The 56,053-nt window shown below is 71.1% G+C and carries 54 protein-coding genes and 4 tRNA genes (2 of these 58 cut by a window edge); 41 read left to right on the forward strand and 17 right to left on the reverse strand.

Translation table 11 applies throughout. From position 1 onward, the window contains the following. On the forward strand, positions 1 to 570 hold the 3' portion of the coding sequence (gene clpX, locus ACFVSL_RS10880) for an ATP-dependent Clp protease ATP-binding subunit ClpX (protein ID WP_386940940.1). It extends 708 nt beyond the left edge of the window; 570 of the gene's 1,278 nt are visible here — the last part of the coding sequence; its start codon lies beyond the left edge, outside the window; its stop codon occupies positions 568 to 570. Positions 571 to 621: 51 nt separating this feature from the next. Continuing rightward, a complete protein-coding gene (locus ACFVSL_RS10885; RefSeq protein WP_386941136.1) occupies positions 622 to 1,806 on the forward strand; it encodes a benzoate/H(+) symporter BenE family transporter in 1,185 nt (394 codons plus the stop codon). On the opposite strand, the gene ACFVSL_RS10890 is transcribed toward ACFVSL_RS10885, so the two are convergent. After that, positions 1,803 to 2,096, reverse strand: a complete 294-nt coding sequence (locus ACFVSL_RS10890) for a hypothetical protein (protein ID WP_386940942.1) — start codon at positions 2,094 to 2,096, stop codon at positions 1,803 to 1,805. The two genes, ACFVSL_RS10885 and ACFVSL_RS10890, sit on opposite strands and share 4 nt — an antisense overlap. Before the next feature lie 217 nt (positions 2,097 to 2,313). Continuing rightward, positions 2,314 to 3,360: a septation protein SepH gene (gene sepH, locus ACFVSL_RS10895; RefSeq protein ID WP_386940943.1), complete on the reverse strand. Its 1,047-nt coding sequence runs from the start codon at positions 3,358 to 3,360 to the stop codon at positions 2,314 to 2,316. Here sepH and ACFVSL_RS10900 point away from each other — a divergent pair. Then, entirely contained in the window at positions 3,268 to 3,546 is a 279-nt protein-coding gene (locus tag ACFVSL_RS10900) for a hypothetical protein (protein WP_386941141.1), read from the forward strand. The genes sepH and ACFVSL_RS10900 overlap by 93 nt on opposite strands. A 48-nt stretch (positions 3,547 to 3,594) precedes the next feature. Then, the gene (locus ACFVSL_RS10905; RefSeq protein ID WP_026378289.1) at positions 3,595 to 3,888 is read left to right on the forward strand and encodes a DUF4193 domain-containing protein; all 294 of its coding nucleotides are present in this window, start codon (positions 3,595 to 3,597) and stop codon (positions 3,886 to 3,888) included. On the opposite strand, the gene ACFVSL_RS10910 is transcribed toward ACFVSL_RS10905, so the two are convergent. Next, positions 3,885 to 4,349: a DUF3093 domain-containing protein gene (locus ACFVSL_RS10910; protein ID WP_386940945.1), complete on the reverse strand. Its 465-nt coding sequence runs from the start codon at positions 4,347 to 4,349 to the stop codon at positions 3,885 to 3,887. The genes ACFVSL_RS10905 and ACFVSL_RS10910 overlap by 4 nt on opposite strands. Positions 4,350 to 4,503: 154 nt before the next feature. On the opposite strand from ACFVSL_RS10910, the gene dut reads away from it, so the two are divergent. The 5 genes from dut to dxs all read left to right on the forward strand — a co-directional run bounded on the left by dut (position 4,504) and on the right by dxs (position 11,434). Then, positions 4,504 to 4,962, forward strand: coding sequence for a dUTP diphosphatase (dut, locus tag ACFVSL_RS10915; protein ID WP_386940947.1), 459 nt, complete (start codon positions 4,504 to 4,506; stop codon positions 4,960 to 4,962). Further along, a complete protein-coding gene (locus ACFVSL_RS10920) occupies positions 4,959 to 5,579 on the forward strand; it encodes a DUF3710 domain-containing protein (protein ID WP_386940948.1) in 621 nt (206 codons plus the stop codon). Before dut ends, ACFVSL_RS10920 begins: the two co-directional genes overlap by 4 nt. A 2-nt stretch (positions 5,580 to 5,581) precedes the next feature. Continuing rightward, positions 5,582 to 6,367: a DUF3159 domain-containing protein gene (locus ACFVSL_RS10925; RefSeq protein WP_386940950.1), complete on the forward strand. Its 786-nt coding sequence runs from the start codon at positions 5,582 to 5,584 to the stop codon at positions 6,365 to 6,367. A 156-nt stretch (positions 6,368 to 6,523) separates the two neighbouring features. Further along, entirely contained in the window at positions 6,524 to 9,352 is a 2,829-nt protein-coding gene (locus ACFVSL_RS10930) for an aconitate hydratase (protein ID WP_386940952.1), read from the forward strand. Between the two features lie 132 nt (positions 9,353 to 9,484). Continuing rightward, positions 9,485 to 11,434: a 1-deoxy-D-xylulose-5-phosphate synthase gene (gene dxs, locus ACFVSL_RS10935; protein ID WP_386940954.1), complete on the forward strand. Its 1,950-nt coding sequence runs from the start codon at positions 9,485 to 9,487 to the stop codon at positions 11,432 to 11,434. Between the two features lie 249 nt (positions 11,435 to 11,683). Here dxs and ACFVSL_RS10940 read toward each other — a convergent pair whose 3' ends face one another. The 4 genes from ACFVSL_RS10940 to ACFVSL_RS10955 form a co-directional block, all read right to left on the reverse strand. After that, a complete protein-coding gene (locus ACFVSL_RS10940; protein WP_386940956.1) occupies positions 11,684 to 13,825 on the reverse strand; it encodes a 3-hydroxyacyl-CoA dehydrogenase NAD-binding domain-containing protein in 2,142 nt (713 codons plus the stop codon). Next, complete coding sequence (locus ACFVSL_RS10945) at positions 13,822 to 15,030, reverse strand: thiolase family protein (RefSeq protein ID WP_386940958.1); 1,209 nt, start codon at positions 15,028 to 15,030, stop codon at positions 13,822 to 13,824. The genes ACFVSL_RS10940 and ACFVSL_RS10945 overlap by 4 nt, the downstream gene beginning before the upstream one ends. Before the next feature lie 76 nt (positions 15,031 to 15,106). Continuing rightward, entirely contained in the window at positions 15,107 to 16,303 is a 1,197-nt protein-coding gene (locus ACFVSL_RS10950; RefSeq protein WP_386940960.1) for a ribonuclease D, read from the reverse strand. Beyond that, positions 16,296 to 16,886 carry a DUF3000 domain-containing protein gene (locus ACFVSL_RS10955; RefSeq protein ID WP_386940962.1) on the reverse strand — a complete coding sequence of 197 codons (591 nt, stop codon included), beginning with the start codon at positions 16,884 to 16,886 and terminating at the stop codon, positions 16,296 to 16,298. Before ACFVSL_RS10955 ends, ACFVSL_RS10950 begins: the two co-directional genes overlap by 8 nt. Before the next feature lie 87 nt (positions 16,887 to 16,973). On the opposite strand from ACFVSL_RS10955, the gene ACFVSL_RS10960 reads away from it, so the two are divergent. Then, a complete protein-coding gene (locus ACFVSL_RS10960; protein WP_386940964.1) occupies positions 16,974 to 18,197 on the forward strand; it encodes an alpha/beta hydrolase family protein in 1,224 nt (407 codons plus the stop codon). Positions 18,198 to 18,232: 35 nt separating this feature from the next. Here ACFVSL_RS10960 and ACFVSL_RS10965 read toward each other — a convergent pair whose 3' ends face one another. Next, complete coding sequence (locus tag ACFVSL_RS10965) at positions 18,233 to 18,679, reverse strand: SufE family protein (RefSeq protein ID WP_386940966.1); 447 nt, start codon at positions 18,677 to 18,679, stop codon at positions 18,233 to 18,235. A 69-nt stretch (positions 18,680 to 18,748) separates the two neighbouring features. Further along, positions 18,749 to 19,648 (reverse strand): sulfurtransferase, encoded by a 900-nt coding sequence (locus tag ACFVSL_RS10970; RefSeq protein WP_386940967.1) that lies wholly within the window; start codon positions 19,646 to 19,648, stop codon positions 18,749 to 18,751. A gap of 142 nt (positions 19,649 to 19,790) precedes the next feature. Between ACFVSL_RS10970 and zapE the strand changes: the two genes are divergently transcribed. The 3 genes from zapE (at position 19,791) to ACFVSL_RS10985 (ending at position 22,955) form a co-directional block, all read left to right on the forward strand. Further along, positions 19,791 to 20,846, forward strand: a complete 1,056-nt coding sequence (zapE, locus tag ACFVSL_RS10975; protein WP_386940968.1) for a cell division protein ZapE — start codon at positions 19,791 to 19,793, stop codon at positions 20,844 to 20,846. A 218-nt stretch (positions 20,847 to 21,064) separates the two neighbouring features. Next, positions 21,065 to 22,327, forward strand: coding sequence for an ammonium transporter (locus ACFVSL_RS10980; protein WP_386940970.1), 1,263 nt, complete (start codon positions 21,065 to 21,067; stop codon positions 22,325 to 22,327). Between the two features lie 43 nt (positions 22,328 to 22,370). Then, entirely contained in the window at positions 22,371 to 22,955 is a 585-nt protein-coding gene (locus ACFVSL_RS10985; protein WP_386940972.1) for a type II toxin-antitoxin system PemK/MazF family toxin, read from the forward strand. Between the two features lie 153 nt (positions 22,956 to 23,108). On the opposite strand, the gene ACFVSL_RS10990 is transcribed toward ACFVSL_RS10985, so the two are convergent. Continuing rightward, positions 23,109 to 23,181, reverse strand: a tRNA-Val gene (locus ACFVSL_RS10990). A 239-nt stretch (positions 23,182 to 23,420) separates the two neighbouring features. Between ACFVSL_RS10990 and ACFVSL_RS10995 the strand changes: the two genes are divergently transcribed. The 3 genes from ACFVSL_RS10995 (at position 23,421) to ACFVSL_RS11005 (ending at position 23,723) form a co-directional block, all read left to right on the forward strand. Further along, a tRNA-Gly gene (locus tag ACFVSL_RS10995) sits at positions 23,421 to 23,492 on the forward strand. A 57-nt stretch (positions 23,493 to 23,549) separates the two neighbouring features. Next, a tRNA-Cys gene (locus ACFVSL_RS11000) sits at positions 23,550 to 23,623 on the forward strand. Positions 23,624 to 23,648: 25 nt separating this feature from the next. After that, positions 23,649 to 23,723, forward strand: a tRNA-Val gene (locus tag ACFVSL_RS11005). Between the two features lie 68 nt (positions 23,724 to 23,791). Here ACFVSL_RS11005 and ACFVSL_RS11010 read toward each other — a convergent pair. Next, positions 23,792 to 24,385 carry a hypothetical protein gene (locus ACFVSL_RS11010; RefSeq protein ID WP_386940973.1) on the reverse strand — a complete coding sequence of 198 codons (594 nt, stop codon included), beginning with the start codon at positions 24,383 to 24,385 and terminating at the stop codon, positions 23,792 to 23,794. A gap of 342 nt (positions 24,386 to 24,727) precedes the next feature. On the opposite strand from ACFVSL_RS11010, the gene thrS reads away from it, so the two are divergent. Both thrS and ACFVSL_RS11020 read left to right on the forward strand, forming a co-directional pair. Further along, positions 24,728 to 26,677: a threonine--tRNA ligase gene (gene thrS / locus ACFVSL_RS11015; protein ID WP_386941137.1), complete on the forward strand. Its 1,950-nt coding sequence runs from the start codon at positions 24,728 to 24,730 to the stop codon at positions 26,675 to 26,677. Then, positions 26,674 to 27,258 (forward strand): HIT family protein, encoded by a 585-nt coding sequence (locus tag ACFVSL_RS11020; protein WP_386940975.1) that lies wholly within the window; start codon positions 26,674 to 26,676, stop codon positions 27,256 to 27,258. Before thrS ends, ACFVSL_RS11020 begins: the two co-directional genes overlap by 4 nt. 66 nt (positions 27,259 to 27,324) lie before the next feature. On the opposite strand, the gene pdxY is transcribed toward ACFVSL_RS11020, so the two are convergent. After that, on the reverse strand, positions 27,325 to 28,176 hold the full coding sequence (gene pdxY / locus ACFVSL_RS11025; RefSeq protein WP_386940976.1) for a pyridoxal kinase PdxY: 852 nt from the start codon (positions 28,174 to 28,176) through the stop codon (positions 27,325 to 27,327). Further along, entirely contained in the window at positions 28,173 to 29,543 is a 1,371-nt protein-coding gene (locus ACFVSL_RS11030; RefSeq protein WP_386940978.1) for an aminotransferase class I/II-fold pyridoxal phosphate-dependent enzyme, read from the reverse strand. The genes pdxY and ACFVSL_RS11030 overlap by 4 nt, the downstream gene beginning before the upstream one ends. Before the next feature lie 82 nt (positions 29,544 to 29,625). On the opposite strand from ACFVSL_RS11030, the gene pdxS reads away from it, so the two are divergent. The 12 genes from pdxS (at position 29,626) to ACFVSL_RS11090 (ending at position 41,322) form a co-directional block, all read left to right on the forward strand. Further along, on the forward strand, positions 29,626 to 30,516 hold the full coding sequence (gene pdxS / locus ACFVSL_RS11035; protein ID WP_212277305.1) for a pyridoxal 5'-phosphate synthase lyase subunit PdxS: 891 nt from the start codon (positions 29,626 to 29,628) through the stop codon (positions 30,514 to 30,516). Further along, positions 30,513 to 31,154, forward strand: coding sequence for a pyridoxal 5'-phosphate synthase glutaminase subunit PdxT (gene pdxT / locus ACFVSL_RS11040; RefSeq protein WP_386940980.1), 642 nt, complete (start codon positions 30,513 to 30,515; stop codon positions 31,152 to 31,154). Before pdxS ends, pdxT begins: the two co-directional genes overlap by 4 nt. Before the next feature lie 104 nt (positions 31,155 to 31,258). Continuing rightward, on the forward strand, positions 31,259 to 31,972 hold the full coding sequence (locus tag ACFVSL_RS11045) for a hemerythrin domain-containing protein (protein ID WP_386940982.1): 714 nt from the start codon (positions 31,259 to 31,261) through the stop codon (positions 31,970 to 31,972). A 40-nt stretch (positions 31,973 to 32,012) separates the two neighbouring features. Then, entirely contained in the window at positions 32,013 to 32,552 is a 540-nt protein-coding gene (locus ACFVSL_RS11050) for a DUF1697 domain-containing protein (RefSeq protein ID WP_386940985.1), read from the forward strand. 106 nt (positions 32,553 to 32,658) lie between these two features. Next, positions 32,659 to 33,414 carry a YebC/PmpR family DNA-binding transcriptional regulator gene (locus ACFVSL_RS11055; RefSeq protein WP_157424128.1) on the forward strand — a complete coding sequence of 252 codons (756 nt, stop codon included), beginning with the start codon at positions 32,659 to 32,661 and terminating at the stop codon, positions 33,412 to 33,414. 10 nt (positions 33,415 to 33,424) lie between these two features. Next, a complete protein-coding gene (gene ruvC, locus ACFVSL_RS11060) occupies positions 33,425 to 34,054 on the forward strand; it encodes a crossover junction endodeoxyribonuclease RuvC (RefSeq protein WP_386940987.1) in 630 nt (209 codons plus the stop codon). Beyond that, on the forward strand, positions 34,051 to 34,671 hold the full coding sequence (gene ruvA, locus ACFVSL_RS11065; protein ID WP_386940989.1) for a Holliday junction branch migration protein RuvA: 621 nt from the start codon (positions 34,051 to 34,053) through the stop codon (positions 34,669 to 34,671). Before ruvC ends, ruvA begins: the two co-directional genes overlap by 4 nt. Next, positions 34,668 to 35,708 carry a Holliday junction branch migration DNA helicase RuvB gene (gene ruvB, locus ACFVSL_RS11070; RefSeq protein ID WP_386940991.1) on the forward strand — a complete coding sequence of 347 codons (1,041 nt, stop codon included), beginning with the start codon at positions 34,668 to 34,670 and terminating at the stop codon, positions 35,706 to 35,708. Before ruvA ends, ruvB begins: the two co-directional genes overlap by 4 nt. A gap of 71 nt (positions 35,709 to 35,779) precedes the next feature. Beyond that, positions 35,780 to 36,172, forward strand: a complete 393-nt coding sequence (yajC, locus tag ACFVSL_RS11075) for a preprotein translocase subunit YajC (RefSeq protein ID WP_386940993.1) — start codon at positions 35,780 to 35,782, stop codon at positions 36,170 to 36,172. 63 nt (positions 36,173 to 36,235) lie between these two features. Further along, positions 36,236 to 37,975, forward strand: a complete 1,740-nt coding sequence (gene secD / locus ACFVSL_RS11080) for a protein translocase subunit SecD (RefSeq protein ID WP_386940995.1) — start codon at positions 36,236 to 36,238, stop codon at positions 37,973 to 37,975. Continuing rightward, positions 37,975 to 38,994, forward strand: coding sequence for a protein translocase subunit SecF (gene secF / locus ACFVSL_RS11085; protein WP_386940996.1), 1,020 nt, complete (start codon positions 37,975 to 37,977; stop codon positions 38,992 to 38,994). Before secD ends, secF begins: the two co-directional genes overlap by 1 nt. Before the next feature lie 75 nt (positions 38,995 to 39,069). Next, positions 39,070 to 41,322, forward strand: a complete 2,253-nt coding sequence (locus tag ACFVSL_RS11090) for a bifunctional (p)ppGpp synthetase/guanosine-3',5'-bis(diphosphate) 3'-pyrophosphohydrolase (RefSeq protein WP_157424133.1) — start codon at positions 39,070 to 39,072, stop codon at positions 41,320 to 41,322. On the opposite strand, the gene ACFVSL_RS11095 is transcribed toward ACFVSL_RS11090, so the two are convergent. From ACFVSL_RS11095 to ACFVSL_RS11105, 3 genes are all read right to left on the reverse strand, one after another. After that, the gene (locus ACFVSL_RS11095; protein ID WP_386940998.1) at positions 41,301 to 41,891 is read right to left on the reverse strand and encodes a type IV toxin-antitoxin system AbiEi family antitoxin; all 591 of its coding nucleotides are present in this window, start codon (positions 41,889 to 41,891) and stop codon (positions 41,301 to 41,303) included. The two genes, ACFVSL_RS11090 and ACFVSL_RS11095, sit on opposite strands and share 22 nt — an antisense overlap. Before the next feature lie 97 nt (positions 41,892 to 41,988). Further along, positions 41,989 to 43,221: a DUF349 domain-containing protein gene (locus ACFVSL_RS11100; RefSeq protein WP_386941000.1), complete on the reverse strand. Its 1,233-nt coding sequence runs from the start codon at positions 43,219 to 43,221 to the stop codon at positions 41,989 to 41,991. A 161-nt stretch (positions 43,222 to 43,382) separates the two neighbouring features. Beyond that, positions 43,383 to 44,162 (reverse strand): peptidylprolyl isomerase, encoded by a 780-nt coding sequence (locus ACFVSL_RS11105; RefSeq protein WP_386941002.1) that lies wholly within the window; start codon positions 44,160 to 44,162, stop codon positions 43,383 to 43,385. Between the two features lie 123 nt (positions 44,163 to 44,285). On the opposite strand from ACFVSL_RS11105, the gene ACFVSL_RS11110 reads away from it, so the two are divergent. From ACFVSL_RS11110 to ACFVSL_RS11160, 11 genes are all read left to right on the forward strand, one after another. Next, positions 44,286 to 45,731, forward strand: a complete 1,446-nt coding sequence (locus ACFVSL_RS11110) for a replication-associated recombination protein A (protein WP_386941004.1) — start codon at positions 44,286 to 44,288, stop codon at positions 45,729 to 45,731. Between the two features lie 187 nt (positions 45,732 to 45,918). Next, positions 45,919 to 46,542, forward strand: a complete 624-nt coding sequence (rpsD, locus tag ACFVSL_RS11115; RefSeq protein ID WP_022887983.1) for a 30S ribosomal protein S4 — start codon at positions 45,919 to 45,921, stop codon at positions 46,540 to 46,542. 142 nt (positions 46,543 to 46,684) lie between these two features. Further along, entirely contained in the window at positions 46,685 to 46,885 is a 201-nt protein-coding gene (locus tag ACFVSL_RS11120; RefSeq protein ID WP_386941006.1) for a hypothetical protein, read from the forward strand. A 56-nt stretch (positions 46,886 to 46,941) separates the two neighbouring features. Further along, on the forward strand, positions 46,942 to 49,599 hold the full coding sequence (gene alaS / locus ACFVSL_RS11125) for an alanine--tRNA ligase (protein WP_386941007.1): 2,658 nt from the start codon (positions 46,942 to 46,944) through the stop codon (positions 49,597 to 49,599). Between the two features lie 7 nt (positions 49,600 to 49,606). Continuing rightward, a complete protein-coding gene (gene ruvX / locus ACFVSL_RS11130) occupies positions 49,607 to 50,089 on the forward strand; it encodes a Holliday junction resolvase RuvX (protein WP_386941009.1) in 483 nt (160 codons plus the stop codon). After that, positions 50,086 to 51,855 (forward strand): endolytic transglycosylase MltG, encoded by a 1,770-nt coding sequence (mltG, locus tag ACFVSL_RS11135; RefSeq protein WP_386941011.1) that lies wholly within the window; start codon positions 50,086 to 50,088, stop codon positions 51,853 to 51,855. The genes ruvX and mltG overlap by 4 nt, the downstream gene beginning before the upstream one ends. Further along, entirely contained in the window at positions 51,848 to 52,711 is an 864-nt protein-coding gene (locus ACFVSL_RS11140) for a shikimate dehydrogenase (RefSeq protein ID WP_386941013.1), read from the forward strand. The genes mltG and ACFVSL_RS11140 overlap by 8 nt, the downstream gene beginning before the upstream one ends. A 21-nt stretch (positions 52,712 to 52,732) precedes the next feature. Next, positions 52,733 to 53,950 carry a chorismate synthase gene (gene aroC / locus ACFVSL_RS11145; RefSeq protein WP_386941015.1) on the forward strand — a complete coding sequence of 406 codons (1,218 nt, stop codon included), beginning with the start codon at positions 52,733 to 52,735 and terminating at the stop codon, positions 53,948 to 53,950. After that, the gene (locus ACFVSL_RS11150; RefSeq protein WP_386941017.1) at positions 53,943 to 54,461 is read left to right on the forward strand and encodes a shikimate kinase; all 519 of its coding nucleotides are present in this window, start codon (positions 53,943 to 53,945) and stop codon (positions 54,459 to 54,461) included. The genes aroC and ACFVSL_RS11150 overlap by 8 nt, the downstream gene beginning before the upstream one ends. Further along, on the forward strand, positions 54,458 to 55,540 hold the full coding sequence (gene aroB, locus ACFVSL_RS11155) for a 3-dehydroquinate synthase (RefSeq protein WP_386941019.1): 1,083 nt from the start codon (positions 54,458 to 54,460) through the stop codon (positions 55,538 to 55,540). Before ACFVSL_RS11150 ends, aroB begins: the two co-directional genes overlap by 4 nt. Beyond that, entirely contained in the window at positions 55,537 to 55,992 is a 456-nt protein-coding gene (locus ACFVSL_RS11160) for a type II 3-dehydroquinate dehydratase (protein ID WP_386941021.1), read from the forward strand. Before aroB ends, ACFVSL_RS11160 begins: the two co-directional genes overlap by 4 nt. A gap of 12 nt (positions 55,993 to 56,004) precedes the next feature. Here ACFVSL_RS11160 and ACFVSL_RS11165 read toward each other — a convergent pair whose 3' ends face one another. After that, positions 56,005 to 56,053, reverse strand: the 3' portion of a protein-coding gene (locus tag ACFVSL_RS11165) for a luciferase family protein (protein WP_386941023.1). 407 nt of this gene lie beyond the right edge of the window; only the last 49 of its 456 coding nucleotides appear in the window; its start codon lies beyond the right edge, outside the window; it ends in the stop codon at positions 56,005 to 56,007.

Raw genomic sequence — 56,053 nt, forward strand, 5'->3', positions numbered from 1 at the left:
CCCCATCAGGAGTTCATCCAGATCGACACGACGAACGTCCTGTTCATCGTGGCGGGCGCGTTCGCCGGGCTGGAGGACATCATCTCCTCGCGTGCGGGCAAGCGCGGCATCGGCTTCGGTGCGCCCCTCCACAACAAGGAGGACGAGGCCGACATCTTCAGCGAAGTCCTCCCGGAAGACCTGCACAAGTTCGGACTCATCCCCGAGTTCATCGGCCGGCTCCCGGTCGTCGCGACGGTGACGCCGCTCGACCAGGAGGCCCTGATGGAGATCCTCACCGAGCCGAAGAACGCCCTCGTCAAGCAGTACCAGCGCATGTTCGAGCTCGACGGCGTCGAGCTCGACTTCGAGCAGGCCGCCCTCGAGGCGATCGCCGACCTCGCGGTGCTCCGCCAGACGGGTGCCCGCGGCCTCAGGGCGATCATGGAGGAGGTGCTCGGGCCGATCATGTTCGAGGTGCCGTCCTCGACGGGCGTGGCCCGTGTGGTCGTGACGCGCGCCGCGGTACTCGACAACGCGGCCCCGACGATCGTTCCCCACAAGCCGCGCCGCGCCGAGAAGTCGGCCTAGGCGAGAGCGCCGCCCATCTTCCACACCGTCGTCGCGGGCGTCATCGCCGCCATCACGGGGTTCGCCAGTTCGTTCGCGCTCGTCATCGCCGGGCTGGTCGCCGTCGGCGCCACTGATTCGCAGGCCGCGTCCGGTCTGTTCGCGCTGTGCCTTGCGACCGGCATCACCTGCATCGTGCTGCCGATCCTCATGCGCGTGCCCGTGTCGTTCGCCTGGTCGACGCCCGGCGCGGCGCTGCTCGTCGCCGCGGCGAGCACGACCCAGGACTTCGCCGCGGCGACCGGCGCCTTCCTCGTCTGCGGCGCGCTCATCGTGCTCTCGGGTCTCTGGCCCGCGCTCGGCCGGGCGATCACGAGCATCCCGAAGCCCATCGCGAGCGCGATGCTCGCCGGCATCCTCTTCCCGATCTGCATCGCCCCGGTGACCGCGGCGATCGAGCAGCCGGCGATCGCGATCCCGATGGTGCTCGTCTGGCTGCTGCTCGCCCGGCTCGCGCCGCGCTGGGCGGTGCCCGCTGCCATGCTCGTGGCCGTCGTCGGCATCGCCGTCATCGCGGGGCCGGCGGTGCTCGGCAACGACGCCGTCGTCCCGCGCCTCGAGTTCGTGGCTCCCGTGTTCGATCCCTTCGTCATCGTGAGCCTCGGCCTGCCGCTGTTCATCGTCACGATGGCCGGGCAGAACGTTCCCGGGTTCGCCGTCATGTCGACGTTCGGGTTCCGACTCCGGCCGCGGCCGGTCCTCATGACGTCGGGGGTCGCCACGATGGCGGCCGCGCTGGCCGGCGGACACGCGATCAACCTCGCCGCGATCACCGCCGCGATCATGGCGAGCCCCGAGGCGGCACCCGATCCGCGTCGGCGCTGGATCGCGACCGTCTCGTCGGGCGTCGTCTACCTGCTGCTCGGCGTGGGGGCGGGTCTCGCTGCCGCGATCGTGCAGGCGTCGCCGCCGATCATCATCACCGCGGTCGCCGGGCTCGCTCTGCTCGGGGCGCTCGTCACGGCGCTCACCACCGCGCTCGAGGCGCCCGGGCAGCGCATCACCGCGATCGGCACCTTCCTCGTGACCGCCTCGGGGGTTGCGGTCGCCGGCATCGGCTCGGCGTTCTGGGGGCTCGTCGTCGGCGGGGTGCTCATGCTGTGGCTGAGGCCGCGGACACCCGCGGACCCGGTCGCGCCGGCCGACGCGGCGACTCGGCGTACTGACGAGCCGATGGGCGACGTCGTCGACGACTAGTCGAAGAGCCGCACGACACGCCATCTCGCGTCGGCGCCCGGCTCCTGCTCGACGTCGAAGACATGGGTCTCGCCGTCGTCGGTGCTCGCCTGGAACCGCCAGCCCGAGATCTCGAGCGGTGCGCGGCCGGGGGAGACGTCGTGCTCGGCGAACGGCCGCCACCACCCGCACGCACCGACGAGGGCGGTCGGGGTGTCGCTGACCCGGAACCGCCGGGCCCGCCAGACCAGGCGCAACGGCGTGCCCGCGTCGTCGGTCCACAGCTCGACGGGCTCCTCCAGCTGGGGCACGGGCACCTCCGATCGGGCCGGTCATTCGAACATGTGTTCGAATTCTAGCATCGCCGTCGATGCGGCGACCGGGCCGGCGGGCGCGGACGGCGCGTCGACACCGCCGGCCGAGGCGCGAGAGTCACGGCGAACCCGCGAGCCGTGCACCCGCGAGCCGTGCCCGAACGTGCGACGGCCCCGGCAGCGATGCGCTGCCGGGGCCGTCGGTCGGGTCTGATCAGGCCAGGTCGTCGTCGGTGCGGGCGCCGAAGACGATCTCGTCCCAGCTGGGCATCGACGCGCGTCCCTTCTTCTGGCCGCGAGATGCGCCGCCGTTGTTCGCGGGCGAGGAGACCTTGCCCCAGAGGCTGCGGGCGCCGGCGCCGGGCTGCTCGTCGGCGGGCTCGGGGTGCGGCTCGACGGCGGCCGCCGGCGCGATCGGCGCCGGCGCCGGGGCGGGGGCCGGTCGCGGCGAGTCCTGCTCGACGTTCGCCGACTCGCGCTCACCCCGTCGACGCCGAAGCGCCTCGAGGAGGTCGGCCGTCTCGCCGAGCGACTGCTTCGGCTCGTCGGCCCGCTTGATGGCCGCGCGCGCCACCGCGGGGCTCGAGGTCTGCGAGGTGCGCGCGTAGGGGAGCGGCTCGAGGTGGGGCGCCGTGTCGTTGTCGCCGTGGTCGATCTCGTCGAAGGTGAACGCGCCGCTGTCGAACCTCGACTCGTCGGAGTCGGGCCCGACGGCGCGGAGCCGGGGGATGAGCCCGCCCTTGAGCTCGCCCTGCTGCGACAGCGTGACCGCCTCGGAGTTCAGGGGCTGCAGCGACTGCTTGCGCGGCTCGAAGGTCCAGCGGGCGTCGTGGTCGATCGTGTCGGCGGTGAACTCGAGCTTGACGATCCAGCCGCGCTCCTCGTCCTTCCAGCTCGCCCAGCGCTCGCCCTGTGCGCCGAGCTTCGCGAGCCGGTCGCGGATCACGCCGCCGAAGGTCGCGGGCTCGTCGGCGGGGTCGGCCTCGACGCCGAGGTTGACGGGCACGGCGAGCGCCGAGGTGACGACGTGGTCGCGCTCGGCGAGCACGGGCCCCTCGAAACGCCGGATGTAGTCGACCGACGCACCGGTGACCTGCGCGACCTCCTCGGCCGACATGCCTGCACGAATGTGCGTCTGGATCTCGCGGGGCGAGGGTTTCGGCCCGGTGTGCTGTTCGGGCTGAGCCTGCCGGATCCGCGACTGGAGCACCTCGTCGATCTCGATCCGGAAGCGCGCGCCATCGTCGGAGGCAGCGAGCAACGCGCCGTTCTCGACTCCGATTACCTTGAGTTCCTGCATCGCGACAAGCCCTTCCGTGCTTTCGTCTCCGCCCAAGGATGCCACGTCGCCGACGGTGCTCGCGGGAATAGCGCGGGCGCGGCGGAAGTTGAGCACGTTGCATCCGGAACGGGCGTGCACGAGGGTTTGCTTACGTTCCCGTTTTGATGCAGACTATGGCCGCCGAATCTTCGGCGCATGAGGAAATGGATGGGAATGGCAACGGATTACGACGCCCCGCGGAAGACCGAAGACGACTCGGAGTCGATCGAGGCCCTCAAGGAACGCGTCCCCGACAAGATGTCGGGAGTGGTGGATGTCGACGATGCCGACAACCCCGGAGGATTCGACCTCTCCGGTGCAGACCTCTCCGACGTCGAGCTCGATGTCGTCGTGCTTCCGCCCCAGGCCGATGAGTTCACCTGCGTGAACTGCTTCCTGGTGAAGCACCGTTCGCAGATCGACCACGAGACGAAGCTCGGGCCGATCTGCCTGGAGTGCGCGTCCTAGACGCTGCGCTCCTCACCTTCAGGCCGTCGTGATCCGTTGATCGCGGCGGCCAGTTCTTTGGGTCGGCGGCTCGACACGAGCCAGTACGGCGTCGGGTCGGCAGGGTCGATGATCGGCACCCGCACGACCGGTCGCACCCAGCCGCGGATGACGAGGAACGCGCGGGCATCGAGCCCGGTGCCGCGTTCGATGCGCGCCGCGGCCTCGTCGGCGGCGACCGCCTCGCCGAGCTGCTCGACCGAGATCTCGGCCCGTCCGGCACGGAATCGGCCGCCGCGGACCTCGAGGGTGGGGGCGGTGAGGGTCAGCGCGCCCACCGCCGCGAGGTAGAGGATGACCCCCGTGGCGATGCCGGCGGGCAGCGAGACGGGAGCCAGCACGAGGATGCTCGCGGGGATGAGCAGCAGGCTGGCGATGTAGATCCACGGCGTCGGCCAGAGTCTCTCGTGGTATTCGGGCATGGTTCTATCAGACCAGACTTCTGCGCTGCCCGGTGATCGGGAGGTGCCGGTGGCCCTGCGGCGTGCGCGCACGGACTTCTGCACTACCCGGTGATCGGGAGGTGCCGGTGGCCCCGCGGCGTGCGCGCACGGACTTCTGCACTACCCTCGAACGGTGACCGATTCCGTCGATGTGCTGATCACCGCCGAACGCATCCCGAGCTACGCCCACGAGGGCGACGCCGGGGCCGACCTCCATGCCGCGGAGTCCGTCGTCCTCCAGCCGGGGGAGCGCGCCACCGTCGGCACGGGCGTCTCGATCGCGCTGCCCGAGGGGTACGTGGCCTTCGTCGTGCCGCGCTCGGGTCTCGCGTTCAAGCACGGCATCACGATCGTGAACGCGCCGGGCACCGTCGACGCCGGCTATCGCGGCGAGATCAAGGTCGCACTGCTCAACACCGACGCGCGCGACGCGTACGCGATCGAGGCCGGCGACCGCATCGCCCAGGTCGTCGTCATGCCCGTGAGCCGGGCGCGCTTCGTCGAGGTCGAGCAACTCCCGAGCAGTCTGCGCGGCGAGGGTGGATTCGGCTCCACGGGATTCGGGGAGCACAAGTCAGGAGTGAACGCGTGAGCGACATCGAGAACACCGACGGCGCGGTCGTCGACCAGCCCAAGTCCGCACCCGACGATCGGGCCAGTGCCGGCCCGTTCGACGAGTCGGAGGCCAACCCGGTCCGTCCGTACGTCGACCTCGGCGGCGTGAAGGTGCTGCCGCGCGAAGGCCTGCACCTCCGTCTCGAGGTCGAGGAGGGCACGAAGCGGGTCGTCGCGATCGGCCTCGACTACGCGAACTCGACGCTGCAGGTGCAGCCGTTCGCCGCACCGCGCTCGAGCGGCCTCTGGCACGAGATCCGTGCCCAGATCGCCGAGCAGATCGCGCGCCAGGGCGGCACGACGACGGTGCGCGAGGGCACCTTCGGTCCCGAGCTGCTCGCGCAGATCCCGGTTGCGGCAGGCGAGGGCCAGCAGGGCCAGATGCGTCTCGCCCGCTTCATCGGCGTCGACGGCCCCCGATGGTTCCTGCGCGGCGTGATCGCCGGCCAGGCCGCGGTCGATCCGGCCGCCGCGGCGCAGGTCGAGGACCTCTTCCGTTCGATCGTGGTGGTGCGCGGCGCGACGCCGATGCCGCCTCGCGACCTCATCCCGCTGCGGATGCCGGCGTCGTCGACCGGCGCCCCGACCGCGTAGGCATGACGCACCCGACGGGTGCCGAGCACCCCGACCCCGACAACGGGCAGGATGCCTCGGGCGAATCCCGAACCGATTCCGGCGAGTTCGGTCGCGCCTTCGCGGCCGCCGCGGAGAAGAGCGGGCTCGGTGCGTTGGCGCGCGACGAGAAGCTGAGCGGACGAGACCTGCTCGTCGCGGTCGGCGGAGTCCGCGGCATCCTCGAGGCGCTGCTGCCCGGCCTCGTCTTCCTCGTCGTCTACAGCTCGCTCACGAGCTTCGCGGGGCAGGATCCGCAGGCCGCCCTCGTCCCTGCGCTCATCGCGTCGGTCGGGCTCGCCGTCGTCTTCACGGTCGTCCGCGTCGCGACCAAGGGGCAGCCGACGCAGGCGATCGCCGGGCTGATCGGCGTGCTCGCCTCGGCGGCGCTCGCGCTGTGGACCGGTCGTGCGGAGGACAACTACGTGCTCGGCTTCTTCACGAACGCCGCGTACGCGCTCGCCCTGCTGATCTCGCTCTTCGTGAAATGGCCCGCGATCGGGCTCATCGTCGGCTTCCTCATGGGCGACGGGGTCGCGTGGCGCAACGACCGCCGCAAGTACCGTGCGATGCAGTTCCTGACGCTCGTCTGGATCGGGCTCTTCGTCGCACGTCTGGCCGTGCAGCTGCCCTTCTACTTCGCGGGGAACGTCGAGGCGCTCGGCGCCTTCCGGCTGCTGATGGGGGTTCCCCTCTACGCGCTCGTGCTCGTCTTCTCCTGGCTGGTGGTGCGCGCCGTCTACCCGTCGTCGGCGCGCTCCGGCGAGTGATAGAGTTATCTCGACGTCAAGATAAATTCGCACGCAGTGCGAGGCCTGTCGGCTGGCGATCGGCTTAGGTTACCCTTGCTGGTACCGCCCCATGTCTGACGGAGAAGATGGAATGTCGTGCGCGTCGTCGCCGGCATCCGCGAAGGAGAGGACATCGTGTCTGCAGTGAACAGTTTCGGGGCGAAGGACACGCTCCGCGTCGGTGATGAGTCCTACGAGATCTTCCGGCTCGACACCGTGCCGGGTCACGAGAAGCTCCCGTTCAGCCTGAAGGTGCTGCTCGAGAACCTGCTCCGCACCGAGGACGGTGCGAACGTCACCAAGGAGCAGATCGAGGCGCTCGGCTCGTGGGACCCGCAGGCCGAGCCCGACACCGAGATCCAGTTCTCGCCCGCGCGCGTCGTGATGCAGGACTTCACCGGCGTGCCCTGCATCGTCGACCTCGCGACCATGCGCGAGGCGGTCACCGCGCTGGGCGGCGACCCGAACAAGATCAACCCGCTCTCGCCCGCCGAGATGGTCATCGACCACTCCGTCATCGCCGACCTCTTCGGCACCGAGAACGCCCTCGAGCGCAACGTCGAGATCGAGTACGAGCGCAACGGCGAGCGCTACCAGTTCCTCCGCTGGGGCCAGACCGCCTTCAACGACTTCAAGGTCGTGCCCCCGGGCACCGGCATCGTGCACCAGGTCAACATCGAGCACCTGGCCAAGGTCGTCTACGACCGCGAGGTCGACGGCGTCCTGCGCGCCTACCCCGACACCTGCGTCGGCACCGACTCGCACACGACCATGGTCAACGGCCTCGGCGTGCTCGGCTGGGGCGTCGGCGGCATCGAGGCCGAGGCGGCCATGCTCGGCCAGCCCGTCTCCATGCTCATCCCGCGCGTCGTCGGCTTCAAGCTCACGGGCGAGATCCCCGCCGGCGTGACGGCGACCGACGTCGTCCTCACGATCACCGACATGCTCCGCCAGCACGGCGTCGTCGGCAAGTTCGTCGAGTTCTACGGCGCAGGCGTCGCCTCGGTGCCGCTCGCGAACCGCGCCACCATCGGCAACATGAGCCCCGAGTTCGGCTCGACCGCCGCGATGTTCCCGATCGACGACGTCACCCTCGACTACCTGCGCCTCACCGGTCGCGACGAGGCCGCGATCGCCCTCGTCGAGCAGTACGCGAAGGTGCAGAAGCTCTGGCACGACGCCGACAACGAGCCCGACTTCAGCGAGTACATGGAGCTCGACCTCTCGACGGTCGTCCCGTCGATCGCCGGTCCGAAGCGTCCCCAGGACCGCATCCTGCTCTCGCGCTCGAAGGAGCAGTTCGAGGTCGACCTCACCAACTACGCCGACGTCGACCACGACCTCGTCGACCTGACGATCTCCGAGTCGTTCCCCGCTTCCGACCCGCCCGGGTTCACCCCCGAGGACGAGTCGAGCCACCACGAGCACCACCACCACTCGCACGCGCCGAAGACGGTCTCGAAGCCGACCCCGGTGACGGTCGCGGGCGGCCCGTCGTTCACGCTGAACCACGGCTCGGTGGCGCTCGCGGCGATCACCTCGTGCACGAACACCTCCAACCCGTCGGTCATGATCGCGGCGGGCGTGCTCGCCCGCAATGCGCTCGAGAAGGGCCTCAAGACCAAGCCGTGGGTCAAGACCACCCTCGGCCCGGGCTCGAAGGTCGTCACCGACTACTACGAGAAGTCCGGCCTCGACAAGTCGCTCGAGGGGCTCGGCTTCTACACCGTCGGCTACGGCTGCACGATCTGCATCGGCAACTCCGGCCCGCTGATCGAAGAGGTCTCCGCGGCCATCAACGACAACGACCTCGCGGTCACCGCGGTGCTCTCGGGCAACCGCAACTTCGAGGGCCGCATCAGCCCCGACGTGAAGATGAACTACCTGGCCTCGCCGCCGCTCGTCGTGGCGTACGCGCTGGCCGGCTCGATGAACTTCGACTTCGAGACCGACCCGCTCGGCACCGACGGCGAGGGCAACGACGTCTTCCTGAAGGACATCTGGCCCGCGCCCGCCGAGGTCCAGGAGATCATCGACTCGTCGATCTCGCGCGAGCAGTTCATCAAGCAGTACGCCACGGTGTTCGAGGGCGACGAGCGTTGGAAGACGCTGCCGACCCCGACCGGCCCGGTCTTCGAGTGGGACGCCGACTCGACCTACGTGCGCAAGGCGCCGTACTTCGACGGCATGTCGATGGAGCTCACGCCCGTCGCCGACATCGCGGGCGCCCGCGTGCTCGCGACGCTCGGCGACTCGGTCACGACCGACCACATCAGCCCCGCCGGCAACATCAAGGCGGGCACCCCGGCGGCGCAGTACCTGACCGAGCACGGCGTCGAGCGCAAGGACTTCAACTCCTACGGCTCGCGTCGCGGCAACCACGAGATCATGATTCGCGGCACCTTCGCCAACATCCGCCTGAAGAACCTCCTCGTCTCGGCCGTCAACGACGGCCAGGTCGTCGAGGGCGGGTACACCCGCGACTTCACGCAGGAGGGCGGCCCGCAGTCGTACATCTACGACGCGAGCCAGAACTACCAGGCGCAGGGCACCCCGCTCGTCATCTTCGGCGGCAAGGAGTACGGCTCCGGTTCGTCGCGCGACTGGGCGGCAAAGGGCACGAGCCTCCTCGGCGTCAAGGCGGTCATCACCGAGAGCTTCGAGCGGATCCACCGCTCGAACCTCATCGGCATGGGCGTCGTCCCGCTGCAGTTCCCGGCCGGCCAGAGCTGGGAGTCGCTCGGCCTCGACGGCACCGAGATCGTCTCGATCTCGGGCCTCGAGCAGCTGAACGAGGGCGTCACCCCGAAGACGGTCCGCGTGACCGCGGTCCCGAGCGAGTTCTCGGCCGAGGGCAAGCAGCCCGTCGAGTTCGACGCGGTGGTCCGCATCGACACGCCGGGTGAGGCCGACTACTACCGCAACGGCGGCATCCTGCAGTACGTGCTGCGCAGCCTGGTCTGACGCGACACGCTTTCGACGAGGGGGCGATCGGCGATTCCGCCGATCGCCCCTCGTCTGCCCGGGCTCACAGCCTGCCCGGCGTAGACTCGTTCCGTTCGGCGGCATCGCCGCGTCACTCCGGAGGCACCACGCATGACCCTGCTCTCGACGATCTCTGGCCCGCGCGACCTCGATGCGCTGAGCCAGGAGCAGCTCGAGCAGCTCGCGCGCGAGATCCGCGAGTACCTCGTCGAGTCCGTCTCGAAGACGGGCGGACACCTGGGCCCGAACCTCGGCGTCGTCGAGATGACGATCGCCATCCATCGGGTGTTCGAGTCGCCGCGCGACGCGATCGTGTTCGACACCGGGCACCAGTCCTACGTGCACAAGCTGCTCACCGGCCGCACCGACCTCTCGTCGCTGCGACGCACCGGCGGCCTCGCCGGCTACCCGCAGCGCTCCGAGTCCGAGCACGACATCGTCGAGAGCTCGCACGCCTCGAGTTCGCTCTCCTGGGCCGACGGCATCTCGAAGGCGTTCGAGATGACGGGCCAGGACGATCGCCACGTCATCGCGGTCGTCGGCGACGGCGCGCTCACCGGCGGCATGACGTGGGAGGCGCTCAACAACATCTCCGACGACAACACCCGCAAGCTCATCGTGGTGGTCAACGACAACGGCCGCTCCTATGCGCCGACGATCGGCGGCATGGCCCGCTTCCTCAACACCGTGCGCACGAAGCAGGGCTACCGCAACCTCCACCTCTCGAGCCGTCGCGCGTTCGACAAGCTCGGCGGGCCCGCACGTGCGTTCTACCGGGGCGTGCGCGGGGGCCTCCACGGCTTCCTCAGTCGATTCACCGGCAACGAGGCGCTCTACTCGAACCTCGACATCAAGTACATCGGCCCGGTCGACGGGCACGACGAGCACGCGATGGAGGAGGCGCTGCGCCAGGCGAAGGCCTACGGCGCCCCCGTCATCGTGCACACGATCACCGAGAAGGGCCGCGGCTACGAGCCCGCCCGCCGTGACGTCGCCGACCAGTTCCACGCCGTCGGCCAGATCGACCCCGAGACGGGGGAGTCGCTCGAGGCATCCGCCGGGCCGTCGTGGACGAGCGCCTTCGCCGATGAGCTCGTGCGCCAGGCCGAGCAGAACGAGCGTCTCGTGGGCATCACCGCAGCGATGCTCCGGCCGACGGGGCTGCACCGCATGGCCGAGCGCTTCCCGAACCGGGTGTTCGACGTCGGCATCGCCGAGCAGCACGCGGCGACGGCGGCCGCGGGCCTCGCCTTCGGCGGACTGCACCCGGTCGTCGCCGTGTACGCCACCTTCATCAACCGCGCGTTCGACCAGGTGCTGATGGACGTGGCCCTGCACAAGGCCGGCGTCACCTTCGTGCTCGACCGTGCCGGCGTCACCGGCCCCGACGGCCCGAGCCATCACGGCGTGTGGGACCTCTCGATCCTCCAGGTCGTCCCCGGCATCCGCATCGCCGCGCCGCGCGACGCGATCCGCCTCGCCGAGGAGCTCGGCGAGGCCGTGGCCGTCGACGACGCGCCCACGGTGCTGCGCTTCCCGAAGGGCACCGTCGGCGTCGACTACGACGCCGTCCGCCGCACCGACGACGGCGTCGACGTGCTCGCCGAGTCGGAGCGCAAGGACGTGCTGCTCGTGACGGTCGGGCCGATGGCCGGAATCGGGCTCGCGGTGGCCGAGCGCCTCGAGGCGCAGGGCATCGGTGCGACCGTCGTCGACCCGCGCTGGGTCGTGCCCGTGCCGCGCAGCGTGATCGACCTCTCGGCCGAGTACCGCATCGTCGTGAGCCTCGAGGACGGCATTCGCGTCGGCGGCATCGGCACCCGCATCCGCCAGGACCTGCGCGAGGCCGGGGTCGACACGGCCGTCACCGAGCTCGGCCTGCCCGACGAGTTCCTCGAGCACGGCTCGCGGGCCGACATCCTCGAGCGCGTCGGCCTCACGCCGCAGCACATCGCGCGCGACGTGACGGCCATGGTCCTCGGCTCGAAGCTGCCGCACGCCCGCCCGGCCGGTGCCGAGGCGGCCGTGCCGACCGACACGAGCCCGCAGCCCCGGGTCTAGCCGCCGCGCCTCCTGCCGGCGAACCGGCCGGCGCGGTGCGTCCCGTCCGGCGCGATCGCGACGTCGTCGGGCATCAGACGGGCGACTCGGATGCCCCGGGGCTCCCCCGCGACCACGCCGGGGCTCGAGGCGTCCGCCCCGCAGGAAGCCCGAGCCGTCCGTCGAACTCCGACCTCGCGGCATCCGCCGCACACGAACGCGGCCCCCGGCAGGAGCCGGGGGCCGCGTTCGCGTGCCGTCGTGCGCCGACTAGGCGCCGACGCCCTTCACCTGCGGGTGGTGGAAGGTGTCGCCGAAGACGCGCTCGGAGGCGCCGACCCGGTCGAGGTAGGGCGTGACGCCGCCCATCTGGAACGGGAACCCGGCGCCGAGCACCATGCAGAGGTCGATGTCCTCGGGTGCTGCGACGACCTCGCCGTCGAGCATGAGCTTGACCTCGCGGGCCAGGCCGTCCTGCAGCGACACGAGGATCTCGTCGGCCGAGCGCGGGTTCTTGCCGCCGGCGACGATCTTCAGGGCGCCCTTGTCGAAGCCCTTGACCTTGCCCTTGTCGTCCTTCTCGAGGAGCTTGCCGTACTCGGCGAGCTTGTGCAGGTTCTCGCTGCGGTAGAACCGGTCGGGGAACGCCGCGTGGTGCGTGTCGAGCACGTGCGCGCCGACCTTGAGCCCGACGAGGTCGAGCAGCACCGACGGCGCCATCGGCAGGCCCAGCGGGGCGATTGCCTGGTCGACCGTCTCGAAGGAGGTGCCCTCGTCGACGGCGCGCATGGCCTCGCCGAGGAGCACCGCGAGCAGGCGGTTGACGACGAAGCCCGGGGTGTCGGCCGTGATGACGGCGTTCTTCTTCAGGTTCTTCGCGGCGACCATCGCGGTCGACAGCGTCGCCTCGTCGGTGTGCGGCGTCTTCACGACCTCGATGAGCGGCATGACCGCGACGGGGGTGAAGAAGTGGAAGCCGACGAGCCGCTCGGGGTGGGCCAGCTTCGCGCCGATCTGCTCGACCGAGAGCGAGGAGGTGTTCGTCGCGAGCACGGCCTCGGGGGAGATGTGCTGCTCGATCTCAGCGAAGACGTTCTGCTTGATCTCGAGCTCTTCGAACACGGCCTCGATGACCCAGTCGCAGTCGGCGAAGTCGGCCTTGTCGGTGGTGCCGGTGACGAGCGCCTTCAGCCGGTTCGCCTCGTCGGGCGAGATGCGGCCCTTGCCGAGCAGTGCGTCGATCTCGCCGGCGATGTAGGCCACGCCCTTGTCGACGCGCTCCTGGTCGATGTCGGTGATCACGACGGGCACCCGCAGGCGGCGCACGAAGAGCAGCGCGAGCTGGCTCGCCATGTAGCCTGCGCCGAGCACGCCCACCTTGGTGACCTTCTTCGCGAGGGCCTTGTCGGGGGCGCCGGCGGGGCGCTTCGTGCGCTTCTGCACCAGGTTGAACGCGTAGATCGAGGCCTGCAGCTGGTCGCCGGCGATGAGGTCGGCGAGCACCTCGTCCTCGCGCTGGAAGCCCTCGGCGCGCGTCCCGCTCTTCGCGGCCTTCATGAGCTCGAGCGCGGCGTACGGTGACTGCGGCACCGATCCGATGCGGCTCTTCAGCATCTTGGTCGCGATGCCGATCGCGGCGTCCCACTTGACGAGCCGCTCCATCTTGCCGGGCTCGTTCGGGCGCTTCACCTTGATGCGGCCCGAGATGACGTCGTCGGCCCAGCGGATCGAGTCCTCCAGGTAGTTCACCGAGGGGAAGATCGCGTCGGCGATACCGAGGTCGAAGGCGTCCTGGCCCTTGAGCGTGCGGTTCTGCTTCAGCGGGTTCTCGATGACGACCTTGAGCGCGTTCTCGATGCCGATGAGGTTCGGCAGGATGGTCGCGCCGCCCCATCCGGGGATCAGCCCGAGGAAGACCTCGGGGAGCGCGAGGGCCGGCGCCGAGGCATCCACCGTGCGGTAGTCGGCGTGGAGGCCGATCTCGAGGCCGCCGCCGAGCGCAAGCCCGTTGTAGAACGTGAACGACGGCACGCCGACCTCGCCGAGCTTCGCGAGGGCGTAGTGCCCGAGCTGCACGAACTTCTTCGCGGTCTCCTTGTCGGGGATCTCGGCGACCTTCGAGAGGTCGGCGCCCGCGGCCAGGATGAACGGCTTGCCGGTGACGGCGACCGCGTGGAGCTCTCCGGCCGCGGCGCGCGCCTTCAGCTCGTCGAGCTTCGCCGCGTACTCGAGCAGCGTCGCCGCACCGAGCGTGTTCGGGCGGGTGTGGTCGCGGCCGTTGTCGAGCGTCACGAGCGCCAGCGTGCGGCCGCCGGAGATCGGCACGTCGCGGACGTAGGAGCGGGTCACGACCTCGTCGTCGCCGGCGAGGGCGACGAGCGAGGCGAAGTCGATGGTCGAGTAGTCGGTCATGCGCGCTTCTTCGCCTTCTTGTCGAAGTTCGGGTTCTCCCAGACCATCGTGCCGCCCTGGCCGAGGCCGACGCACATGCTGGTGATGCCGTACTGCAGTTCGGGGCGCTCGGCGAACTGGCTCGCGAGCTGGTTCATGAGGCGGACGCCCGAGGAGGCGAGGGGGTGGCCGACGGCGATCGCGCCGCCCCACGGGTTCACGCGCGGGTCGTCGTCGTCGATGCCGTAGTGGTCCATGAACGAGAGCACCTGCACGGCGAAGGCCTCGTTCATCTCGAAGAGGTCGATGTCGTCGATCGTGAGGCCGGCCTTGCGCAGCGCCTTCTCGGTGGCGGGGATCGGGCCGATGCCCATGATCTCGGGGTCGACTCCGGCGAAGGCGTAGCTCACGAGCTTCATCTTCGGGGCGAGGCCGAGCTCCTTCGCGGTCGCGCCCGAGGCGAGCAGCGCGGCGGTCGCGCCGTCGTTCAGGCCCGACGCGTTGCCCGCGGTGATGCGGCCGTGGGGTCGGAAGGGGGTCTTCAGCCCGGCGAGGCCCTCGAGGGTCGTCTCGGGGCGCATGACCTCGTCGCGCGTCGCGAGGCCCCAGCCCTCCTCGGTGCGGATGGCGACGGGCACGAGGTCCTGCTGGATCTTGCCCGCCGCGTAGGCCGCGGCGGTCTTCTGCTGGCTCGCGAGGGCGAAGCGGTCGCTCCGCTCCTTCGTGAGCTGCGGGAAGCGGTCGTGGATGCGCTCGGCGGTCGCGCCCATCACGAGGGCGTCCTCGCCGACGAGGCGCTCGCTCAGGAAGCGGGGGTTGGGGTCGACGCCCGAGCCCATCGGGTGGTGGCCCATGTGCTCGACGCCGCCGGCGATGGCGAGGTCGTACATGCCGTAGCCGATCGACCCGGCGAGCATCGCGGTGGCGGTCATCGCGCCGGCGCACATGCGGTCGATCGAGAAGCCGGGAACCGTCTTCGGCAGTCCGGCGAGGATCGCGGCGGTGCGGCCGAGGGTGAGCCCCTGGTCGCCGGTCTGGGTGGTCGCGGCGATGGCGACCTCGTCGATGCGGTCCTTCGGCACGTTCGGGTTGCGTTCGAGGAGTCCGACGATCGCCTTCACGACGAGGTCGTCGGCTCGGGTGTTCCAGTACATGCCCTTGTCGCCGGCCTTGCCGAACGGGGTGCGGACCCCGTCGACGAACACGACTTCAGCTTGATCAGCCACGCTGCAGCTCACTTTCGATCAGGATGCCTCGATCCTACGAAGGGCGCTGCGGGCGCGTTGAATCGCTTGACGGTTCCTACGAATCGTCGGAGGTGGCGTCGAGCAGGGCTTGTGATGCCTCCACAAACGCAGCAGCGATAATCTGTGAGGTTGCGGCAACCTGCCACGGGCGGGCACCGAGGTCTGCGAGCGCGGCGCCGATCGACTCGGCATCGGCGGGCTGCGGGGGAGCCCACGCCACACGGCGGAGGAAGTCGGGCGTGAGGAGGTTCTCGACCGGCATCTCGAGCGACTCGGCGACCTCGGCCACCGCCGTCTTGGCGGTCTTCAGGCGGGCGTCGGCTTCGGGGTTGCGCCCGGCCCAGGCGCGCGGGGGCGGCGGGGCGTCGTTCGGCACCCGCACGGCGGGGAGCTCGGTCGTCGTGAGCCCGCGCTCGACGGCCGTCCACCAGCGGTCGAGCTCGCTGCGGCTCTGGCGCCCGGTGAACTCGCGCAGGTCGGCGAGCGCCCGGCGCGTCGACGGCAGGGACTTCGCCACCGCGACGATCGAGGCGTCGGGCACGAGCCGGCCCGGGGCGACGTCGGTGGAGGACGCGAGCTCGTCGCGGGACAGCCAGAGCTCGCGGGCGACCGCGAGGTTCCGCCCGTTGCGCATCGCATGGATGCCGGAGAGCCGGCGCCAGGGCTCGGCCGCGGCCGGCTTCGCCGCGCGGTGCAGCACGGCATCGAACTCCTGCCCGCCGAGCTCGGTCTTGCCGGCCTCCGCGAGCCGGTCGACGAGCCGGTCGCGCACGTCGACGAGCAGTTCGACGTCGAGGGCCGCGTACTTCAGCCACGACTGCGGCAGCGGCCGGGTCGACCAGTCGGCCGCCGAGTGCTCCTTGGCGAGCCTGATGTCGAGCAGCTCCTCGACGACCGAGGCGAGTCCGACGCGCGGCATGCCGAGCAGGCGTGCCGCGAGCTCGGTGTCGAAGATCCGATCGGGGTCGAGCCCGACCTCGCGCAGGCAAGCCAGGTCCTGGCTGGCCGCGTGCAGCACCCACTCCTCGGAATGGATGCCGTCCTGCAGGGCGGAGAAGTCGGGGATCTGCGGCGGGTCGAAGAGGAAGACCCCCGAGCCGCGCCGGTACATCTGGATGAGATAGGCGCGCTGCGAGTAGCGGAAGCCGCTCGCCCGCTCGGCGTCGACCGCGATCGGTCCGGCGCCGTCGAGGAGGCGCTTCACGGCGTCGTCGAACTCCGCGGGCGTCTCGATCACCCGGTAGTCATCCACGATTCGACCTCCGTCGGGGCAGTGCGGTCACCCCTTCGGAACGGGGCGGAAGCCCTGCGAGCATGCACAGCAACTCGCTCCAGCCTTCCACATGGGCCTTGATCTCGGCATCGAGGGGGGTCCAGGACGCCCGCAGCTCGATCTGGGCGCCGTCGCCCTGGGCCGCCAGCTCGCCGAACCCGGTCGAGAGGATCTTGGTCGCCGTGCCCGAGGCGGCGATGTAGTGCGCCCCGCGGGCGTCGAGCGCGTCGATCAGCCACGACCAGGCGACCTCGGCCAGGAACGGGTCGAGGCCGATGTCGGTCTCGAGCGGCGCCTGCGCGAAGCACACCACGCGGAAGCGCCCGCCCCACGCCTCGGGCTCGCTGGGGTCGTAGAGCAGGATGAACCGGCCGGTTCCGAGCTCGGAGTCGTCGCCGTGGCGCGTGGGCGACACATCGGCGGAGAGGGCGGTCGCGTGCGGCGCGAGCCCGCCCGGCGCCGGGATCTCCGAGACCGCGAGCTCGGCGCGCGGGACGGCGGCTCGGATCGAGGCGAGTGCGGCCTCGAACTCGGCGGGAAGCGAGGACGGGTGGTCGGGCACGAGTGCAGACTAGAGTCTCGACCGGAGCCGGTGACGGCGGCACGCCGCATCGCGACGCACACGGGACGGTTGACGGGGAGGATGCCGATGACGCAGCGCGGAGAACGGGGCGGGGCGGTACGGACGGCGGTCGGCGCCGCAGCGCTGCTCGCCGGGGTGATCGCCCTCGTGACGGGCGCGACGGCCGCGGTGCTCGCCGTCGTCTTCGCCCGGAAGGTGGTGACCCCGCCGACCCGGCGGGAACAGGACCTCCGGATCCTCGGCGTGGACACGGCAGCCGGCGAGATCACGCTCGCCGCCAACGATGAGGCCCGCATGCGCGGCCGCTACGGACTCTGGTTCGAGCACGACTCGGGTCACGCCAGGCTCGGCGACGTGCTCGAGGAGCGCGACGGCCGGGTGCGCCGGGCGCTCGTCTCGACCGACTTCGGGCGCCCCGAGCGGGCGACGCGGGGCCGCATCAACGGGGCGTTCCACCTCGGCCCGTGGGAGCTCGACGCGCCCTACGAGGACGTGGTCGTCGAGACGCCGCTCGGCCCGGCGCCCGCGTGGCGGATCCCGGCCGACCCGCCGAGCGACCGTTGGGTCGTCCAGGTGCACGGGCGCGGTGCCAAACGCCACGAGGGCCTCCGAGCGGTGGAGCCGGTTCGCGCCGCCGGATGGGACAGCCTGCTCATCTCCTACCGCAACGACGGCGAGGCGCCGGAGAGCACCGATCGCCGCTACGGGCTCGGCGGCACGGAATGGGCCGACGTGGTCGCCGCGGTGCACTTCGCGATCGAGCACGGTGCGCGCGAGATCGTGCTCATGGGCTGGTCGATGGGCGGCATGATCTCGCTGCAGGCGGTGCTGCGATCGGCCGAGGTCCGCGAGCATCTCGTCGGCGTCGTCCTCGAGTCGCCCGCCATCGACTGGGTCGACATCCTCCGCTTCCAGGGCGGCGCGCTCGGGCTGCCGCGCGGGCTCGGCGACGTCGTCGCACGGGTGCTCGGCGCGCCGTACGGGGGAGGCCTCACGGGGCTCGCGGCACCGATCTCGCTCGAGGAGCTCGATCCCGTCGCCCGCGCGAGCGAGCTCTCGGTCCCCATCCTGCTGATGCACAGCGTCGACGACGGATTCGTTCCCATCGACGGCTCGCGCCGGCTCGCGGCGGCCCGCCCCGACCTCGTCCGGTTCGAGGAGTTCACCGGGGCGCGTCACACCAAGCTCTGGAACCACGATCCCGAGCGGTGGAACGGCCTCATCACCGGCTGGCTCGCCGCGCGGACGGCCGACGACCAGGACGGTGCTGCGGTCGAGATCGTCGGCTGAGGCGGCGCCGGTGCGCCGGTGCGCCGCGGCCGCGGTCAGCCGGCGGCGGCGGCGACGCGCTCGCGCAGCTGGCGCTTCGTGCGCGCGAGCATGCCCGTCATGCCGCGCACGCGCAGCGGCGAGACCGCCTCGCCGAGCCCGAGCGACTGCGGGTAGTCGGCGGGGATGTCGAGCACCTGCTGCACGGTGAGCCCCGCGAGGCCCTGCACGAGGATCGAGGCGAAGCCGCGCGTCGTCGGCGACTCGGCGGGCGCCGTGGCGTAGAGGTGCACGATGCCGCCGTCGACCTCGACGAAGATGAACACGGGCGACTGGCACTCCTCGACCCGCTCGAGCAGGTCGGGGTGCTCGGCGTAGCGCTCGGGCAGCTCGGGCAGCTCGTTCGAGAACTCGAGCAGCAGTTGGAGCCGGTCGCGCACGCCGAGGGCGAGGAAGTCGTCGCGGGTCTCGGCGAGGCGTTCGGGCAGCGTGGTCTGTTCCATCGCCTCAATCCTCCCACGGCCGCGGACCCGCACGGCCGCGAAGGCGCGCGCGTGGGGCGGCCCCTCGGGTCAGCGCCCGGGCACCTCGCCGCGTTCGGTGCCGGTCACGATCGGCACGCGCACCGCGCTGCCCCACTCGGTCCAGGAGCCGTCGTAGTTGCGCACCCGGTCGAAGCCGAGCAGGTGCGTCAGCACGAACCAGGTGTGGCTCGAGCGCTCGCCGATGCGGCAGTAGGCGACGATGTCGTCGCCGTCGGCGAGCCCGACCTCGTCGCGGTAGATCGCATCGAGCTCGGCCCGGCCCTTGAAGGTGCCGTCGCCGGCGGCGGCGCGGGCCCACGGCACGGACGCCGCGGTCGGGATGTGGCCCGCGCGCAGGGCGCCCTCCTCGGGGTAGGCCGGGGCCGTCGTGCGCTCGCCGCTGTACTCCTCGGGCGAGCGGACGTCGATGAGGGGGCTGCCGAGGTGGGCGAGCACGTCCTCCTTGAAGGCGCGCACCCGGCGGTCGTCGCGCGCGACGACCGGGTAGTCGACGGGAGTCACCGCCGGGGCATCCGTCGTGATCTCGCGGCCCTCGGCGATCCAGAGGTCTCGGCCGCCGTCGAGGAGCCGGACGTCCTCGTGGCCGAAGAGGGTGAAGACCCACAGCGCGTACGCCGCCCACCAGTTGCTCTTGTCGCCGTAGACGACGATCGTCGAGTCGCGCGAGATGCCCTTCGAGCCGAGCAGCGCGGCGAACTGCTCGTCGCTGACGTAGTCGCGCACGACCGGGTCGTTGAGGTCGAGGTGCCAGTCGATCTTCACGGCGCCCGGGATGTGGCCGGTCTCGTAGAGGAGCACGTCCTCGTCGGACTCGACCACGACGAGTCCGGGTTCGCCGAGGTGCTCGGCGAGCCAGGCGGTGGACACGAGTCGCTCGGGGTGGGCGTACTCGGCGAACTTCGCGGCGGAGTCGAACTCGGCGGGCATGGGGACCTCCTGGGATCGCCTGGTCGGCGGGGGTGTGCGGGGGAGCGGACTAGGCTGATGACCTGTCCACACTCGAATCTACGCGGCCCGCGGGGCGCAGTCACGGCACCCGTCATCCGGTGCAATACGGGAGCTCACCAGCATGACCTCGGCCTCCAGCCACGTCCCCATCCGGCTCGTCGACCGCAACCCGGCCATCTCGGGCGCCGAGATCGCCTCCGAGCTCGTGCCGCCGCCGCAGTTCGAGCACGCCTCGTTCGAGTCGTACCGGCCCGACCCCGACTTCCCGTCGCAGCAGGCCGCCCTCGAGCGGCTGAACCAGTTCGCGGGCGCGTGGCGCGCGGCCCAGCGACCGGGCGGCTTCTTCTCGCGGAAGCGCCCCGCCCGCATCGAGCTGCCCGGCGTCTACCTCGACGGCGGCTTCGGCGTCGGCAAGACCCACCTGCTCGCGGCGCTCTGGCACGTCGCGCACGGACCGAAGTACTTCGGCACCTTCATCGAGTACACCGCGCTCGTCGGCGCCCTGGGCTACCAGCCGGCGATCGACCTCCTGCGAGGTGCGAAGCTCATCTGCATCGACGAGTTCGAGCTCGACGATCCGGGCGACACGATGCTCATGACCCGGTTCCTCGGCGAGCTCATGGCGAGCGGCACCCGGGTGGCGGCGACCTCCAACACGCCGCCCAACGCGCTCGGCGAGGGGCGGTTCGCCGCGGCCGACTTCCTCCGCGAGATCCACGCCCTCTCCTCGAACTTCGAGACGCTGCGGATCGACGGCCTCGACTACCGCCGTCGCGACACCGAGGGGCACGCGGTCGCCCTCGCGACCGACGACGAGGTCGCGCGCACCGCGCAGGCGCTCGCCGAACGCGACCACCGCGTCTCGCTCGACACCTTCGACGAACTCATCGCGCACCTCGCGACCGTGCATCCGTCGAAGTACGTGAAGCTCGTGCAGGGGCTCGACACCATCGCGTTGCAGGGGGTGCACGAGCTCACCGACCAGAACGCGGCCCTCCGGCTCGTCGCCTTCATCGATCGCGCCTACGACGCCGAGGTGCCGATCATCACGAGCGGGCTGGCACTCGACCAGGTCTTCGGCGGCGACATGATGTCGGGCGGCTACCGCAAGAAGTACCTGCGTGCGATCTCGCGGATGATCGCGCTGACCTCGGGAGAACTCCCGCCGCACGACTGAGCGGTGCGCGCCGTGCGCCGCGGTGACCCTGCGACGCCGGGTCGCAGCCCGCGCACGGCGTTCTCCTCGCGTTTCGGCAGCATCCCGAAACGCGCTGTTCACACGACGCCGCGACCCGTAACGGGCCGGAAACATCGCACGATCCCTCTCGAAACGTCCCCTCGTGAAACTTGGGCGCACAGGGTCCCCCGCCCTGCAATCCGAGAGAGGTTCGAGAGATGGATCAAGGCAACACCGCGTTCCTGTTGATCGCCGCAGCCCTGGTGCTGCTGATGACCCCAGGGCTCGCGTTCTTCTACGGCGGCCTCGTCAAGGCGAAGAGCGTCATCAGCATGATGATGATGAGCTTCGGCGCGATGGGCCTCATCGGCGTGCTCTGGGTCCTCTTCGGCTACGCCGTCGCGTTCCCCGGCTCCGAGGGCCTCGTCCCGCCCTGGTCGATCGACTGGTCGGCGATCGGACTCGAGAGCCTCCTCGAGACGCCGGAGGGCGCTGCCTACCCGCCGCTCGCCTTCGTCGCCTTCCAGGCCACCTTCGCCATCCTCACGGTCGCCCTCATCTCGGGTGCGATCGCGGACCGCGCGAAGTTCGGCGCCTGGATGGTCTTCGCCGGCATCTGGGCGACGATCGTCTACTTCCCGGTCGCGAGCTGGGTCTTCAACTTCGGCCTCGCCGATGACGGCAGCTTCGCCTACGGCGGCTGGATCACCTACGGCATGCAGGAGCTCTTCGGCGTCGGTGCGATCGACTTCGCGGGCGGCACGGCGGTGCACATCAACGCGGGCGCCGCGGCCCTCGCGCTCGCCCTCGTGCTCGGCAAGCGGGTCGGCTTCTCGAAGGGCGCGCACGTGCCCCACAACCCGCCGTTCGTGCTCCTCGGCGCGGGCCTCCTGTGGTTCGGCTGGTTCGGCTTCAACGCGGGCTCCGAGCTCGCCGCCGACGGCACCGCGGCCCTCGCCTTCGTGAACACGATCGCCGCCCCGGCCGCCGCGCTGCTCGCCTGGCTCCTCGTCGAGAAGATCAAGGACGGCAAGCCGACCTCGGTGGGCGCCGCGTCGGGCGCCGTCGCGGGCCTCGTGGCCATCACCCCGGCCTGCGCCTCGCTGACGCCCGTCTGGGCGATCGTGCTCGGTCTCGTCGCCGGCGCCGTGTGCGCCCTCGCGATCGACCTCAAGTTCAAGTTCGGCTTCGACGACTCGCTCGACGTCGTGGGCATCCACCTCGTCGGCGGCCTCATCGGCACGCTTTACCTCGGCTTCTTCGCGAACGGCACCGGCCTCATCTACAGCGGCGACTTCACGCAGCTCGCGGTGCAGGCGATCGCCGCCGTCTCGGTGCTCGCGTACTCGTTCGCGCTCACCTACGGGATCGGCACGCTCATCCAGAAGACGATGGGCTTCCGGGTCAAGAACGAGGACGAGATCGCCGGCATCGACACCGTCGTGCACGGGGAGGACGCCTACAAGCTCGAGACCGTCTGATCGGTCCCCGGCCGCCCGAGGGCGGTGGGGTAGTGTGCCCGGTGTGTCAGACACCAGCCGCTTCCTCACCGCCCTCGGGCGCGTCCTGCGGGCGATCGTCTCGCCCGCCTCCACTCGTCAATCGGCGGGTTCGCCGGCCGGCGCCTCCGCTCCGGCGGCGGGGTCGGATGCCTCGCGGCGGGCGCCGTTCGCCGACGGCGAGCCCTCGCCGGGGCGGTTCGGCGACGACGCGACGATCGAGGTCGACCCCGACCGGCTGCGGGGCGTCGAGCTGAGCTACGCACCGACTGCCGACGGCGACCCCGACCCCGGTGAGGTCGTCTGGACCTGGGTGCCCTACGAGGAGCGCGACGGGCGCGGCAAGGACCGCCCGGTCGTCATCGTCGCCGCCTCCAGGGCGGGCGACTACCTGGCGGTGCAGCTCACGAGCAAGGCGCACGACGGCGACCGCGACTACGTCTCGCTCGGCGAGGGCCCCTGGGATGTCTCGGGCCGCCCCAGCTGGGCGAAGACCGACCGCGTGTTCCGGGTTCGCGCCGGCGGCATGCGCCGCGAGGCCGCGTCGCTCGACGAGCGGCGGTTCGGTCTCGTTGCAGGCGCGCTGGCGCAGCGCTACGGGTGGCGATGAGCGTTCGCGCGCCACGGGCTCGGAGATCGCCACGATCTCGGTCGCGAACTCCTCGTCAGCACCGGAATCGCGTGCGATCTCCGAAGTCGGGGCGCGGCATCCGCCGGAAACGCAGAACGCCCCCGACCGCGGTCGGGGGCGTTCTGATCTCAGTGGGCGATGCCGGGCTCGAACCGACGACCTCTTCCGTGTGAAGGAAGCGCGCTACCAGCTGCGCCAATCGCCCTGAGGGATTCGCGGAACCTCTCGGTGACCGCGGACTCGATACTAGCCGACGATCGGGGACGAATGCACATCGAGCGACAGCTGAGGGGTGCTCGGCTGTCCGCGACGGCTCGACACGCCCGGGAATCGACGTCGGAATCGGCCGTTGACCGGCCGGAACGGCGTTCAGCGGTCGCTCGGTTTGTGAATCGCCCGAAGTGTGTATAAAGTCTTCTCTGCACGCAGAAATGCGAAAGCAACGCGGATGTGGCGCAGTGGTAGCGCATCACCTTGCCAAGGTGAGGGTCGCGAGTTCGAATCTCGTCATCCGCTCTGATCAGGATCAAGCACATGCTTGACTCCTGTTCTTTTGGTGGAGAACCCATACGCGGTGGATTGGCCGAGAGGCGAGGCAGCGGCCTGCAAAGCCGTATACACGGGTTCGAATCCCGTATCCACCTCCAGATCGAGAGCCTCGCACTCGATTCTGGGCGATTGGCGCAGCGGTAGCGCGCTTCCCTGACACGGAAGAGGTCACTGGTTCGATCCCAGTATCGCCCACCACGGAAAGCCCCGGCATCAGCCGGGGCTTTTCTCGTCTCCTGACGCGTGCGGTTCGTTCCCCCGCGTCGTCATCCGAACTGCTCGAACACGAGCGGGGGATAGGCGATGCGGGTCGAGTACCAGGCCCACGAGTCGCCCGAGGTCTGCTCGATCGCCGCCCAGCCCCCGTACGCGGGCAGGTTCTTCAGGGTGAGGCTCACGGTCTGCTTGCCGTTCACGCTCCTGGGCCCGGCCCCGACCACTGTGCCGGAGGCGGCGTAGCCGCTCGCGTTGAGCGTGACCGGGGCACCCGACTCGACGGTGAACGTGCACACGTAGGTCCCCACGCCGGTGATGCCGTAGGCGGCGGGCTCGAAGTGGATCGAGACGGCGGGATTCCGCGTGGGCGACTCGCGCCGGTCGAAGCCGGCGTAGGGCGTGACGGCGTCGGTCTGCATGATCGTCGGACGGATGAGGGTGAGGTTGGTTCTGCCCTTGCCGACGGTGTGCACGGGCGAGAGGAAGTCGATCGGGGCCCAGAAGATCGGTCCGAGCGCGAGCTCGCCGATCCGGTACTTCTCGATCCACTCCTCGAGGCGGACGTCGGGCTCGAAGTCGGCGAGTTCGATGACGCGCTCGTCGAACTCGGTGCGGGAGCCCAGTTCTTCGGATGACTCATACATGAGCGAAACTCTAGAACTTCGGGTGCCCGGCCGTCTCAGGGGCAGCACCGAGGAACCGCGGAGGAGATGGGCCGGATCCCGGTGACCGGCTTTCGCTTTCACCGGAACCCGGTGGTCCGGCCAGCGACCGGTCCACAGGGATTGTCCCCCGAATCGGGGTTGATGGGGTACACCCCCGTTCGGGTGGGCCGCGGCGCCCGGACGTCGATCCGGGCGGCCCGGCGCTGGCGACGGGCGGTCCTCGCGCACGACTACAGTTGAAGGGTTCGTTTCGAGAATTCCAAGGAGTGGATCCAGGTGGCTGACGGCTTCGAGCTCTTCACCGACCGTTCCGTTGTCGCGATGCGCGTCAACGGCGAGCTCAAGGACCTCGCGACGACGGTGACGGACGCCGACGTCGTCGAGCCCGTCACGATCGACTCGCCCGACGGGCTGAACATCCTGCGGCACTCGGCGGCGCACGTGCTCGCGCAGGCCGTGCAGTCGATCAACCCCGAGGCCAAGCTCGGCATCGGCCCGCCCGTCACCGACGGCTTCTACTACGACTTCGACGTCGCGGCGCCGTTCACCCCCGACGACCTCAAGGCGCTCGACAAGGAGATGGCGCGGATCATCCGCGCCGGGCAGCGCTTCATGCGCCGCGTCGTGACCGACGACGAGGCCCGCGCGGAGCTCGCGGACGAGCCGTACAAGCTCGAGCTCATCGGGCTCAAGGGCTCGGCCTCGACGGGCGACACGGTGCCGGGCGACTCTGGCGAGAGCGTCGAGGTCGGCGGCGGCGAGCTCACGATCTACGACAACGTCGACCCGAAGACCGGCGAGACGGTCTGGAAGGACCTCTGCCGCGGCCCGCACCTGCCGAACACGCGCATGATCGGCAACGGCTGGTCGCTCACCCGCATCGCCGCCGCGTACTGGCGCGGTTCCGAGAAGAACCCGCAGCTGCAGCGCATCTACGGCACCGCCTGGCCCACGAAGGACGAGCTGCGCGCCTACCAGCACCGTCTCGAGGAGGCCGCGAAGCGCGACCACCGCAAGCTCGGCCGCGACCTCGACCTGTTCAGCTTCCCCGAGGAGATCGGCTCGGGCCTCTCGGTCTGGCACCCCCGGGGCGGCGTCGTCCGCATGGAGATGGAGCAGCACGCCCGTCGCCGGCACATCGAGGGCGGCTACACCTACGTGTACACGCCGCACATCTCGAAGGAGGACCTGTTCCTCACCTCGAACCACCTCGTCACCTACAAGGAGGGCATGTTCCCGCCCATCGTGATGGACGAGGAGCGCGACGCCGAGGGGAACATCACCAAGCAGGGCCAGGACTACTACCTGAAGCCCATGAACTGCCCGATGCACATCCTCATCTACAAGGAGCGCGGGCGCAGCTACCGCGACCTGCCGATGCGGCTCGCCGAGAACGGCACCGTGTACCGCAACGAGCTCTCCGGTGCCCTGCACGGCCTCACCCGCGTGCGCGGCTTCACCCAGGACGACTCGCACCTCTTCGTCACCCCCGAGCAGCTCGAGGAGGAGGCGACCAAGGTCATCGACTTCGTCATCTCGATGCTGCGCGACTTCGGCCTCGACGACTTCGAGCTCGAGCTCTCGATGCGCGACGACGAGAAGGACAAGTGGATCGGCTCCGACGAGTTCTGGGAGTACTCGACGAACGCGCTCCGCAACGTCGCCCGCGCGAGCGGCCTCAAGCTCACCGAGATGCCCGGCGAGGCGGCGTTCTACGGTCCGAAGATCGACCTCAAGACGCGTGACGCGATCGGGCGCACCTGGCAGCTGTCGACCGTGCAGGTCGACCCCAACCTGCCCGAACGGTTCGACCTCGAGTTCACCGACCGCGACGGGCAGAAGAAGCGCCCGATCATGATCCACCGCGCCCTGTTCGGCTCGATCGAGCGGTTCTTCGCGATCCTGCTCGAGCACTACGCGGGCGCCTTCCCGGTGTGGCTCGCCCCCGTGCAGGTGGTCGGCATCCCCGTGGCCGACGAGTACGCGCCGTACCTCGGCGCGATCATCGAGCAGCTGAAGGGCTTCGGCGTCCGTGCCGATCTCGACGTGAGCGACGACCGCATGCAGAAGAAGATCCGCACGCACACGACGCAGAAGGTGCCGTTCCAGCTCATCGCGGGCGAGAACGACCGTTCGGCCGAGACCGTGAGCTTCCGGTTCCGCGACGGCACCCAGGAGAACGGCGTGCCGATCAACGCGGCGATCGAGAAGGTGCGCGGCGCGATCGCCGAACGCCTGCAGGTGAACACGCGGGACGACCTGTTCGCATGAGCGGCGACGGGGCGAGCTACGGGGCCGGCGAGTTCGAGGGCGTCCCGACGGACTCCTCGGCCGACCTCGCGGGGGTGCCCGACGCGTTCCAACGCCTCTGGACCCCGCACCGGCTCGTCTACATCCAGCACGGCCAGCAGCCCGACGAGCACTCGTGCCCGTTCTGCCGCGCCCCCGAGATGAGCGACGAGCAGTCGCTCATCGTGGCCCGCGGCCGGCACGCGTACGTGCTGCTCAACCTCTACCCGTACAACAGCGGGCACCTGCTCGTCTGCCCGTACCGCCACATCGCGACGTACGACGAGGCGAGCGCCGAGGAGGTCGCCGAGATCGGCCTGCTCACGCAGATCGCGATGCGGGTCGTGAAGGAGGTCTCGCACTGCGACGGCTTCAACATCGGCATGAACCAGGGTCGGATCGCGGGCGCCGGCATCGCCGAGCACCTGCACCAGCACATCGTGCCGAGGTGGGCGCTCGACTCCAATTTCTTCCCGATCATCGCCGGCACGAAAGCGCTCCCGCGCCTGCTCGGCGAAGTGCGCCAGGAGATCGCCGAGGCCTGGCCCGCAGCGGGCGAGTAGTCGCACGAAGGGGGCGCCGCGAGATCGCATCTCGCGGCGCCCCCTTCGTCGTCGGCGGAGGCGCGCTCAGCGCACCTGCCGGACCTCGAACTGCATGCGGGGGTGGGCGTAGAACTCCTGCGACTCGACGAGCTGCAGCTCGCGCTCGCCCGACTCGTGCGTGCGGGTCAGGAGGTCGAACACGCTCGACGTCGTGCGCGCGAGCGCCTCGGCGGCGTCGCCGGTGCGGCGGTAGTGCGCGGTGAAGAGCGCCGCCGTGACATCCCCGGAGCCGTTCGCCTTCATCGGCAGGCGCGGGGTCTGCACGATCCAGGCGCCGCGCTCGTCGACGGCGAGCATCTCGATCGTGCCCTCCTCGCGGTCGGGGCGCTCGACGCTCGTGACGAGCACCGTGCCGGGGCCGCCCGCGCGGGCGAGGTCGACCGAGGCGAGCGTCGACTCGAGCGTGTCGGGCTCGGTGCCCGTCAGGTAGCCGAGCTCGAACTGGTTCGGCGTGATGAGGTCGGCGGCGGGCACCACGCGCTCGCGCAGCAGCACGGGGATGGCGGGGGCCACGAAGCATCCGGACTTCGCATTGCCCATGACCGGGTCGCACGCGTAGATCGCGGTCGGGTTGGCGGCCTTCACCTTCGCGACGGTCTCGAGGATCACGTCGGCGATGCCCTCGCCGCCTTGGTAGCCCGAGAGCACGACGTCGATCTGGCCGAGCACGCCGCGGTCCTCGATGCCGGTGATGACCTCGCGGACGTCGTCGGGCGAGATGAGCGGCCCGCGCCACGCGCCGTAGCCGGTGTGGTTCGAGAAGTTGACCGTGTACACGGGCAGCACCTCGACGCCGATGCGCTGCAGGGGGAAGACGGCGGCGGAGTTGCCGACGTGGCCGTACGCCACCGCCGACTGGATCGAGAGAATCTTCACCGATCGATCATCGCACTTCGCTCGCGCACGGCGCGCACCGAGGCGCCGACGTCGGCGGCCAGGCGGCGCTGCTCGTCGTCGTCGAGCTCGTGCACGGTGAGGCGCAGGCGCTCGGATGCCCCGTGGTCGCCGAGTGCGAACTCGTCGCCCGGCCGCACGAGCCAGCCGCGGCGCATGAGCTGCTCGGACACCGCGCGCGCAGGTGCGCCGAGCGGGACCCAGACGTTGAGTCCGTCGCCGGGGGTGGTGGGCAGGCCCTCAGCGGTGAGCAGCGCGGCGAAGGCGGCGTTGCGCGCCGCGTAGTGCTCGCCCGCCGCGCGGATGCCCTCGGCGACGTCGGGGTCGGTCGCGAGGGCGTGCACGAGGCGTTGCAGCAGGTGGCTCACCCAGGTCGTGCCGGGCGTGAGGCGCATCGCGAGACGGTCGGCGGTCTCGGGGTCCGAGGCCGTGACGGCGAGGCACATGTCGGGTCCGAGGAACTTCGAGACCGATCGGACGAGCGCCCAGCGGCGGTGCTCGGCGCTGATGAGCGTGTGGTGCGGCTGCTGCGAGAGGAGCGAGTAGTGGTCGTCCTCGATGACGAGCACGTAGGGGTGCTCCGCGAGCACGGCCCGCAGTGCCGCGGCCCGGCCGGCCGTGAGGCTCGCGCCCGTCGGGTTCTGGGCGCGCGGGGTGCAGATGACGGCGCGCACGCCCTGCTCGAGTGCGGCGCGGAGCCCGTCGACGGTCATGCCCTCGTCGTCGACGGGCACCGGTACCGGGCGGTAGCCCGCGACGCGCACCGTGTGGATGCTCGTGAGGAAGCACGGGTCCTCCAGCGCGACGGCGTCGTCGCGGGTGAGCGCCTGCGCGAGGAGGCGTTCGACGGCGTCGGCCGCCCCGCTCGTGACGGTGAGCCGCAGCGGCGTGCCGTCGGGCAGGTCGGCGCCCATCCAGGCGAGCGCCGAGCGTTCGAGATCGGGGTCGATCACGGGCTCGCCGTAGAGCACCGGTCGCCGGGCGATGCCGGGGAGGACGCCGGACGGGTCGGGGATGAACGAGGCGTCGGGGTTGCCGGTGCCGAGGTCCCTGAGCGCCGTGTCGGCGGCGAATCCCTCCTGCGCGACGGCCGCGGTGCCGGCCACGCGGGTGCCGCCCCGGCCCAGTGTGACGACGACGCCCGCGTTCGTCAGCTGACGGTACGCCGAGACGGCGGTGTTGCGGTTGACGCCGAGCTGCTCGGCGAGCGCGCGCACCGGAGGCAGCGCGTCGCCCGGCCGGAGCGCGCCGCGCTCGATGAGCGTGCGCAGGCTGTCGGCGATCTCGGCCGCTGAACGGCCCTCGATGTCGATGATCTCGGCACCGTCCTTCCTCGTGTCCTCGACCATGCTATCTTTTGGCCTAAGACAAACATTCACATTGTCTGAACCGTTTGCGCAACGTCCCAGCGCCCCTCCGAGAGGATTCCTTGTGACCGTACCCGAGACGGGCTCGAGCCGCGTGAAGCGCGGCCTTGCCGAGATGCTGAAGGGCGGCGTCATCATGGACGTCGTCACGCCCGAACAGGCCCGCATCGCCGAGGACGCCGGCGCCGTCGCCGTCATGGCCCTCGAGCGCGTCCCCGCCGACATCCGCTCGCAGGGCGGCGTCGCCCGCATGAGCGACCCCGACCTCATCGACGCGATCATCGCCGAGGTCTCGATCCCGGTCATGGCGAAGGCCCGCATCGGGCACTTCGTGGAGGCGCAGGTGCTGCAGGCGCTCGACGTCGACTACATCGACGAGTCCGAGGTGCTCTCGCCCGCCGACTACGTCAACCACATCGACAAGTGGTCGTTCAACACCCCCTTCGTCTGCGGTGCGACGAACCTCGGCGAGGCGCTCCGCCGCATCAACGAGGGCGCGGCGATGATCCGCTCGAAGGGCGAGGCCGGCACCGGCGACGTCTCCGAGGCGACGAAGCACATCCGCAAGATCTCGTCGGAGATCAACCAGCTGAAGTCGATGACGCGCGACGAGCTCTACGTCGCCGCGAAGGAGCTGCAGGCGCCGTACGAGCTCGTGCTCGAGGTCGCCGAGACCGGCAAGCTCCCGGTCGTGCTCTTCGTCGCGGGCGGTGTGGCCACCCCGGCCGACGCCGCCATGATGATGCAGCTCGGCGCTGACGGCGTCTTCGTGGGCTCGGGCATCTTCAAGTCGGGCAACCCCGAGGCGCGCGCCGCGGCCGTCGTCAAGGCGACGACGTTCTACGACGACCCCTCGGTCATCGCCGACGTGTCGCGCGGCCTCGGCGAGGCCATGGTCGGCATCAACGTCGCCGACCTCGCGGCGCCGCACCGCCTCGCCGAGCGCGGCTGGTGACGACGACGCTCCGCGAGGAGTCCGTCGGCGCGGGGGAGTCGGCCGCGGCCGGCCCCCGCGTCGGCGTGCTCGCCCTCCAGGGCGACTTCCGGGAGCACGCCCAGGTGCTCGCCTCGCTCGGCGCCGACGTCTCGCTCGTGCGCCGGCCCGAGGAGCTCGCGGCCGTCGACGGCCTCGTGATCCCCGGCGGCGAGTCGAGCGTGATCGACAAGCTCTCGCGCACCTTCGGGCTGGCGGACCCGCTGCGGCGGGCGATCGCCGACGGCCTCCCCGTGTACGGCACCTGCGCCGGCCTGATCATGCTCGCCGACACGCTGCTCGACGCGATCGACGGGCAGCAGTCGCTCGGCGGGCTCGACGTCGTCGTGCGCCGCAACGCCTTCGGCTCGCAGAACCAGTCGTTCGAGACCGAGCTCGAGGTGCCGGCACTCGGCGTCGTGCCGGTGCGCGCCGTGTTCATCCGCGGGCCGGTCGTCGAATCGGTCGGCCCCGCTGCGACGCCGCTCGCGCGCCTCGCCGACGGCCGCGTCGTCGCCGTCGAGCAGGGCAATCTGCTCGGCACGAGCTTCCACCCCGAGATCACAGGCGAGCACCGCTTCCACCAGTACTTCCTCTCGAAGGTGCGCGCCCGCGCCTGAGACGTGCGCCCGCCGTTCGTGCGCCGGTCCGCCCCGCGAAGTGGGGGCGCCCGCTCAGTGCGAGCACCGATTCCGCCGCCTCGCGGCGGATCTACGGTCGCGGGATGACCAGACGACTGCCGAGCACCGGCGCCGACGACCGCGTCGTCGACGAGACCGGATGCGACACCAGCGACATCTTCATCATCCATCGCATCTTCCGCTGGGGGTACCGCGAGCTGCCGCGACTCGTGCGGGCCGTGCCCGCGGGCGACCTCGAGCGCGCGACGACCGTCGGCAACGCCGTCGAGCTCGTCGACCGGGGCCTGCACGTGCACCACGAGGGCGAGGACGAGCTGCTCTGGGACCGGCTCGAACGGCGCGAGCCCGGCTGCGCGATGCACGTCGACGTGATGAAGGCCCAGCACGCGCGGGTCTCCGAGCTGCTCGACGTCGCCGACGGGCTCCTCGCCGAGTGGCGGACGACGGCCGACCCGGCGACGGGGGAGCGGCTGGCGGCGGCGCTCGACGACGTCGGCACGACGCTCGGCGTGCACCTCGGACGCGAGGAGGCCGACATCGTGCCCGTCGCGGCGCGCATGCTCAGCCAGGCCGAATGGGAGGAGCTCGGCGAACACGGCCGCGGGGCGCTCCCGAAGGAGGCGATGCCGGTGCAGCTCGGGCTCATGATCGACGCGGTGCCCGAAGGCGAGCGCGACGAGTGGTTCCGCGCGAACCTGCCGGCGCCGGTCCGGCTGCTCTGGGCGCTGCTCATGCGGCGCAAGTACACGGCCTGGCATCGCGCCCTGTTCCCGGACGGCATGCCCGCGCTCGTCTGAGTCCGGCTCGCGTGTCGCCGGGCCGCGCTACGCTCCGCTCATGACCGAGTGGATCGCCCTGCTGCGCGGGGTCAACGTCGGCGGCATCACCGTGCGCTCCGCAGAGCTCGGCGCTCTCTTCCGGGAGCTCGGCTTCGACGGCGTGCGCACCGTGCTCGCGAGCGGCAACGTCGTGTTCGCGAGCGACGATCGCACTGCCGACGCGCCGGCGCTGAAGGCGCGCATCGAACGGGAGCTCTCCGAGCGGTTCGGGTACGAGGCGTGGATCGTGCTCGTCACCCGCCGCGAGCTCGAGCGCGCGGTCGCCGCGTTCCCGTTCGACGCCGACGACGGGTCCCGTCAGCCGTGGGTGATCTTCGGCTCGTCGAGCGAGGCGCTCGACGAGCTCGTCGCCGCGGCAGGGGAGCTCGGGCTCGACGCGTCGGTCGACCCGGTGGTGCGCGGCGAGGGCGTCGTGTACTGGAACCCGGTCAAGGGCACGACGGTCGACACGCCGTTCGCGAAGCTCCTCGCGAAGGCGCGCTACAAGCCGACCACCACGAACCGCAACCTGCGCACGCTGCACAAGGTGCTCGGCTAGCGGCCGGGGCGCGAGACATCCCGCCGTCACCCGAGCGCGCGCGCCGCGCTCGTCTAGAATGGGCTCTCGGCGGGCGGACCCGTCGAGAAGCGGATACAGGAGAGTCATGTCCGGGCATTCCAAGTGGGCGACGACCAAGCACAAGAAGGCCGTCATCGACGCGCGTCGCGCGAAGTCGTTCGCGAAGCTCATCAAGAACATCGAGGTCGCGGCCAAGCTCGGCGGCGCCGACCTGAACGGCAACCCGACGCTGTACGACGCGGTGCAGAAGGCCAAGAAGACCTCGGTGCCGAACGACAACATCGATCGCGCGATCAAGCGCGGGGCCGGCATCGGCGGCGAGGCCGTCGAGTACCTGAGCATCACCTACGAGGCGTACGGCCCCTCGGGCGTCGCCCTCATGGTCGAGGTGCTGACCGACAACAAGAACCGCGCCGCCGCCGAGGTGCGCACCGGCCTGAACCGCAACGGCGGCACGCTCGCCGACCCGGGCTCTGTGGCCTACAACTTCACCCGCAAGGGCGTCATCGTCGTCTCGGGCGAGGGCACCACCGAGGACGACGTCATGATGGCGGCGCTCGAGGCCGGCGCCGAGGAGATCGAGCCGCACGCCCAGGGCTTCGAGGTCGTCACCGATCCGTCCGACATGGTCGAGGTCCGCAAGGCGCTCCAGGAGGCCGGGCTCGACTACGAGTCGGCCGACATCGAGTTCGTGCCCAACCTCAAGGTCGAGATCGACGCCGAGACGGCGCGCAAGGTGTTCCGCCTCATCGACGCCCTCGAAGACAGCGACGACGTGCAGAACGTCTACAGCAACTTCGACCTCACCCCCGAGGTGCAGGCCGAGCTCGAGGCGGAGTAGGCCGATCGCCGTGCGGGTGCTCGGCATCGACCCCGGGCTCACCCGCTGCGGCGTCGGCGTCGTCGACGTCTCGCCGAACCGCACGGCGGAGCTCGTCGACGTCGTCGTGCTGCGTTCGCCGACCGACGCGCCGATCGAGCGACGGCTCGCCAGGATCGCCGACGGGCTCGAGGCGATATTCGACGAGCATCGCCCGCAGGCCGTCGCGCTCGAGCGGGTGTTCGCCCGCTCGGACGTGTCGACGATCATGGGCACGGCGCAGATCTCCGGCGTCGCGATGCTCATCGCCGCGCGACGCGAACTGCCGGTCGCGCTGCACACGCCCTCAGAGGTGAAGGCCGCCATCACCGGGTACGGTCGCGCCGACAAGAAGCAGGTCGGGGCGATGGTCGCTCGCATCCTCGGGCTCGAGTCGGTGCCGAAGCCGGCCGACGCCGCCGACGCGCTGGCGCTCGCGATCTGCCACGCGTGGCGCACCGGCGGGGTCGCCGGGGCCGCGATCCGCGAGGCCGCGGTCGGCGGCGCGTCCGGCGCGGCACCGTCGGCGGATGCCTCGGGGCTGACCCCGGCGCAACGGGCATGGCTCGCCGCGGAGCGCTCCGCGGCGGTGTCGGGGGCGGCCCGTAGGCTGAAGGAGTGATCTCCTCCCTCCGCGGGCGCGTCCTCGCCGCAGCCGGCAGTTCGCTCGTCATCGACGTCGGCGGCGTCGGCTTCCAGGTCAACACCACCCCGGCGCTCGTGCTCGCGAGCCGTGAGGGCCACGAGCTCGCGGTGCACACCTCGCTGATCGTGCGTGAAGACTCGCTCACGATCTTCGGCTTCGCGACCCGCGACGAGCTCGAGGTATTCGAGCTCCTGATCGGGGTCACGGGGGTCGGCCCCAAGTCGGCGCTCGGCGTGCTGTCGTCGCTCTCGCCCGAGCAGGTCGCCGAGGCAGTGCATCGCGAAGACGACGCCGTGTTCCGCAAGGTCAGCGGCATCGGCCCGAAGACGGCGAAGCTCATCACCGTCTCGCTCGCCGGCAAGCTCGCGCCGCCGGCGGCGCGCAGCACCGCGACGCCCATCGCGTCGGGCGGCGTCGCCGACAGCGTGCTCGCGGCGCTCACCGGCCTCGGGTGGACCGAGCGGGTCGCCGCCGAGGCGCTCGACGAGACGCTCGCCGGCGCGAGCGAGGTCGAGTCCGCCTCCGTGCCGACGATGCTGCGCCTGACGCTGGCGCGGCTCGGGCCCGCGCAGCAGGGCGGGAGGGGCCGGTGAACGGCGCCGACGACCTGACCGATCCCGAACTCGCCTCCGAGGCCGAGCTCGCGTTCGAAGGTGCACTGCGGCCCCGCAGCCTCGGCGAGTTCGTGGGGCAGACGCGGGTGCGCGGCCAGCTGCAGCTCCTCCTGACGGCAGCCGCCATCCAGCAGCGCACGCCCGACCACATCCTGCTCGCGGGCCCGCCAGGCCTCGGCAAGACCACGCTCGCGATGATCGTCGCCCACGAGGGCGGGCGCCCGCTCCGCATGTCGAGCGGGCCGGCGATCCAGCACGCGGGCGATCTCGCCGCCATCCTCTCCTCGCTCGTGCCCGGCGAGGTGCTCTTCATCGACGAGATCCACCGCATGGCGCGCTCGGCCGAGGAGATGCTCTACCTCGCCATGGAGGACTTCCGTATCGACATCATGGTCGGCAAGGGCGCCGGCGCGACCTCGGTGCCGCTCGACCTCGCCCCCTTCACCCTCGTCGGCGCGACGACGCGCGCAGGCCTGCTGCCCAACCCGCTCCGCGATCGCTTCGGCTTCACCGCCCACCTCGAGTTCTACGCCGAGTCCGAGCTCGAGCAGGTGCTCGTACGGGCGGCGGCGATGCTCGGCCTCGACACCGACCGGGCCGCACTGGCCGAGATCGCGGGCCGCTGCCGCGGCACGCCGCGCATCGCCAACCGGCTGCTGCGACGCGTGCGCGACTACGCGCTCGTGCACTCGGGCCGCGCCGACCTCGATGCCGTGCGCGCGGCGCTCGAGCTCTACGACGTCGACGCGCTCGGCCTCGACCGGCTCGACCGGGCGGTGATGGAGACGATCCTCACGAGGTTCGGGGGCGGTCCGGTCGGGCTCAACACGCTCGCCGTCTCCGTCGGCGAGGAGGCCGAGACGATCGAGGCGGTCGTCGAGCCCTTCCTCGTGCGCATCGGGCTCGTCACGCGCACCCCGCGCGGGCGGGTCGCGACCCCCGCCGCCTGGCGGCATTTCGGTCTCACCGAGGCCGCTCCCGACGCGGCAGCGGCGCTTCCGATCGATGACCTATAATCCATTGAGGCTCGTCCCTCAACGCCACTGACTTCGTGCGCCCCGCGCACACCGGAAGGTACTTCTCCCTCATGACGTTCGACCCGTTCACTCTCATCATGCTCGCCGTGCTCGCGGTGCTGATCTTCTTCATGTTCCGCAACTCGCGCAAGCGTCAGGCCGAGGCTCGCGAACTGCAGTCGAAGGTCCAGGTGGGCGCGAAGGTCATGACCAACTTCGGCGTCTTCGGCACCATCCTCTCGATGGACGAGGAGGAGAACCAGGTGCTCCTCGAAACCTCGCCCGGCACGATCCTGACGGTGCACCGCCAGACGATCGCGCGCGTGGTCGAGCCCGTCGAGGGCTCCGACGAGGCGCCGGCGGCCGTCGAGGGCGAGCCCGAGTTCGGTGAGCGCGTCTCCGACGCCGCCGACGACGCGCCGACCACCGACGAGACGCCCGACACCAAGAAGTCGGACGACTAAGACTCACCCCCGAGGCTCGGCCCGCGCGATGCTGCGCGGGCTCCTGCAGAGAAAGCAGAACACGTGGCTGCACCATCGAAGCGGTCATCCCGGCCGACGCCCGTCCGCAAGGCATGGCGTTCCCTCACCTGGCTGGGTGTCATCATCGCGCTCCTGTTCGGTATCAACGCGGCGGGGGTGATCTGGGGCGAAGGCTCCTGGACCCCGAAGCTCGCCCTCGACCTCGAGGGCGGCACGCAGATCATCCTCGCGCCGAAGGTCGAGTCGGGCGCCGACGTCTCGCAGGAGCAGCTCGACCAGGCGGTGGCGATCATCCGCCAGCGCGTCGACGCCTCCGGCGTGGCCGAGGCCGAGATCAACACCGAGGGCGACAACGTCGTCGTCCGCATCCCGGGTGAGCTCGACGACCAGACCCGCGCGCGCATCGAGCAGTCGGCGAAGCTCGAGCTGCGGGCGGTCCTGCTCGCCGACGCGGCCACGAACCAGGCGATCGAGCCGAGCGCGAGCCCGTCGCCGAGCGACGCGCCCGAGGAGGAGCTCGAGTCGACGCCGACCGCGGTGCCGACCGACGGCAGCGACCCGGCGTGGGTCACTCCGGCGCTCCAGGCCGAGTTCGACTCGTACAACTGCGCGCAGATGGACGAGACCACCGAGGTCGCCCCGGCCGACGAGCCGCTCGTCACCTGCGACGTGAGCCGCACGGCGAAGTACCTGCTCGGCCCGGTCGAGGCGAGCGGCGAGAACATCGTCGACGCCACCAACGGCATGGTCCAGACGCAGACCGGCGCCTCCACCGGCCAGTGGGCCGTCAACATCGTCTTCGACGACGAGGGCACCGACGACTTCGCCAAGGTCTCGACCCGACTCTTCGGCCTCCAGGGCCAGACGCCCCGCGACCAGTTCGCGTTCGTGCTCGACGGCGCGGTGCTCACCGCCCCCGCCATGAACGGCGCGATCACCGACGGTCGGCCGCAGATCACCGGCAGCTTCACGCAGGAGAGCTCGAAGGCCCTCGCCGACCAGCTCAAGTTCGGTGCGCTCCCGATCAGCTTCACGGTGCAGTCGACCGAGACCATCTCGCCGACGCTCGGTACCTCGCAGCTCCAGTCGGGCCTGCTCGCCGGCCTCATCGGCCTCATCCTGGTCGTGATCTACACGCTGTTCCAGTACCGCGCGCTCGGTTCGGTGACGATCGCCTCGCTCGTCATCGCGGCGATCATCACGTACCTCACGATCACGATCCTGTCGTGGCGCGAGGGCTATCGACTCTCGCTCGCGGGCATCGCCGGCCTCATCGTGGCGATCGGCTTCACCGCCGACTCGTTCATCGTGTACTTCGAGCGAGTCCGAGACGAACTCCGAGACGGCCGGCCGCTGGTCGGCGCCGTCGAGGCCGGATGGAAGCGGGCGTTCCGCACGATCCTCGCCTCGAAGGGCGTCAACCTCCTCGCCGCGATCGTGCTGTTCATCCTCGCGGTCGGCAGCGTCAAGGGCTTCGCCTACACGCTCGGAATCACCACGATCATCGACGTCATCGTCGTGATCCTCTTCACCCACCCGATGCTGCAACTGCTCGCGCAGACGCGGTTCTTCTCCAGCGGCAACCCGTGGTCGGGTCTCGACCCGAACGCGCTCGGTGCCGTCTACCGGGGCCGTGCCGAGTTCCGCAAGCCCACCGCCGAGGTGGCGGGCAAGAAGGCGGCGTCGAGCGCCAAGGAGGCGCAGCGGCGTCAGACGATCGCCGAGCGCAAGGCCGCGGCGGTCGGTGCCGGCGATACCTCGAACGAAGGGAAGGAGTCCTGATGGCCAACCGTCTGACCACCTTCGGCAATGACCTCTACACCGGCAAGCGCTCGTTCAACTTCGTCGGCGGCCGCAAGAAGTGGTACGCGATCATCGGCGTGTTCGTGCTGCTCTCGGTGGTCGTCCCCCTCTTCACCGGGGTGAACTTCAGCATCGAGTTCCGCGGCGGATCGCAGTTCCAGATCTCCGACGTCGAGAACGCCACCGCTGAGCCCGCGATCGAGGCCGTCGAGTCGGTGGTGCCCGAGGCGACCACGAAGGTCACCATCGTCGGCGGCACCGGCGTGCGCGTGCAGACCGACCAGCTCTCGCAGGACGAGTCGCACGAGGTGACCTCGGCACTCGCCGAGGCGTACGACGTGCCCGAGTCCGAGGTGACCAGCTCGTTCATCGGCCCGAGCTGGGGTGCCGACGTCACCCGCCAGGCCGTGGTCGGCCTGATCGCCTTCGTGCTGCTCGCCGCCGTCATCATGGCGCTCTACTTCCGCACGTGGAAGATGTCGGCCGCCGCGATCATCGCGCTCATGGTCGACCTCGTGGTCACGACCGGCATCTACGCCGCCGTCGGCTTCGAGATCAGCCCCGCCGCGATGATCGGTATCCTCACGATCCTCAGCTACTCGCTCTACGACACCGTCGTGGTCTTCGACAAGATCCGCGAGAACACCGCCGAGGACGGCGAGCAGTCCCGTCGGACCTTCGCGGAGTCGGTGAACCTCGCGGTGAACCAGACCCTCGTGCGGTCCATCAACACGAGCGTGGTCGCGGCCCTGCCGGTCGCGGCGATCCTCTTCATCGGCGCCGGGGTGCTCGGGGCCGACACGCTCCGCGACATCTCGCTGGCACTGCTCATCGGCATCCTCGTGGGCACGTGGTCGACCGTGTTCCTCGCCGCACCGCTGTACTCGCAGCTGCGCGAGCGGGAGCCGGCGATCCATCGCCACGACCTCAAGGTCCTGAAGGAGCGCGAGCGCGCCGTCGGCGCCTCGACCTCGGCTGAGGCCCTGCCGACCGCATGACGTTCGCCCCCGGCGTGCTTCGCTGTGCACGCCTCACCCTCCGGAGCGGTGATAATTGAGTTCTGGAGGTGAGGCGTGACGGAGACCGGGGTCAACTCAACCGCTTCGCTGCGCCGCCTGGTGCCGCGGATCTTCTCGAAGGCCCAGCCCTCGGGAGCGGTCGACACGCTGCTGCGGACGGTGCGGATGCACCACCCGAAGGCCGACCTCGCGCTCGTCGAGCGCGCCTACACGGTCGCGGATCGTGCGCACGAGGGCCAGAAGCGCAAGAGCGGCGAGCCGTACATCACGCATCCGATCGCGGTCGCGCAGATCCTCGCCGATCTCGGCATCGGGTCGAAGACCGTCGCCGCCGCCCTGCTGCACGACACGGTCGAAGACACCGCGTACACCCTCGATGAGGTGCGGGCCGACTTCGGCGACGAGATCGCGATGCTCGTCGACGGCGTCACGAAGCTCGACAAGGTCAAGTACGGCGACTCCACCCAGGCCGAGACCGTCCGCAAGATGATCGTCGCGATGTCGAAGGACATCCGGGTGCTCATCATCAAGCTCGCCGACCGCCTGCACAACGCGCGGACCTGGGGCTTCGTGCCCGCCGCGTCGGCGAGCCGGAAGGCGACCGAGACGCTCGAGATCTACGCGCCGCTCGCGCACCGGCTCGGCATCCAGGCGATCAAGTGGGAGCTCGAGGACCTCTCCTTCGCGGTGCTTTATCCGAAGCTCTACGCCGAGATCGAGAGCCTCGTCAAGCAGCGCACGCCGCAGCGCGAGGAGTTCGTCCAGAACGTCATCGACCTGGTCAACGACGACCTCAAGGCCGCGAAGATCCGCGGCAAGGTCGTCGGCCGGCCGAAGCAGTACTACTCGATCTACCAGAAGATGATCGTCAGGGGCCGCGACTTCGACGAGATCTACGACCTCGTCGGCATCCGCGTGCTCGTGAACTCGGTCCGCGACTGCTACGCCGTGCTCGGCGCGATCCACGCCAGGTGGACGCCGCTGCCCGGCCGCTTCAAGGACTATATCGCCACGCCGAAGTTCAACCTCTACCAGTCGCTGCACACGACGGTCCTCGGGCCGAAGGGCCGCGCCGTCGAGCTCCAGATCCGCACCCATGACATGCACCAGCGGGCCGAGTACGGTGTCGCCGCCCACTGGAAGTACAAGGAGCAGACGACCGGAAAGTCGTCGGGCGGCCCGGCGATGCAGAGCGAGACCGACATGGCCTGGCTCGCCCACATCTCCGACTGGCAGGCCGAGACGGCCGACCCGGGCGAGTTCCTCGACTCCCTCCGCTTCGAGATCGGCGCGAAGGAGGTCTACGTCTTCACGCCGAAGGGCCGGGTCATCGGGCTGCCCGCCGGTGCGACGCCCGTCGACTTCGCGTACGCCGTGCACACCGAGGTCGGCCACCGCACGATGGGCGCCAAGGTGAACGGCCGGCTCGTGCCGCTCGAGAGCGAGCTGTCGAGCGGCGACGTCGTCGAGGTCTTCACCTCGAAGAACCCCGACTCGGGCCCGAGCAAGGACTGGCTCAACTTCGTCAAGAGCCCCCGCGCGCGCAACAAGATCCGCCAGTGGTTCACGAAGGAACGCCGCGACGAGGCGATCGAGCAGGGACGCGACTCGATCGCCCGCGCGATGCGCAAGCAGAACCTGCCGCTGCAGAAGCTCATGAGCCAGGAGTCGTTCGCCGAGGTCGCGGCGCTGCTGCGCTACGACGACGTGTCGTCGCTCTACGCCGCGGTCGGCGAGGGGCACGTCTCGACGCAGTCCGTGCTCGAGAAGGTCGTCGCGCTCGTCCGCGACGTCGACGACGTCGACGAGCCCGACCTGCCGCTGCCGGTGCGCACCCGTCCGTTGCCACGGCACGCCGAGTCGGGGGTGCTCGTGCGCGGCGCGCCCGACATCCTCGTGAAGCTCGCACGCTGCTGCACCCCGGTGCCCGGCGACGAGATCGTCGGCTTCGTGACGCGCGGCGCCGGCGTGTCGGTGCATCAGGCGAACTGCCACAACGTGCAGTCGCTCCTCCGCGAACCCGAGCGCATGATCGACGTCGAGTGGGCGCCGAGCTCGAAGAGCGTGTTCCTCGTGCAGATCCAGATCGAGGCGCTCGACCGGGCCGGGCTGCTCTCGGACGTGACCCGCGTGCTCTCCGAGCACCACGTCAACATCCTCTCGGCGAACGTGTCGACCTCGACCGACCGCCTCGCGCTGAGCCGCTTCGTCTTCGAGATGGGCGACACGACGCACCTCGACCGCGTGCTCAACGCGGTGCGCCGGATCGACGCCGTGTACGACGTCTACCGCGTCAGCGACGGCTGAGCCGAGGCCGCTCCGACGCGATCGGCCCGCTGGGCCCGTGCGAATCGCCTGCGGGCCAGTGCGAGGTGCGGCAGCCGGTGCGCCGTCGCGATCCGCGACCGCACCAGCTCGGCAACGCCCGCGTGCGCCTCGACGAGTCGCGCGACGACGAGTTCGGCGACGCCGTCGTCGAGCGCCGGGTCGCGGAGGAGGTCGACCGCGGTGCGCGCCGGCGTCGTGCAGCGCGCACTCCCGAGTGCGAGCACGTCGTCGCCGTCGATGACGACCTCGCGCACGCAGGCGCCCGGACCGGCGACAACCGCCACGCGTTCGTGCAGCGGCACGCAGAACTGCGCGGTGCGGGGCGGAGCGTCGAGCGCACCGTGCACCCACGCCGCCGAGAGCCGCTCGATGATGAGACGGCGCGGCACGCGGAGCGCCACCGCCTCGGCGCGGAAGGCCGGAAGATCGGGTTCGTCGACGGGAGCCCAGCCCTCGTCGATCACGAACAGCTCGCCGTCGATGCGTGCGGCGCACAGCTCGGCGAGCGGGAGGTCGTCGGTGCCGAGCACCCGGGGGAGTCGTGCCATCCGCCCATGCTGGAGCATCCGACGGGCGCACGACGAAGGAGGCGGGATCCTGTGGAGAATCCCGCCTCCCTCGAAGCGGTGCGGAGGAGTCGGCGGATCAGCCGCCGACGGCCTTGAGCCAGGCACGACGGGCGTCGAGCGCCTCGCGCGCGGCGGCGGCGGCCTTCGCGTCGCCGGCGGCCTCCGCGGCCGCGACCTCGGCCTCGAGCTTCTCGATCGCGTCGTTGAGCTGGCCGAGCATGCCCTCGGAGCGCGCCTTCTTCTCGGGGTCCTCGCGCTGCCAGCGCTCGTCCTCGAGGGAGCGGACGTGGTTCTCGACCTTGCGGAGCCGGTCCTCGACCGCACGCACCTGGTCGCGGGGCACCTTGCCGATCTCGTCCCACTTGCGCTGGACGCGGTTGAGCTCGGAGCGCGCCTTCTTGGCGTCGGTCTCGGTCAGGAGCGCCTCGGCCTCGGTGAGCAGCGCGAGCTTCTCCTCGAGGTTGGCCCGGTACTCCTCGTCGTCCTTCGCGTCGATCTCGGCCTTCGCGTTGAAGAGCACGTCGCCGGCGGCCTTGAACTTGGCCCACAGCTGGTCGTCGAGCTTCTTGCCGGCGCGGCCGGCCTGCTTCCACTCGTCGAGGAGGCTGCGGTAGTCGCCGACCGCGTCGGCGCCGCGCGGGGCGAGCGCCTCGGCGCGCTCGATGAGGCGCTGCTTGCGGGTGCGCACGTCGCGGTGTGCGGCGTCGAGCTCGGCGAAGAACGCCTTGCGGTGCTGCTCGATCGTCGAGCGCGCGGCACGGAACCGCTTCCACAGCTCGTTCGCCTCGTTCTTCGGCAGCCGGGGGCCGTCCTGCTGGTGGCGCTGCCAGCTCGCGAAGAGAGCGTCGAGCTCGGCGGTCGCCTGCTTCCACTGCGTCTTCGCCGGGTCCTGCGCGGCGAGCGCCTCGGCCTGCTCGACGATGGCGGTGCGCTCGGCGATGGCGCCGGCGAGCGCCGCCTTCGCCTCGGCCTGCTGCTGCTCGGTGAGCTCCTTCGTGGTGCCCGACAGCGCCTCGAGGCGGCGGGAGAGCGACTCGAGGTCGCCGACCGCGTGGGCGCCGGCGACCGACTCGGTGAGCGTCGAGACGGCCTTCGCGACGTCGGCCGCGGGAGCGCCGCGGCGCACGCGCTGCTCGAGCAGGCCGACCTGGCCCGCGAGGTCGGCGTACTTGCGCTCGAAGTAGGCGAGTGCCTCTTCAGGGGTTGCGTCGGGGTACTGACCGACCTCCCGCTCGCCGTCGCTCGTGCGAACGAAGACGGTGCCCGTCTCGTCGACGCGGCCCCACGGTTGCTGATCTGATTCGGTCACGGCCTCACCCTGTCGTAGGTCGGACGCCGCGGGCGGCGGCGATGTTGCGGTCAAGCCTATTGGCGGCGGTCGCGGGCTGCGCCGCCGCGTCGTAGGTCGGGTGCCGCCAGCGGCGGCGTGTGCGGTCAAGCCTATTGCACCGCCCGGCGGCGGTGCCGTGATCACTCGATCGTGAAGCCGGTGATCGTCGTGGGCACGGCGGGGGCGCCGTCGCTGACGCCGCCCTCGGCGCCGGCGTCGGTGATGCCCGCGCGCAGCTCGTCGAGCCCGCTCGTGACGGTGCCGATGACGGTGTAGCCGCCCGCGCTGTCGGCCGGGAGCGTCGTGTCCTCGTAGACGATGAAGAACTGGCTGCCCTGGCTGTTGGCGTCGTTGGGCACGCGCGCCATGGCGATCGTGCCGGCCGGGTAGACACCGTCGGCCGGCGCGTTCTCGATGGGGCCGTAGCTGTAGCCGGGGCCGCCCGAGCCGTCGCCGTCGGGGTCGCCGCACTGCAGCACCCAGATCGTGTCCTTCGTGAGGCGGTGGCAGGCCACGCCGTCGTAGAAGCCCGACTGGATCAGGCTGATCTCGCTCGAGACCGCCTGCGGCGCTGCGGCGCCGTCGAGCTCGACGCCGAGCGGGATGTCGTTGAGGGTCAGCGTGCCCGTCCAGGTGCGCCCCTCTGCGAGGTCGGGGCTCGGCACCTCGCCGTCGTTCTCGCCCGCCGCCTCGGTGGGCGACGGGGTCTCGCTCGCAGTCGGCTCGGGGGCGCCGGGGCCGCCGCTGAAGAAGAAGAGCTGCGCGCCGACCGCGAGGGCCAGCACGACCACCAGCGCGAGGACCGCGATCAGGTTGTCGCGACTGCGTCGCCGCTGCTTGCCGGCGTGGACCTCTTGCCGTGCCTGGTAGGTGCGCAGGCGCGCGCGCTCTTCGCGCGCCTGTCGGTCGTTCGATGCCACGCCTGCTCCTTCTCCGGAATCCTGCGAGCCGACTCTACTTAAGCCCGCGTGACCGCACCAATCGCCGCACCGCGAGCACTCGACGGAGAATCGGTGTCGGATGCCGCGACTACGCTTGAATCCATGGTGGAATCCGGTCCGGGGCTGCGCTCGGGCGCGACGCCGCTCGCGGTGCGCATGCGTCCGACGAGTCTCGACGAGGTCGCCGGGCAGCGTCATCTGCTGACCCCCGGCTCGCCGCTCGTCGCCCTCGCCGGCGACCGATCCGGTGAGTCCGGGTCGGTGTCGGTGATCCTCTGGGGGCCGCCCGGCACCGGCAAGACGACGCTCGCCCAGGCGATCGCGCGCTCGTCGGGCCGCAAGTTCGTCGAGCTCTCCGCAGTGACCGCCGGCGTGCGCGACGTGCGCCAGGTGATGGAGGAGGCCCGCGCCAGCCGCGATCTGTACGGGCTCTCCACGGTGCTCTTCCTCGACGAGATCCACCGCTTCACGAAGGCCCAGCAGGACGCGCTGCTGCCGGGCGTCGAGAACGGCTGGGTGATCCTCGTCGCCGCGACGACCGAGAACCCGTCGTTCTCGGTGATCTCGCCGCTGCTGTCGCGTTCGCTGCTGCTCACCCTCGAGCTCCTGAGCGACGACGACCTCGGGGTGCTCGTCGACCGTGCCGTCGCCGACGCCCGGGGCCTCGCGGGCAGGGTGACGCTCGATCCCGAGGCGCGGGCGGCGATCGTGCGCCTCGCCTCGGGCGATGCGCGGCGCGCGCTGACCGCGCTCGAGGCCGCAGCGGTCTCGGCCGCGGCGATGCCCGTGGAGGCGACCGACGGGTCCGCCGAGCCCGGGGCCGACGGCGCCGCCGCAGACGACGACGCCGCAGACGACGACGAGGCGGGGGAGCCGGAGGCCGGCGACGACGCCGGGGCATCCGCGCCGCCTCTCATCACCGCCGACATCGTCGCGCGCGCGGTCGACCGCGCGCTGCTCAGGTACGACCGCAACGGCGACGAGCACTACGACGTCATCAGCGCGTTCATCAAGTCGGTGCGCGGCAGCGACGTCGACGCCGCCCTGCACTACCTCGCGCGCATGATCGAGGCCGGTGAGGATCCGCGCTTCATCGCCCGTCGCATCATCGTGCTCGCGTCGGAGGACATCGGGCTCGCCGATCCGCAGGCGCTCGGCGTGGCGGTGGCCGCGGCCGACGCCGTGCAGTTCATCGGCATGCCGGAGGGGCGCATCCCGCTCGCCCAGGCGGTCGTGCACCTCGCGACCGCCCCGAAGTCGAACGCGGCCTACCTCGGCATCGACAAGGCCATCGCCGACGTGCGCGCCGGCAAGGCGGGGCGCGTGCCGAAGCACCTCCGCGACGCCCACTATCCCGGCGCGAAGCGGCTCGGCCACGGCAAGGGCTACCGCTACCCCCACGACGACGCGATCGGCGTGGTGGCCCAGGAGTACCTGCCCGACACGCTCCGCGGCGCCGTGTACTACGAACCCACCGAGCACGGCAACGAGCGCGAGGTCTCGGCGAGGCTCGCGAAGCTCCGCCGGATCGTCCGGGGCGGCCGCTGAGCGGCCATGCCCGTCGTGGTACGATTGACGCTGGCCTGAAGCCAGATCCTCGAGCGCGGCTGCGAGAGGGTCACCGGCGAGTGGGTGCGATCTGTAGCCGATCCACCCCTGGCGAATCCCTCTGACACAGATTTCCGGCGCACGATCGCGCCGGCGATTCACTTGAGATTCTTCCGAAAGGACATTCGTGTCGAACCAGTCACGCAGCAAGACCCGCCTCTCTCGCGCGCTCGGCGTCGCCCTCACCCCGAAGGCCGCCCGCTACATGGAGAAGCGCCCCTACGCTCCCGGTGAGCACGGCCGCACCAAGCGCAAGCAGGACAGCGACTACGCCGTGCGTCTGCGCGAGAAGCAGCGTCTCCGCGCCCAGTACGGCATCCGCGAGAAGCAGCTGAAGATCGCCTACGTCGAGGCCAAGCGCACCGCCGGCCAGACCGGTGAGAACCTCGTCGAGCTGCTCGAGATGCGTCTCGACGCCCTCGTGCTCCGTGCCGGCTTCGCCCGCACCATCACGCAGGCCCGCCAGTTCGTCGTGCACCGCCACATCCTCGTCGACGGCCAGCTCGTCGACCGCCCCTCGTTCCGCGTGAAGCCGGGCCAGCTCGTGCACGTCAAGTCGCGCAGCGAGGGCACCGAGCCCTTCCAGGTCGCCGCGGCCGGCGGTCACGTCGACGTGCTCCCCAAGGTTCCGGGCTACCTCGAGGTCGAGCTCGACAAGCTCCAGGCGCGCCTCGTGCGTCGCCCGAAGCGCGCCGAGGTCCCCGTGACCTGCGACGTGCAGCTCGTCGTCGAGTACTACGCCGCTCGCTGACGCGAGTCGTCTCGAAACAGGGGTCGCGGGTTTCCCGCGGCCCCTGTTTCGTCTCCGGGCGAGGGCCGTCGCCTCGCCACTAGACTGATCCGAGGCGTGCCGGGCGCCATCGCGCCCGTGACAGATCGAAGAGGGAGCACCCGTGAAGAGCATTCTGTGGTTCACCGTCGGCGTCGCGGCCGGTTTCGTGGTCGCGCACCAGGTCAACCAGACCAAGCAGGGTCGCGACTTCTTCTCGTCGATCGACGCGAAGGCCCGCGAGTTCGGCAACGCCATCGCCGAGGGCTATCACGCCCGCGACGCCGAGCTGCGCGCCGACGGCGACGCCTCGGCCGCTCGCTGAGCCCTCACCCTTCACCTCCGGCCCGGTCGCACCGGGCTCGACCCCAGAACGGAACCATGCAGACTGCCGACATCCGCCAGCGTTGGCTCGACTTCTTCGCCGACCGCGGTCACACCGTCGTCCCCTCGGCCTCGCTCGTCTCCGACGACCCGACGCTGCTCTTCACCGTGGCCGGCATGGTGCCCTTCGTGCCGTACCTCACCGGCATCGTGCCCGCCCCGTACCCGCGGGCCACGAGCGTGCAGAAGTGCATCCGCACCAACGACATCGAAGAGGTCGGCAAGACGCCGCGACACGGCACGTTCTTCCAGATGAACGGCAACTTCTCCTTCGGCGACTACTTCAAGGAGGGCGCCATCTCGATGGCGTGGGAGCTGCTGACCTCGGCCGAGTCGGCCGGCGGCTACGGCTTCGCGCCGGAGGACCTCTGGGTCACCGTCTACGAGGACGACGACGAGGCGATCGAGATCTGGAAGCGCGTCGCGGGCCTGCCCGACGAGCGCATCCAGCGGCTCGGCAAGGAGACGAACTACTGGCACACCGGGCAGCCGGGCCCCGCGGGCCCCTGCTCGGAGATCTTCTTCGACCGCGGCCCCGCCTACGGCATCGACGGCGGCCCCGCGACCGACGACGACCGCTACGTCGAGATCTGGAACCTCGTGTTCATGCAGTACCTCATCACCGACGTGAAGTCGAAGACCGACTTCACGGTCGTGAAGGAGCTGCCGAAGAAGAACATCGACACCGGCATGGGCCTTGAGCGCGTCGCGTTCCTCAAGCAGGGCGTCGACAACATGTACGAGATCGACCAGGTGCGCCCGGTGCTCGACCGCGCCGCTGAGATCTCGGGCCGCCGCTACGGCGCGGACCACGAGGACGACGTGCGCATGCGCGTCATCGCCGACCACGTCCGCTCCGCGCTCATGCTCATGAGCGACGGGGTGAGCCCGTCGAACGAGGGGCGCGGGTACATCCTGCGGCGGCTCCTCCGTCGCAGCATCCGCGCGATGCGCCTGCTCGGCGTCGAGGGCCCGACGTTCCGCGAGCTGTTCGCGGCGTCGCGCGACGCGATGAAGGCGGCGTACCCCGAGGTCGCGCGCGACTACGCGCACATCGAGCAGCTCGCACTCGGCGAGGAGGAGACGTTCCTCCGCACGCTCTCGGCCGGCACCTCGATCCTCGACCTCGCGGTCGCGAAGACGAAGGATGCCGGGCGCGAGGAGCTCGCGGGCGACACGGCGTTCCTGCTGCACGACACCTACGGCTTCCCGATCGAGCTGACGCTCGAGATGGCCGAGGAGGCGGGCCTCGCCGTCGACCGCACCGCGTTCGACGAGCTCATGACCGCCCAGCGCACCCGGGCGAAGGCCGACGCGAAGTCGAAGAAGAAGGTGCTCGCCGATCTCTCGGTGTACGCCGACTTCCGCGCGAAGGGCGAGACCGTCTTCACCGGCTACACGGAGCTCGCGACCGAGTCGAGCGTGCTCGGCCTCCTCGTCGACGGCCGGCCCGCGCAGCGTGCGGTCGCCGGTCAGACGGCCGAGGTCATCCTCGCCGAGACCGCGCTCTACGCCGAGTCCGGCGGGCAGGCGCCCGACCAGGGGCGCATCGTCGGCGACGGATTCGAGCTCGAGGTGCTCGACGTGCAGAAGCCCGTGAAGGGGCTCATCAGCCACACGGTCAAGGTGACCTCGGGCGAGGTCGGCGTGGGCGAGCGGGCGACGAGCCTCGTCGACGAGGACTACCGCCGCGGCGCGACCCAGGCGCACTCGGGCACGCACATCGTGCACGCCGCGCTGCGCCAGGTGGTCGGCCCGAACGCCCACCAGTCGGGCTCGTTCAACAAGGCCGGCTACCTGCGCCTCGACTACGGCTGGAACTCGGCGCTGTCGGCCGAGACCCGCAGCGAGCTCGAGGAGATCTCGAACAGCGCGGTGCGCGACAACCTCCAGGTCGTCACCCGCGAGATGCCGCTCGACGAGGCGAAGTCGCTCGGCGCGATGGCGCTCTTCGGCGAGAAGTACGGTGACGTCGTGCGCGTCGTCGACATCGGCGGCCCCTGGTCGCGCGAGCTCTGCGCCGGCACCCACGTGTCGACGAGCGCCGAGATCGGCATGATCAACATCGTCGGCGAGTCCTCCGTGGGCGCCTCGAACCGCCGTGTCGAGTCGCTCGTCGGCCTCGAGGCGTTCCGCCGCTTCGCAGCGGAGCGCGCGCTCGTGAACGAGCTCACCTCGTCGCTGAAGACCCGCCCCGAGCAGCTCGTCGACCGCGTCGGCGAACTCGTCGCGAACCTGAAGAGCGCCGAGAAGAAGATCCAGGCCTTCGAGGCGAAGGCGCTGAACGACCGCGTGCCCGCGCTCGCGGCGAAGGCCGGTCGGGTCGGCGAGGTGCTGCTCGTGGCCGAGTCGGTGGGGCAGCTCGGCTCGGGCGACGAACTGCGGTCGCTCGCGCTCTCCGTTCGCGGCCAGCTGGGCGACGCGGCGAGCGTCGTGGCACTCGCCGGCGAGGTCGGCGGCAAGCCGCTCGCGATCGTGGCGACCTCGCCCGCGGCGCGAGACCACGGCGCGAACGCCGGAGCCCTGGCGAAGAGCGCGGCCGGCGTACTGGGCGGCGGCGGCGGCGGCAAGCCCGACCTCGCCCAGGGCGGCGGCACCGACGTCGCGGCGATCCCCGCCGCGCTCGAGGCCGTGCGCCGCGGTCTCGGCGGGTAGTCGCACCATGCGCTCCGGAGCGAGGCTCGGCATCGACGTCGGTCGCGCGCGCATCGGCGTCTCGCGGTGCGATGCGGGCGGACTGCTCGCAGTACCGATCGAGACGGTCGCCCGTGCGGCCGACGGCGACGCGGACGTGCGCCGCATCGTCGAGCTCGCGGGGGAGTACGAGGCGATCGAGTTCGTCGTCGGGCTGCCGCTCTCGCTCTCGGGCGGGTCGACGCCCTCGACCGACGACGCGCTCGAGTTCGCGGAGCGTCTCGGCCGTTCGGGCGGCGGGCTGCCGGTGCGGCTCGTCGACGAGCGGCTCTCGACCGTCAGCGCCCAGCAGGCGCTGCGCGCGAGCGGCAAGTCATCGAAGAAGCAGCGTCCCATCGTCGACCAAGTCGCAGCCGTTATCATTCTGCAACACGCGATCGACGCCGAGCGGGCCGCAGGCCACGCACCCGGCCGCGTGCTCGACCTCGACGAAGGGCCCTCACCCCTGTGACCCAGCTCCCCCCAGAGCGCTCCGACGCCGACGCCCTCGCCGCCGACTGGCGGGCGTTGCTCGGCACCGACGCACCGACGACGGGTTCGATCCCCGCGCCGTCGACCGGGGCGACTCCGGCTGCCGCGCCGTCGACCGGGTCGGCCCCGACCCCGGCTCCGGTTCCGGCTCCGTCGACCGGGGCGACTCCCGCTCCCGCTGCGCAGCCGATGACGCGCCGCGAGATCCGCGAGGCCGAGCAGCGCGCGGCCGCGCAGGCCGAGGCCGAGAGCGCTGCGGCCGCGGCTGCGGCAGGCACGGCGCCGACCCCGTATCCGGCCGCGCCGGTGCCTCCGGTGCCTCCGGCGACGCCGCCGCAGGAGCCGCTCCAGCAGCTGCAGCCCCTGCGGCGGCCGCAGACGGGGCCGTCGTTCGAGGAGCTCGCCGGTGCGGGGCAGTCGTCGCCGCCGGCGCAACCGCGCTCCGCCTTCGACGCGCATCTCGCCGGCGAGGCCCCGCCCATCGTGCCGCGTTCGGGAACCGAACCGGGATCGGAACCCCCGCAGCCCACCTCCGCGTCGCCGTTCGCCGACCTCCTCGGCGACCCGCACCAGTCGGTGGACCCGCTGACGGACGAGCCCGGGCGGCGCAAGCCCTCCCGCGCCGAGCGACGGGCCGCGGCATCCGACCCCTACGACCAGCACCCCGACGAGAAGCCGCGCCGTCGCGGCGCATGGGGCTGCCTCATCGGCCTGCTCGTCGTCGCGGCCCTCGGCGTCGGCGCCTTCTTCTTCCTGCAGGGGCCGATGAACGCGGTGATCGAGCGGTTCCAGCCGGCCGCCGACTACGAGGGCGCCGGCACCGGCGAGCTCGTCTTCATGATCCACGAGGGCGACACGGGGGAGTCGATCGCGTCGAACCTCGTCGACGCCGACGTCGTGGCTTCGACCGACGCCTTCATCGAGGCGGTGGCCGAGGCAGACCCCTCGCCCGTGTTCTACCCGGGCGCCTATCAGCTGGCCGAGCAGATGAGCGCGCAGGCCGCGCTCGATGCGCTCCTCGACCCGGCGAACAAGCTGGAGAACACCTTCGTCATCCCCGAGGGCACGGCGACCGTCGATGCCCTCACGCCCATCTCGGAGGGCACGGGGATCCCGCTCGAGGAGCTGCAGGCGGCCGCGGCCGAGCCGCCCGCGAACTACGGGCTCCCGCCCGAGGCGACGAACCTCGAGGGCTTCCTGTTCCCGGCGACGTACACGCTCGACCCCGACCTCGATGCGCACGCCGTCCTGCAGACCCTCGTCGACCGCCAGTTCCAGGCGCTCGACGAGGCGGGGGTCGCGCCCGAGGACCGGTGGAAGACGATCGTGCTCGCCGCACTCGTCCAGCGCGAGGCCGGTCTCAAGGACGACTTCTACAAGGTGTCCCGCGTGTTCCTCAACCGGCTCGACCCGGCGAAGTGGGAGAGCGGGCTGCTGCAGTCCGACGCGACCGTCGCCTACGGCACCGGCAACACGCATCTCGTGACGACGACCGACGCCGAGCGCGCCGACGCGTCGAACCGCTACAACACCTACGTGCACCCGGGCCTCCCGGTCGGCCCGATCTCGAACCCGGGCGACCTCGCGATCGACGCGGCGCTGCACCCCGCCGACGGCCCGTGGCTGTTCTTCGTCACGTGGAACCTCGACACGGGCGAGACGATCTTCTCCTCGACCGTCGAGGAGCACGACGCCGCGGTCGCGAAGTGGCTCGCCTGGATGCAGGAGCACCCCGAATATGGCTGAGTCGCCGTCCGCGACGCCGGGGGCCGCATCGTCGGCCCGTCTCGCGGTGCTCGGCTCGCCGATCTCGCACTCCCGGAGCCCGTCGCTGCACCGGGCCGCGTACGCGCGGCTCGGCCTCGACTGGGGGTACTCCGCGATCGAGATGACCGGAGATCGCCTCCCGGCGTTCGTCGACGGGCTGGATGCCGCGTGGCGGGGCCTCTCGCTGACGATGCCGCTCAAGCAGGACGTGCTGCCCCTCCTCGACGAGGTCGACGAGCTCGCCGCGCTGACGGGTGCCGCGAACACCGTGCTCCTCGACGGCGGGCGCCGCCTCGGCTTCAACACCGATGTCGGCGGCATCGTGCGCACGCTCGCGGAGTCCGGGATCACGGCGATCCGTCGTGGCGCGCTCATCGGCGCCGGGGCGACCGCAGCGTCGGCACTCGTCGCGATGGCCGAACTGGGGGCCGAGGAGGTGCGGGTCCTCGTGCGCAGGCCCGGCGCCGCCGCCGAGCTCGAAGCGCTCGGGCACCGCGCCGGACTCGTCGTCACGGAGCATCCGATCACCTCGCTCGCCGACGCCGACGCCCACGCCGACCTCGTCATCAGCACCGTCCCCGGCGGCGTCGATCTCGGCGTCGCGCCCTCGGCCGCGCTCGTGGCGCACGCCCCCCTCCTCGACGTCGCCTACGACCCCTGGCCGAGCGCGCTCGGCCGCGTCTGGCTCGACGCCGAAGGCACGGTCGTGCACGGCCTCGGCATGCTGCTGCACCAGGCGCTCCTGCAGATCCGCATCTTCGTGAACGGCGACCCCTTCTCGGAGCTGCCCGACGAGGATGACGTGCTCGCCGTCATGCGCGAGTCGGTCGCCTGACGCTGTGGAAGGATAGGAGGCATGCTCCGTTGGCTCACTGCCGGAGAGTCGCACGGGCCTGAGCTCGTCGCGATCCTCGAGGGTCTTCCCGCCGGTATCCCCGTCTCGCTCGATTCGATCCGCGCCGATCTGGCGCGCCGCAAGCTCGGCTACGGCCGTGGCGCGCGCATGAAGTTCGAACAGGACGAACTGGCGATCTCGGGCGGCGTCCGCCACGGCCTCAGCCTCGGCAGCCCGATCGCCGTGCGCGTCGGCAACACCGAGTGGCCGAAGTGGCAGGAGGTCATGAGCCCCGAGCCGATCGACGCCGAGCGTCTCGGCCGAGGGCGCGGCGCCCCGCTCACCCGGCCCCGTCCGGGCCACGCCGACCTCGTCGGCATGCAGAAGTACGGCTTCGACGAGGCGCGCCCCGTGCTCGAGCGGGCCAGCGCCCGCGAGACGGCGGCCCGCGTCGCGCTCGGCGCGGTCGCGAAGTCGTTCCTCGCCGAGCTCGGCATCCTGACGATCGCGCACACCCTCTCGATCGGACCGGTGCGGGTGCCCGACGGCGCCGCGCTGCCACTGCCCACCGATGTCGATGCGGTCGACGCCGATCCGCTGCGGTGCTTCGACGCCGAGACGAGCGCCCGCATGGTCGCCGAGGTCGACGACGCCCACAAGTCGGGCGACACCCTCGGCGGCGTCGTCGAGGTGCTCGCCTACGGCGTGCCCCCGGGCCTCGGCTCGCACGTGCACTGGGACCGCCGTCTCGACGCGCAGCTCGCCGCCGCGCTCATGGGCATCCAGGCGATCAAGGGCGTCGAGGTCGGCGACGGCTTCGAGACGACCCGCCGCCGCGGCTCGGTCGCGCACGACGAACTGCACGCGGCCGACGGCCGGATCGTGCGCGCGAGCGATCGCGCGGGCGGCACCGAGGGCGGCATGTCGACCGGCACGGTGCTGCGCGTCCGCGCCGGCATGAAGCCCATCGCGACCGTGCCGCACGCGCTGCCGACGATCGACGTCGCGACCGGCGAGCCGGCGGCGGCCCACCACCAGCGCTCCGACGTCGTCGCGGTGCCCGCGGCGGGCGTCGTCGCGGAGGCGATGGTCGCGCTCGTGCTCGCGAACGCCGTGCTCGAGAAGTTCGGCGGCGACTCGGTCGCCGAGACCCGGCGGAACCTCGAGTCCTACCTCGCCGCCATCCCCGAGGGCCTGCGCACCGCGGGTGCGGAGGGCGCGGTCGACGCCGGTGTCTGACGACGCCCGCCTCGGCCTCCCCATCGTGCTCGTCGGCCCGATGGGGGCCGGCAAGTCCCGGGTCGGGCAACGGCTCGCCGCGACCGCCGGGGCCCCCTTCATCGACACCGACGCGCGGATCACCGAGCGGTACGGCGCGATCGACGAGATCTTCGCGCGCGAGGGCGAGGAGTACTTCCGCGTCATCGAGCGCGAGGTCGTCGCCGAGGCGCTCCGCGAGGAGGCCGTCGTCTCGCTCGGCGGCGGCGCCGTGCTGCACGACGACACCCGCGACGACCTCGCGCGGCTCGCGGTCGTGTGGCTGCAGGTCTCGCGCGAAGCCGTCGCGCCCCGGCTCGCGGGCGGCAATCGCCCGCTCATCGCCGACGGCGGCCTCGACCGCTGGACCGCCATCCTCGAGGACCGGCGCCCGCTGTACGCGGCCGTCGCCGACCTCACCATCGACACCTCCCGGCGCTCGGTCGGGCGGATCGTCGACGAGATCACCGAGCACTTCGGAGGAGAACGATGACGGCAGACGAGCGCACGGCGATCCGGGTCGGCGGCGAGTCGGGCTACGACGTGGTCGTCGGGCGCGGCGTCCTCGCCGAGCTCGGCGACGCACTCGGCGGCGCGGTGAAGAAGGTGCTGGTCGTGCACCCCGCGACCCTCGGCGCCCGCGCCGCGGCCCTGCGCGAGGCGCTCTCCGACCGCTTCGAGGTGCTGCTCGCCGAGGTGCCCGACGCCGAGGCGGGCAAGCGCATCGAGGTCGCCGCGTTCTGCTGGCAGGTGCTCGGCCAGGCCGACTTCACCCGCAGCGACGCCATCGTCGGCTTCGGCGGGGGAGCGATCACCGACCTCGCCGGGTTCGTGGCGGCCACCTGGCTGCGCGGGGTCCGCGTCGTGCAGGTGCCGACGACGGTGCTCGGCATGGTCGACGCCGCGGTCGGCGGCAAGACCGGCATCAACACGAACGAGGGCAAGAACCTCGTGGGCGTCTTCCACCCGCCGGCCGCCGTGCTCTGCGACCTCGACCTGCTCGACACCCTGCCGAAGAACGAGATCCTCGCCGGGTTCGCCGAGATCGTGAAGGCCGGGTTCATCCGCTACCCCGAGATCCTCGACATCGTCGAAGCCGACCCCGAGGTCGCGACCGACCCCGCGACGCCCGAGTTCCGCCGCGTCGTCGAGCTCGCGATCCAGATGAAGGCCGACGTCGTCTCCGAAGACCTCACCGAGCAGGGGCTCCGCGAGATCCTCAACTACGGCCACACCCTCGGCCACGCCGTCGAGCACGCCGAGCGGTACCAGTGGCGGCACGGCGCGGCCGTCGCCGTGGGCATGATGTTCGCCGCCGAGCTGGGCCGGCTCTCGGGCCGCCTCTCCGACGAGGTGGCCGACCGGCACCGCCGGGTGCTCGACCTCCTGAGCCTGCCGACGAGCTACCCCGCCGGCCGCTGGAACACCCTCCTCGCGACCATGCAGCGCGACAAGAAGTCGCGGGCCGGCCAGCTGCGGTTCATCGTGCTCGACGACCTCGCGAAGCCGACCGTCATGCAGGCGCCCGACCAGTCGCTGCTCTTCGCCGCCTACCAGGAGATCGGCTCGTGACCGAGCGGCGGCTGCTGCTCGTCAACGGCCCGAACCTGAACCTCCTCGGCATCCGCGAGCCCGAGATCTACGGCTCCCGGACGCTCGCCGACGTCGAGCGCATCGTCGCGGATGCCGCGTCCGCTCGCGGCTTCGACGTGCGCGCCGTGCAGTCCAACCACGAGGGCGTGCTCCTCGACGCGATCCATGCTGCGCGGCTCGACTGCGCGGGCATCGTGATCAACCCGGGCGGGCTGACGCACACCTCGGTCGTGCTGCGCGACGCGCTCGCGGGCGTCGACCTGCCCGTCGCCGAGGTGCACATCTCCGACGTCTCGCAGCGCGAGCCGTTCCGCCACCACTCGTACGTCGCCGACGTCGCGGTGGTGCACGTGACGGGGGAGGGCGTCGCCGGCTACGAGACGGCGGTACGGCTGCTCCTCGACGTCATCACGGGGCGCGCCGAGGGCTGAGCCGAGGTCCGCTCAGTCGCCGCGGGCGTAGGCGAGGCTCTCCTCGACGATCGAGAGCACG

The organism is Agromyces sp. NPDC058064 (genome assembly GCF_042885275.1).
Classification (GTDB): domain Bacteria; phylum Actinomycetota; class Actinomycetes; order Actinomycetales; family Microbacteriaceae; genus Agromyces.

What these genes read in the sequence shown, in the direction of transcription:
- ACFVSL_RS10905 (WP_026378289.1), top strand. Translation starts at nt 3,595, where the DNA reads ATGGCAACGGATTACGACGCCCCGCGGAAGACCGAAGACGACTCGGAG.
- ACFVSL_RS10910 (WP_386940945.1), bottom strand. Translation starts at nt 4,349, where the DNA reads ATGCCCGAATACCACGAGAGACTCTGGCCGACGCCGTGGATCTACATC.
- ACFVSL_RS10925 (WP_386940950.1), top strand. Translation starts at nt 5,582, where the DNA reads ATGACGCACCCGACGGGTGCCGAGCACCCCGACCCCGACAACGGGCAG.
- dxs (WP_386940954.1), top strand. Translation starts at nt 9,485, where the DNA reads ATGACCCTGCTCTCGACGATCTCTGGCCCGCGCGACCTCGATGCGCTG.
- ACFVSL_RS10940 (WP_386940956.1), bottom strand. Translation starts at nt 13,825, where the DNA reads ATGACCGACTACTCGACCATCGACTTCGCCTCGCTCGTCGCCCTCGCC.
- ACFVSL_RS10960 (WP_386940964.1), top strand. Translation starts at nt 16,974, where the DNA reads ATGACGCAGCGCGGAGAACGGGGCGGGGCGGTACGGACGGCGGTCGGC.
- ACFVSL_RS10965 (WP_386940966.1), bottom strand. Translation starts at nt 18,679, where the DNA reads ATGGAACAGACCACGCTGCCCGAACGCCTCGCCGAGACCCGCGACGAC.
- ACFVSL_RS10970 (WP_386940967.1), bottom strand. Translation starts at nt 19,648, where the DNA reads ATGCCCGCCGAGTTCGACTCCGCCGCGAAGTTCGCCGAGTACGCCCAC.
- zapE (WP_386940968.1), top strand. Translation starts at nt 19,791, where the DNA reads ATGACCTCGGCCTCCAGCCACGTCCCCATCCGGCTCGTCGACCGCAAC.
- ACFVSL_RS10980 (WP_386940970.1), top strand. Translation starts at nt 21,065, where the DNA reads ATGGATCAAGGCAACACCGCGTTCCTGTTGATCGCCGCAGCCCTGGTG.
- ACFVSL_RS11010 (WP_386940973.1), bottom strand. Translation starts at nt 24,385, where the DNA reads ATGTATGAGTCATCCGAAGAACTGGGCTCCCGCACCGAGTTCGACGAG.
- thrS (WP_386941137.1), top strand. Translation starts at nt 24,728, where the DNA reads ATGCGCGTCAACGGCGAGCTCAAGGACCTCGCGACGACGGTGACGGAC.
- ACFVSL_RS11020 (WP_386940975.1), top strand. Translation starts at nt 26,674, where the DNA reads ATGAGCGGCGACGGGGCGAGCTACGGGGCCGGCGAGTTCGAGGGCGTC.
- ACFVSL_RS11030 (WP_386940978.1), bottom strand. Translation starts at nt 29,543, where the DNA reads ATGGTCGAGGACACGAGGAAGGACGGTGCCGAGATCATCGACATCGAG.
- ACFVSL_RS11045 (WP_386940982.1), top strand. Translation starts at nt 31,259, where the DNA reads ATGACCAGACGACTGCCGAGCACCGGCGCCGACGACCGCGTCGTCGAC.
- ACFVSL_RS11050 (WP_386940985.1), top strand. Translation starts at nt 32,013, where the DNA reads ATGACCGAGTGGATCGCCCTGCTGCGCGGGGTCAACGTCGGCGGCATC.
- ACFVSL_RS11055 (WP_157424128.1), top strand. Translation starts at nt 32,659, where the DNA reads ATGTCCGGGCATTCCAAGTGGGCGACGACCAAGCACAAGAAGGCCGTC.
- yajC (WP_386940993.1), top strand. Translation starts at nt 35,780, where the DNA reads ATGACGTTCGACCCGTTCACTCTCATCATGCTCGCCGTGCTCGCGGTG.
- secF (WP_386940996.1), top strand. Translation starts at nt 37,975, where the DNA reads ATGGCCAACCGTCTGACCACCTTCGGCAATGACCTCTACACCGGCAAG.
- ACFVSL_RS11095 (WP_386940998.1), bottom strand. Translation starts at nt 41,891, where the DNA reads ATGGCACGACTCCCCCGGGTGCTCGGCACCGACGACCTCCCGCTCGCC.
- ACFVSL_RS11110 (WP_386941004.1), top strand. Translation starts at nt 44,286, where the DNA reads ATGGTGGAATCCGGTCCGGGGCTGCGCTCGGGCGCGACGCCGCTCGCG.
- alaS (WP_386941007.1), top strand. Translation starts at nt 46,942, where the DNA reads ATGCAGACTGCCGACATCCGCCAGCGTTGGCTCGACTTCTTCGCCGAC.
- ruvX (WP_386941009.1), top strand. Translation starts at nt 49,607, where the DNA reads ATGCGCTCCGGAGCGAGGCTCGGCATCGACGTCGGTCGCGCGCGCATC.
- ACFVSL_RS11140 (WP_386941013.1), top strand. Translation starts at nt 51,848, where the DNA reads ATGGCTGAGTCGCCGTCCGCGACGCCGGGGGCCGCATCGTCGGCCCGT.
- aroC (WP_386941015.1), top strand. Translation starts at nt 52,733, where the DNA reads ATGCTCCGTTGGCTCACTGCCGGAGAGTCGCACGGGCCTGAGCTCGTC.
- aroB (WP_386941019.1), top strand. Translation starts at nt 54,458, where the DNA reads ATGACGGCAGACGAGCGCACGGCGATCCGGGTCGGCGGCGAGTCGGGC.